46 protein-coding genes (1 of these 46 running past the window's edge) are annotated in these 57,671 nt (G+C 71.3%); 22 read left to right on the top strand and 24 right to left on the bottom strand.

The genetic code is table 11. The annotated features are described in order from the left end of the window. The 3 genes from DPM19_RS22630 to DPM19_RS22620 form a co-directional block, all read right to left on the bottom strand. On the bottom strand, positions 1 to 679 hold the 5' portion of the coding sequence (locus DPM19_RS22630; RefSeq protein WP_111870004.1) for a cutinase family protein. Its footprint begins 38 nt before the window's first position; only the first 679 of its 717 coding nucleotides appear in the window; it begins with the start codon at positions 677 to 679; the stop codon falls past the left edge of the window. A 154-nt stretch (positions 680 to 833) separates the two neighbouring features. Then, the gene (locus tag DPM19_RS22625) at positions 834 to 1,763 is read right to left on the bottom strand and encodes a serine/threonine-protein kinase (RefSeq protein WP_111870003.1); all 930 of its coding nucleotides are present in this window, start codon (positions 1,761 to 1,763) and stop codon (positions 834 to 836) included. A 23-nt stretch (positions 1,764 to 1,786) separates the two neighbouring features. Next, a complete protein-coding gene (locus tag DPM19_RS22620) occupies positions 1,787 to 4,240 on the bottom strand; it encodes an ATP-binding protein (protein WP_146778952.1) in 2,454 nt (817 codons plus the stop codon). A 152-nt stretch (positions 4,241 to 4,392) separates the two neighbouring features. Between DPM19_RS22620 and DPM19_RS22615 the strand changes: the two genes are divergently transcribed. From DPM19_RS22615 to DPM19_RS22605, 3 genes are all read left to right on the top strand, one after another. Next, positions 4,393 to 4,965 (top strand): GNAT family N-acetyltransferase, encoded by a 573-nt coding sequence (locus DPM19_RS22615; RefSeq protein ID WP_111870001.1) that lies wholly within the window; start codon positions 4,393 to 4,395, stop codon positions 4,963 to 4,965. Between the two features lie 84 nt (positions 4,966 to 5,049). Further along, complete coding sequence (locus DPM19_RS22610) at positions 5,050 to 6,294, top strand: FxsB family cyclophane-forming radical SAM/SPASM peptide maturase (protein ID WP_407642570.1); 1,245 nt, start codon at positions 5,050 to 5,052, stop codon at positions 6,292 to 6,294. Further along, positions 6,291 to 7,589 carry an HEXXH motif domain-containing protein gene (locus DPM19_RS22605; RefSeq protein ID WP_111870000.1) on the top strand — a complete coding sequence of 433 codons (1,299 nt, stop codon included), beginning with the start codon at positions 6,291 to 6,293 and terminating at the stop codon, positions 7,587 to 7,589. The genes DPM19_RS22610 and DPM19_RS22605 overlap by 4 nt, the downstream gene beginning before the upstream one ends. On the opposite strand, the gene fxsT (DPM19_RS22600) is transcribed toward DPM19_RS22605, so the two are convergent. Then, complete coding sequence (gene fxsT / locus DPM19_RS22600; protein ID WP_233510650.1) at positions 7,586 to 10,123, bottom strand: FxSxx-COOH system tetratricopeptide repeat protein; 2,538 nt, start codon at positions 10,121 to 10,123, stop codon at positions 7,586 to 7,588. The genes DPM19_RS22605 and fxsT (DPM19_RS22600) overlap by 4 nt on opposite strands. 379 nt (positions 10,124 to 10,502) lie before the next feature. Between fxsT (DPM19_RS22600) and DPM19_RS35395 the strand changes: the two genes are divergently transcribed. From DPM19_RS35395 to fxsT (DPM19_RS22575), 5 genes are all read left to right on the top strand, one after another. After that, positions 10,503 to 10,679 carry a hypothetical protein gene (locus DPM19_RS35395; RefSeq protein ID WP_158566854.1) on the top strand — a complete coding sequence of 59 codons (177 nt, stop codon included), beginning with the start codon at positions 10,503 to 10,505 and terminating at the stop codon, positions 10,677 to 10,679. Between the two features lie 302 nt (positions 10,680 to 10,981). Beyond that, positions 10,982 to 12,967: an nSTAND1 domain-containing NTPase gene (locus tag DPM19_RS22590; RefSeq protein WP_325050274.1), complete on the top strand. Its 1,986-nt coding sequence runs from the start codon at positions 10,982 to 10,984 to the stop codon at positions 12,965 to 12,967. A 340-nt stretch (positions 12,968 to 13,307) separates the two neighbouring features. Then, complete coding sequence (locus DPM19_RS22585; RefSeq protein WP_158566853.1) at positions 13,308 to 16,271, top strand: MFS transporter; 2,964 nt, start codon at positions 13,308 to 13,310, stop codon at positions 16,269 to 16,271. A 19-nt stretch (positions 16,272 to 16,290) separates the two neighbouring features. Beyond that, the gene (locus DPM19_RS22580; protein WP_111869995.1) at positions 16,291 to 17,316 is read left to right on the top strand and encodes an AAA family ATPase; all 1,026 of its coding nucleotides are present in this window, start codon (positions 16,291 to 16,293) and stop codon (positions 17,314 to 17,316) included. Then, complete coding sequence (gene fxsT, locus DPM19_RS22575; protein ID WP_111869994.1) at positions 17,313 to 21,485, top strand: FxSxx-COOH system tetratricopeptide repeat protein; 4,173 nt, start codon at positions 17,313 to 17,315, stop codon at positions 21,483 to 21,485. The genes DPM19_RS22580 and fxsT (DPM19_RS22575) overlap by 4 nt, the downstream gene beginning before the upstream one ends. 7 nt (positions 21,486 to 21,492) lie before the next feature. On the opposite strand, the gene DPM19_RS22570 is transcribed toward fxsT (DPM19_RS22575), so the two are convergent. From DPM19_RS22570 to fxsA, 3 genes are read right to left on the bottom strand one after another with little or no spacing between them, the layout of a single operon-like run. After that, positions 21,493 to 23,271, bottom strand: a complete 1,779-nt coding sequence (locus DPM19_RS22570; protein ID WP_111869993.1) for an HEXXH motif domain-containing protein — start codon at positions 23,269 to 23,271, stop codon at positions 21,493 to 21,495. After that, positions 23,268 to 24,494 carry an FxsB family cyclophane-forming radical SAM/SPASM peptide maturase gene (locus DPM19_RS22565; protein ID WP_111869992.1) on the bottom strand — a complete coding sequence of 409 codons (1,227 nt, stop codon included), beginning with the start codon at positions 24,492 to 24,494 and terminating at the stop codon, positions 23,268 to 23,270. Before DPM19_RS22565 ends, DPM19_RS22570 begins: the two co-directional genes overlap by 4 nt. Positions 24,495 to 24,535: 41 nt before the next feature. Next, a complete protein-coding gene (gene fxsA / locus DPM19_RS22560; protein ID WP_111869991.1) occupies positions 24,536 to 24,697 on the bottom strand; it encodes an FxSxx-COOH cyclophane-containing RiPP peptide in 162 nt (53 codons plus the stop codon). 261 nt (positions 24,698 to 24,958) lie between these two features. Here fxsA and DPM19_RS22555 point away from each other — a divergent pair, with 261 nt between their 5' ends. Next, positions 24,959 to 25,939: an effector-associated domain 2-containing protein gene (locus tag DPM19_RS22555; RefSeq protein WP_146778951.1), complete on the top strand. Its 981-nt coding sequence runs from the start codon at positions 24,959 to 24,961 to the stop codon at positions 25,937 to 25,939. A gap of 15 nt (positions 25,940 to 25,954) precedes the next feature. Here the strand turns inward: DPM19_RS22555 and DPM19_RS22550 are convergent, their stop codons facing one another. The 7 genes from DPM19_RS22550 to DPM19_RS22520 form a co-directional block, all read right to left on the bottom strand. Beyond that, positions 25,955 to 26,350 carry a nuclear transport factor 2 family protein gene (locus DPM19_RS22550; RefSeq protein ID WP_111869989.1) on the bottom strand — a complete coding sequence of 132 codons (396 nt, stop codon included), beginning with the start codon at positions 26,348 to 26,350 and terminating at the stop codon, positions 25,955 to 25,957. A 2-nt stretch (positions 26,351 to 26,352) separates the two neighbouring features. Then, positions 26,353 to 28,035 carry a class I adenylate-forming enzyme family protein gene (locus DPM19_RS22545; protein WP_111869988.1) on the bottom strand — a complete coding sequence of 561 codons (1,683 nt, stop codon included), beginning with the start codon at positions 28,033 to 28,035 and terminating at the stop codon, positions 26,353 to 26,355. Positions 28,036 to 28,142: 107 nt separating this feature from the next. Beyond that, positions 28,143 to 29,417, bottom strand: a complete 1,275-nt coding sequence (locus tag DPM19_RS22540) for an ABC transporter substrate-binding protein (RefSeq protein ID WP_111869987.1) — start codon at positions 29,415 to 29,417, stop codon at positions 28,143 to 28,145. After that, positions 29,414 to 30,535 (bottom strand): branched-chain amino acid ABC transporter permease, encoded by a 1,122-nt coding sequence (locus DPM19_RS22535; RefSeq protein WP_111869986.1) that lies wholly within the window; start codon positions 30,533 to 30,535, stop codon positions 29,414 to 29,416. The genes DPM19_RS22540 and DPM19_RS22535 overlap by 4 nt, the downstream gene beginning before the upstream one ends. Beyond that, the gene (locus DPM19_RS22530) at positions 30,532 to 31,428 is read right to left on the bottom strand and encodes a branched-chain amino acid ABC transporter permease (RefSeq protein ID WP_111869985.1); all 897 of its coding nucleotides are present in this window, start codon (positions 31,426 to 31,428) and stop codon (positions 30,532 to 30,534) included. Before DPM19_RS22530 ends, DPM19_RS22535 begins: the two co-directional genes overlap by 4 nt. 9 nt (positions 31,429 to 31,437) lie before the next feature. Then, complete coding sequence (locus DPM19_RS22525) at positions 31,438 to 32,148, bottom strand: ABC transporter ATP-binding protein (protein ID WP_111869984.1); 711 nt, start codon at positions 32,146 to 32,148, stop codon at positions 31,438 to 31,440. Continuing rightward, positions 32,145 to 32,930: an ABC transporter ATP-binding protein gene (locus DPM19_RS22520; protein ID WP_111869983.1), complete on the bottom strand. Its 786-nt coding sequence runs from the start codon at positions 32,928 to 32,930 to the stop codon at positions 32,145 to 32,147. The genes DPM19_RS22525 and DPM19_RS22520 overlap by 4 nt, the downstream gene beginning before the upstream one ends. Before the next feature lie 192 nt (positions 32,931 to 33,122). Between DPM19_RS22520 and DPM19_RS22515 the strand changes: the two genes are divergently transcribed. From DPM19_RS22515 to DPM19_RS22495, 5 genes are read left to right on the top strand one after another with little or no spacing between them, the layout of a single operon-like run. Further along, positions 33,123 to 33,653, top strand: coding sequence for a nuclear transport factor 2 family protein (locus DPM19_RS22515; protein WP_111869982.1), 531 nt, complete (start codon positions 33,123 to 33,125; stop codon positions 33,651 to 33,653). Next, a complete protein-coding gene (locus tag DPM19_RS22510; RefSeq protein WP_111869981.1) occupies positions 33,650 to 34,405 on the top strand; it encodes an SDR family oxidoreductase in 756 nt (251 codons plus the stop codon). The genes DPM19_RS22515 and DPM19_RS22510 overlap by 4 nt, the downstream gene beginning before the upstream one ends. After that, entirely contained in the window at positions 34,402 to 35,097 is a 696-nt protein-coding gene (locus DPM19_RS22505; RefSeq protein ID WP_111869980.1) for a VOC family protein, read from the top strand. Before DPM19_RS22510 ends, DPM19_RS22505 begins: the two co-directional genes overlap by 4 nt. Beyond that, on the top strand, positions 35,094 to 36,146 hold the full coding sequence (locus tag DPM19_RS22500) for an NAD(P)H-dependent amine dehydrogenase family protein (protein WP_111869979.1): 1,053 nt from the start codon (positions 35,094 to 35,096) through the stop codon (positions 36,144 to 36,146). Before DPM19_RS22505 ends, DPM19_RS22500 begins: the two co-directional genes overlap by 4 nt. After that, the gene (locus tag DPM19_RS22495) at positions 36,143 to 37,717 is read left to right on the top strand and encodes an AMP-binding protein (RefSeq protein ID WP_111869978.1); all 1,575 of its coding nucleotides are present in this window, start codon (positions 36,143 to 36,145) and stop codon (positions 37,715 to 37,717) included. The genes DPM19_RS22500 and DPM19_RS22495 overlap by 4 nt, the downstream gene beginning before the upstream one ends. Positions 37,718 to 37,765: 48 nt before the next feature. Here the strand turns inward: DPM19_RS22495 and DPM19_RS22490 are convergent, their stop codons facing one another. Continuing rightward, a complete protein-coding gene (locus DPM19_RS22490; protein WP_111869977.1) occupies positions 37,766 to 38,980 on the bottom strand; it encodes a glycosyltransferase in 1,215 nt (404 codons plus the stop codon). A 462-nt stretch (positions 38,981 to 39,442) separates the two neighbouring features. On the opposite strand from DPM19_RS22490, the gene DPM19_RS22485 reads away from it, so the two are divergent. Further along, complete coding sequence (locus tag DPM19_RS22485; protein ID WP_111869976.1) at positions 39,443 to 40,417, top strand: helix-turn-helix domain-containing protein; 975 nt, start codon at positions 39,443 to 39,445, stop codon at positions 40,415 to 40,417. 128 nt (positions 40,418 to 40,545) lie between these two features. Continuing rightward, positions 40,546 to 41,901 carry a hypothetical protein gene (locus DPM19_RS34915; protein WP_146778950.1) on the top strand — a complete coding sequence of 452 codons (1,356 nt, stop codon included), beginning with the start codon at positions 40,546 to 40,548 and terminating at the stop codon, positions 41,899 to 41,901. 178 nt (positions 41,902 to 42,079) lie between these two features. Here DPM19_RS34915 and DPM19_RS22475 read toward each other — a convergent pair whose 3' ends face one another. Genes DPM19_RS22475 through DPM19_RS22465 form a run of 3 tightly spaced genes read right to left on the bottom strand, consistent with a single transcriptional unit; the run spans position 42,080 to position 43,275 of the window. Next, positions 42,080 to 42,268, bottom strand: coding sequence for a DUF397 domain-containing protein (locus tag DPM19_RS22475; RefSeq protein ID WP_111869974.1), 189 nt, complete (start codon positions 42,266 to 42,268; stop codon positions 42,080 to 42,082). Positions 42,269 to 42,277: 9 nt separating this feature from the next. Then, a complete protein-coding gene (locus DPM19_RS22470; protein ID WP_111869973.1) occupies positions 42,278 to 42,469 on the bottom strand; it encodes a DUF397 domain-containing protein in 192 nt (63 codons plus the stop codon). After that, positions 42,466 to 43,275 (bottom strand): helix-turn-helix domain-containing protein, encoded by an 810-nt coding sequence (locus DPM19_RS22465; RefSeq protein ID WP_146778949.1) that lies wholly within the window; start codon positions 43,273 to 43,275, stop codon positions 42,466 to 42,468. The genes DPM19_RS22470 and DPM19_RS22465 overlap by 4 nt, the downstream gene beginning before the upstream one ends. 246 nt (positions 43,276 to 43,521) lie before the next feature. On the opposite strand from DPM19_RS22465, the gene DPM19_RS22460 reads away from it, so the two are divergent. Further along, positions 43,522 to 43,899, top strand: a complete 378-nt coding sequence (locus DPM19_RS22460) for an ATP-binding protein (protein ID WP_111869971.1) — start codon at positions 43,522 to 43,524, stop codon at positions 43,897 to 43,899. A 329-nt stretch (positions 43,900 to 44,228) separates the two neighbouring features. Then, a complete protein-coding gene (locus tag DPM19_RS22455; RefSeq protein ID WP_233510648.1) occupies positions 44,229 to 45,053 on the top strand; it encodes a methyltransferase domain-containing protein in 825 nt (274 codons plus the stop codon). Between the two features lie 167 nt (positions 45,054 to 45,220). Here DPM19_RS22455 and DPM19_RS22450 read toward each other — a convergent pair whose 3' ends face one another. The 5 genes from DPM19_RS22450 to DPM19_RS22430 form a co-directional block, all read right to left on the bottom strand. After that, positions 45,221 to 45,601, bottom strand: a complete 381-nt coding sequence (locus DPM19_RS22450) for a VOC family protein (protein WP_111869970.1) — start codon at positions 45,599 to 45,601, stop codon at positions 45,221 to 45,223. Positions 45,602 to 45,919: 318 nt separating this feature from the next. Then, on the bottom strand, positions 45,920 to 47,428 hold the full coding sequence (locus DPM19_RS22445) for an AMP-binding protein (RefSeq protein WP_111869969.1): 1,509 nt from the start codon (positions 47,426 to 47,428) through the stop codon (positions 45,920 to 45,922). Positions 47,429 to 47,473: 45 nt separating this feature from the next. Further along, positions 47,474 to 48,457 (bottom strand): winged helix-turn-helix transcriptional regulator, encoded by a 984-nt coding sequence (locus DPM19_RS22440; RefSeq protein WP_199485227.1) that lies wholly within the window; start codon positions 48,455 to 48,457, stop codon positions 47,474 to 47,476. 15 nt (positions 48,458 to 48,472) lie between these two features. Continuing rightward, positions 48,473 to 49,987 carry a carotenoid oxygenase family protein gene (locus tag DPM19_RS22435; protein WP_111869968.1) on the bottom strand — a complete coding sequence of 505 codons (1,515 nt, stop codon included), beginning with the start codon at positions 49,985 to 49,987 and terminating at the stop codon, positions 48,473 to 48,475. Positions 49,988 to 49,998: 11 nt separating this feature from the next. Further along, positions 49,999 to 51,210 carry an acetyl-CoA acetyltransferase gene (locus tag DPM19_RS22430; RefSeq protein ID WP_111869967.1) on the bottom strand — a complete coding sequence of 404 codons (1,212 nt, stop codon included), beginning with the start codon at positions 51,208 to 51,210 and terminating at the stop codon, positions 49,999 to 50,001. A 192-nt stretch (positions 51,211 to 51,402) separates the two neighbouring features. On the opposite strand from DPM19_RS22430, the gene DPM19_RS22425 reads away from it, so the two are divergent. From DPM19_RS22425 to DPM19_RS22415, 3 genes are read left to right on the top strand one after another with little or no spacing between them, the layout of a single operon-like run. After that, positions 51,403 to 52,608: an acetyl-CoA C-acyltransferase gene (locus DPM19_RS22425; protein WP_111869966.1), complete on the top strand. Its 1,206-nt coding sequence runs from the start codon at positions 51,403 to 51,405 to the stop codon at positions 52,606 to 52,608. Beyond that, positions 52,605 to 53,501 (top strand): SDR family NAD(P)-dependent oxidoreductase, encoded by an 897-nt coding sequence (locus DPM19_RS22420; protein ID WP_111869965.1) that lies wholly within the window; start codon positions 52,605 to 52,607, stop codon positions 53,499 to 53,501. The genes DPM19_RS22425 and DPM19_RS22420 overlap by 4 nt, the downstream gene beginning before the upstream one ends. Beyond that, positions 53,498 to 54,307: a DUF1295 domain-containing protein gene (locus tag DPM19_RS22415; RefSeq protein ID WP_233510647.1), complete on the top strand. Its 810-nt coding sequence runs from the start codon at positions 53,498 to 53,500 to the stop codon at positions 54,305 to 54,307. The genes DPM19_RS22420 and DPM19_RS22415 overlap by 4 nt, the downstream gene beginning before the upstream one ends. Before the next feature lie 76 nt (positions 54,308 to 54,383). On the opposite strand, the gene DPM19_RS22410 is transcribed toward DPM19_RS22415, so the two are convergent. Beyond that, a complete protein-coding gene (locus tag DPM19_RS22410; protein WP_199485226.1) occupies positions 54,384 to 55,685 on the bottom strand; it encodes an NAD(P)/FAD-dependent oxidoreductase in 1,302 nt (433 codons plus the stop codon). 205 nt (positions 55,686 to 55,890) lie between these two features. Between DPM19_RS22410 and ptsP the strand changes: the two genes are divergently transcribed. Continuing rightward, a complete protein-coding gene (gene ptsP / locus DPM19_RS22405) occupies positions 55,891 to 57,543 on the top strand; it encodes a phosphoenolpyruvate--protein phosphotransferase (protein WP_267900906.1) in 1,653 nt (550 codons plus the stop codon). Positions 57,544 to 57,671 lie beyond the last annotated feature (128 nt).

Raw genomic sequence — 57,671 nt, 5'->3', positions numbered from 1 at the left:
CGGCGACCGTGCCGTTGAAGAAGTAGAGCAGGTGGGCCAGCACCCCGCCGCCCTGCTGGCAGACGAAGTCGCCCGCGGCGCAGAAGTCCCTGATCCGGCTGGCGTAGGCGTCGAGGTCGCCCTTGCCGCGCGGCTTGTCGCCGCTCTTGCCCGGTTCCGGATTCCCGGCGTTGAACGGCTCACCGGCGACGAACCGCGGGTTCCCGTAGAAGACGACGGCGGCGATCCTGGCCGACGCGGCGGCCGACACCTCGCCCGCGCCCTGCCCGGCCAGGCGCTTGGCCGGCGGGACGAGGGAGTCCCCGGTCACCTGCGCGCCCTGGGAGTAGCCGATCAGGATGTACCGCTGGTCGGGGCAGGCCACCGCCTCGCTGTTGAGCAGCGAGACCAGGGCGGTCACCCCCGCGGCGGGGCTGGTGTCGAAGTTCGGCGCGGCCGGGTACGGCAACTCGGTGTACTTGGTCTGGCCCGGCAGCGCCGCGGCGATCTGGTCGCCGACCGGTTTCTGCAGCCAGCTTCCGCTCTGCGGCTCGAACGTCCCGCGCGCCGAGATGATGCTGACCGGCTTGCATTCGGCGGCCTGCGCCGGGGCGGCGAACGCGACACCCGCGAGCGTTCCGGCGACCAGGGCGGACGCGGCGACCAGGGCCGACGACCGGGCGGACGGGGAGTGGGGCATGGCACGACTCCTTAGCACTGGCACGGCACGGCGCCGTCACACCCTCCTGCGCCCGGCGGGCCGGGACTACCGTCGCGGGAACGGATTGCCCGGACCGGCTTGTCAGGGGCACGACAACCCGGGCGCGAGGCCCGTGGCCGAGCGCGTTTCCCCGCTACGCGAAGGCGGCCAGCAGGTCCCGCGGGCCGGGCCGGTCGGCGGGCCGGGGGGCCAGACATGCCTCGACGGTGCGGCGCAGCCCGGCGGGCAGCCCGTCGAGGCCGGCGATCCGATCCGGCGCCGTCTCGGGGCCGTCCGGGCCGAACGGATCGTCGCCCAGGGCCGCGAAGGCCAGCACGGCGCCGAGGGAGAACACGTCGCTCGGCGCCTCGACGGGCTCCCGCCGTGCCTGCTCCGGCGACATGTAGGCGGGGGTGCCCAGAACCATGCCCGGCCGGGTGAGCCCCGCCCGGTCGTCCAGCCGCGCGATCCCGAAGTCGATGATCCGGGGCCCGTCGTCGGCCAGGAGGATGTTCCCGGGCTTGAGGTCGCGGTGGACGAGACCGCACGCGTGGATGGCGGCCAGCCCCTCCGCCAGGCCCGCCCCCAGCGCGCGCACCTCGGCCACCGGCAGCGGCCCGCGCTCGGTGACCGCCCGGTCCAGCGACGGCCCGGGAATGTAGGCCGTGGCGATCCACGGCAGGTCGGCGTCGGGGTCGGCCGCCACGACCTGCGCGGTGTGGAAACCGCCGACCCTGCGGGCCGCCGACACCTCCTGGGCGAACCGCTGCCGGTACCCCGGCGAGCGCGCCACCCGCGGCCAGACGACCTTCACCGCGACCATCCGCCCGCCCGGGGTGCGGCCCAGGTACACCCGTCCCATGCCGCCCTCGCCCAGCCGCCCCACCAGCCGGTGACCGCCCACCTCAGCGGGGTCGCCCGCCCGCAGCGGGTCGGCCGGCGGGCCGGGCGCGGCGGGCCGCTCGGGCGCCACCTGTACGGGCTCCCCGCCGCTGACGGTGACGTTGTGGTTGCCGATGACGACCGACCCCCGGACGTCACCGCCGATGTAGATGCGGTCCCGGTCGGGTGTGTCCTGCGGCATCGCTGTACCTCCTGTGCCGTCCGTCAGCCGGGCGGCGGTGAACTGTACGGGCCGGGGGTGAACCCGGGTGGCGGGGTGGCCGGCAGTTTGGGCCACTGGCCGGCGGCGACGGCGGAACAGATGTTGCGCATCCCGGTCTCCTCCAGGCAGAGCACCCTGCCGGTGCGCACGGTGACGGTGCAGGTCGCGACGGCCGGCGTTTCCAGGGGGTTGGAGATGTCGTCGCAGCCGATGAGGGCGAGCCGTACGGAACCGGTGTCCTGGAGGTGGTCGGCGAGGGTCGGGTGGCGGTCTCTTCGCCGGGCCGTGAGGCGGGCCGTCGTACCGGCCGGCACGACGAACCGGCAGGAGAACACCACCGCCCCGCGCGCCGGGGTGTTCGGGCAGTACGGCTGGCCGGGGACGTCGATGGACACCCCGGCGGCCCAGCCGGCGGCCACGATGACCTCCAGCGGGACGCCCGTGGGCGGGGCGGGCCGCGCGTTCGGCCCGGGCGGGGTCCGCCGGGCGCACTCCTGCCGGGCGGAGGCGTCCCGGGGGCTGGTGGTGGTGATGCAGACGGTCTTCTCGCGGTCGGCCCGGACGGTGCAGGACGCGGCGGCCGGGCCCTGGTCGCAGCCGTAGTAGACGAAGCGGACACCGGTGGGCAGCGGCCCGTCGGGCTGCACGGCGACCGGGCCGCGCTTCCCCTTCGCCGGCTTGATCACGGTGGTGCAGTTCGTCCGGCTGGGGGCGCGGACGCAGCGGCCCTCGGGCTCGCCCGGCATCTGCACGCTGATGACGCCGGTGTCCACCCGCAGGTGCACGGGCACCGTGTCCGCGCCCGCCGTCCGCAGGCCGAAGGCCGTGCCTCCCGCGGCGACGGCGACCAGGCCGCCGCCGAGGACGAGCTTGCCCGTCAGCCCGAGCCCCGCCTTCCCCGCTCCGGCGATGCCGGCGTGCTCGACGCCGCCCGTGCCCGGCGGCGACATCATGCTCGCGGTGTCGGGGGCCGCGGCGCCCGGGTCGGCGGTGACCGGGTCGGGTGCGGTGAGGCCGGGGTCGAGCGCCTGCTGGGTCTGCTCGGTGAGGTCGGCCTGATCGTGGTCGCCGAGCTCGCGCCAGAGCGCGACGGCCGCGGCCATCCCGGCCGCGGCGGCGACCCGGCGGCCGGTGACCAGGTCGCGGACGGCCAGTTCGTGGGTGAAGTAGGCCAGCCCGCGCCGGTCGCCGGCGCGTTCGGCGGCGGCCTTGCCGCGGTCGAGGATGCGCCCCCAGGCCGCCATGCGCAGCGCGAGCGCGGCGCGGGGGGCCGCGGCCCGGGTCAGGGCGACGGCGTCCCGGGCGCGGTCGGCCGCCACCAGCGCGTCGGCCAGCCCGGCAACCAGCCCGGCGTGCTCGGTGATGTCGGCGGGTTCCCGGTCGGGTTCGGCGAACCAGGCGCGGAGCCGGTCGGCGAGGGCCGCCAGTTCGGCCGGGGCGGGCCGTAAGGCGTCGGCGAGCTCGGGCCCGGTGTCGGGGGCGAGCCGGTGCCCGCGCTCGGTCGGCACCGACACGCCGAACGCGGCGAGTCGCCGGCAGGCCGCGGCGAGACCGTCGGGGACCAGAGCGACCAGTGCCCGGCCGTCCACGCCGTTCGCCCCGGCGAGGGCGAGCACCGCGGCCACGTCCCGCTCGGCGGGGTCGAGGGTTTCGACGATCGCCGGGAGCAGGGAGTCCAGTTCGGCCGGCTTGGGCAGCTCGCCCGTCCCGCCTGGCCGGCCGGCCAGGGCGGCGGCGCGGACCAGCCGCAGCGGCACCCCCCGGGTCGCCTCCCACAGTGCCTGCGCGGCGGGCAGTTCCCGCGCGTAGAGCGGGCGGTTCAGGCCCCGTTCGAGCAGGGCGAACGCGTCGTCCCGGGCAAACCCGGCGAGCTGGAACGCCTGCCCCTCGCTCCAGGGCGAGGGCTCCCGGGCGGTGAACACCACCGTGGCGGCGGCCACGGTGTTCATGACGAGCTCCAGTTCCCCGGCCGGGAACTCCAGGTCGTCGACCAGCAGGCAGACCTCGACCGCGGCCAGCAGGCGCCGCAGCTCGGTGCGGCCGGGCCGGTAGCCCCCGGTGTCGTAGCAGGCCTCGAACACCTCCTGGAGCACGTCCTCGGCGTCGCGGCCCGTCGTGGGCACGTAGACCACGGTCCGCCCCTGGCCGGAGAGCGTGTGCGCGGCCTCCCGCAGCAGGGTGCTCTTGCCCACCCCGGCCTCGCCGTGCACCTGCACGGACCCGCCCCGCGACACCACCTCGGCCAGCACCCCGAGCTGCTGGGTGCGTCCGAACATCCCCTCCGGCCGCCTGGGCAGCAGCGTCGCGTCGCCGCGAAGCCGCGGCTCCGGCCGCCGGCCCGCCTCGACGACGGTGACCACCGACCGGTCCCCGGTGACGGTGATGTTCCGGTCGCCCACGACCACCGGGCCGTGCACGTCCCCGCCGACCCACACCCGTGTTCCGGATTCGCCCATCCGTACCCCTCAGGCAGGAAGCCGCCCCTCGGGGCAAGGCTAGATCGGGTTGATCCCGTCCATGCCGGTTTTCGCCGACCCGATCCCGTAGTGCGGAAAAGTACGCACAATCCAGGCCGGGGCGCCCCACCCCTGCCGTAGGTTCTGGTCGGGTGAGGGCACATCCCGTAGCGCAGGGCCGTCGGGTCGTCCTGCGGCGCGTCGTCTCGGAGGACTGCACCGAGTTCACCGCCCTGGCCCGCGCCAGCGCGGACCTGCACCGGCCGTGGATCCACACGCCGGCCACCCCCGAGGAGTTCGCGGACTACCTGGCCCGGTTCGACGGGGTCCAGGCGGTCGGCCTGGTCGCCTGCCTGCGTGACACCGGCGCGATCGCCGGCCTGATCAACATCAGCCAGATCGTGCGCGGGCCGTACCAGCGGGGCACCCTCGGCTACGGCGCGTTCGCCGCCACGGCGGGCCGGGGGTACATGGCCGAAGGGCTGGGGCTCGTCCTGGGCTACGCCTTCGGCGAGCTCGGCCTGCACCGGCTGGAGGCCGACATCCAGCCGGGCAACGAGGCGTCGCGCGGGCTGGTGGCCCGGCTGGGGTTCCGATTGGAAGGCTATTCACCCGGCCTCATCCGAATCGACGGAATCTGGCGCGACCACGAACGGTGGGCCGTCACCGCGGAGATGGCCGATACCGCCACGGGGCAGTACCGAGATCACCGTATGCACGTTTAAGGATCTTCCATATATGTGCATAATCGAGCGAAACGGATAATGCGCAGCGCCGCGCTCCCGTCCCGCCCCTGGGGGTAGATCTGCGTGGCATTCGGTGTCGAGCCGGGCGGCCATGCGTCCGAGTGGCCCGAGTCCCTCGACGTCCGCGCTTTGCTGGAGGCCGGTTGGCGGCCGACGCCGTTTCGCGAATTCGTCCTCAAGATCCATAGTCGCTGCAATCTGGCCTGCGACTACTGCTATATGTACGAAATGGCCGACCAGAGCTGGCGCAGCCAGCCCCGGCGCATGTCCCGCCCGATCGTCGACTCGGTCGCCGTCCAGATCGCCGAGCACGCCCGCACGAACGGGCTCTCCCGGATCGGGGTGACCCTGCACGGGGGCGAGCCGCTGCTCGCCGGGGTCGACCACATCCGCTACATCGTCTCCACCCTGCGGGCGGCCGCGGAGCCGGACGTGGAGATCTCCTTCCACGTGCAGACCAACGGGGTGCTGCTCAACCCGGTCTTCCTCGACCTGTTCGACGAGCTCGGAGTGCGCGTCGGGGTCAGCCTGGACGGTGACGAGAAAGGCCACGACCTGCACCGGCGCCGCGCCGACGGGCGGGGCAGCCATGCGGAGGTGCTGGCCGGCCTGGCGGTGCTGACCGCGCCGCCCTACCGGCACCTCTTCGGCGGCCTCCTCAGCACGGTCGACCTGCGCAACGACCCCGTCACCACCTACGAGGCGCTGCGCGCCTTCGACCCGCCCGGGATGAACTTCCTGCTGCCGCACGGCAACTGGGACACCCCGCCGCCCGGCCGGCCGGCCGGCGACACGACCCCGTACGGGGACTGGCTGATCGCCGTCTTCGACCGGTGGTACGGCTCGAAGGTCCCCGAGCCCCGGATCCGGCTGTTCATGGAGATCATGCGCCTGCTGGTGGGCAAGCCCTCGCGAAGCGAGTCGATCGGGCTGTCGCCCGTGGCCGTGGTCGTGGTCGAGACGAACGGGCAGATCGAGCAGGTCGACACGCTGAAGTCGGCTTTCGCCGGCGCCACGAGAACCGCCTTTCACATAGCCCGTGACTCGTTCGACAGCGCGCTGATGCTTCCCGCGATCGCGGCCCGGCAGATCGGAGTCCGGGCATTGTCCGAGAAGTGTCTCTCCTGCGGATTGCATCGCGTCTGCGGGGGCGGCCTGTATCCTCACCGCTACCGCTCCGGACACGGTTTCGCCAATCCCTCGGTGTACTGCAAAGACCTTTTCCGCCTGATCACACATATCCACCAGGTGATGGCGAGGGACGTGGCGACGCTGAAAGAGAAGGCCGCCGAGGCGGACCTCCCGTGAGCGCGGTGCCCGAAGAACTCTTCCTGGCACTGGCGGCGGGCGGCGGCGGGCCGGCGGCGGCCGGGCAGCTCGTCGCCGCGCAGGCCGGCAAGCGGCTGCTGCTGTTGCGCGGCGTGCCGGAGACGGCCGGCTCCGCCGGGCACCCGCGAGCCGCCTGGGCGGAACGGGCCTTCACCACGCTCGCGGAACTCCAGGAAAAGGCGCCCGACACGGTCGAGAAGGTCGTGCGCTACCCGACCGTCGGAGCCTGGGCCCGGCGCACCCTGCTCGTCCTGATGGGCCGCGCGCGGGGTGCGGCCGATCCCGGCGAACTCGCCGCGCTCCCCGCGGCCGCCATGATCGCGGCCGGACTGCCCGGTGAGATCGAGGTCCCGGTCCGGGACGGGGCCGTGGTGCTCCCCGCCCTCGGCCGGGCGCTCGTGCCGGGCGGGAAGACCGCGCTCGTCCGGTCGGACGGGACGGCGGCCGAAGTGGTCGCGGCCGGGACGCGGGTCCGCGTTCCGGCCGATCCCAGCCACGATGCCCCGGGCTGGGAGGCACTGCGCCCGCTGCGTGCCGTCCACGAGGGCTTCGAGATCGGGTTCCTGATCGACGACCACGACCCCGACCGTATGCCCGGCGCGGCCGTGACCGGGTGCAGGCTGGCCGGGCCGGAGGTCGAGCGCTGGCGCGCGTCGCTGACCGAAGCCTGGGAGATCCTGGTCGCCCACCACCGAACCACCGTCGCCGAGGTGGCGGCGCTGATCACGGTACTCACCCCGCTCGTGGCGGCACCGGGACGGCAGGCCAGCGGCACCCCCCGGCACGCCTTCGGCAACATCGGGCTGTCGGCGCCCCACGACCCCCTCTGGTTCGCGGAGACGCTGGCACACGAGGTGCAGCACACCAAGCTGACGGCGCTGCTCGACCTGGTCCCACTCACCCTGCCGGAGGACGGCAGCCGCTACTACGCGCCCTGGCGGGAGGACCCCCGACCCGCCGCCGGGCTGCTGCAGGGCGTCTACGCCCACCTGGGGGTGACCGGCTTCTGGCGCACGCAGCGCGAGCACGAGGCCGGGGAGCGGGCGCTGGCCGCGCACGGCCACTTCGCCCGCTGGCAGGAAGCCACCCACCAGGCGGCCCGGACCCTGGCCGGCAGCGGGCGGCTCACCCCCGCCGGCCGGTCCTTCGTCGCGGAGACGGAACGCACGCTGTGCGCGTGGAGCCGCGAACCGGTGCCCGCCGCGGCTCTGCGCCGGGCCCAGGACGCCGCCGACCGGCACCGGGCCGAGTGGCGGCTGCGCAACGAGGACTAGTTCGGCGGCGGGTCGAAGTCGGAGTCCAGGTATCGCCGCTCCAGCGCCACCCGAGCATCGGGGTGCTCCAGCCCCAGGGTGCGGGCATAGCCGTCCTGGACCCGCTGGAACAGGGTCTCCGCCTCCTCCTCTTCGCCGCTGTCCCGCAGGTTGGCCGAGAGGTTCGCGGCACAGACGAGCACCATCGGATGCGTCTCGCCCAGGAGCTGTTCCAGCCGCCGTAGCGTTCCCCGCCCGAGCCGGCACGCGTTCTCCAACTCGCCCAGGGCGGCCAGGTCGCTCGCCAGGTTGGTGGCCACGGTCAGGGTGTAGTGGTGGTCCCGGCCGAGCTTGGCCTCCAGGCCGACGAGGGCCCTCTCGTTGAGCTCCCGCCCCTCCCGCGCGTCGCCGAAGACCCGGCGCAGCAGGGCGAGGTTTCCGGCGCAGCCGTGGTTGTAGGGGTGCTCCGGACCGTAGATCCGCGGGTAGCGCTGGACGGTGTCCGCCGCGAGCTCGAGCGCGTCGTCGAGCCGTCCCGTGGTCCGCTGGATGTTCGCCAGGCACATCGCGGCGGCCAGCGTGTCGGGATGGTCCAGGCCGAACAGGCGCACGTAGCGGGCGTGGACGTCCTGCGCCAGGTCGAGCGACTGGTCGAACTCACCTGTCCGCCGCCAGGCGATCGAGAGGTCCTTCGCGGTGCGCAGCGTCCACGGGTGGTCGGCCCCCAGATCGCTCACCCCGTAGGCGTAGGCGTCCTCGCCCAGGTCGCACGCCTCGGCGTAGTCGCCGCACAGGCGCACCGCGCGGGCGAGACCGCTCCAGGCGACCAGCAGGCTCACCTTGTCGAAGTTCGGCTCGCCCTGCGCCAGGGCGAGGTGCGCGATGTACGCCGATTCGTGCAGTTTCTTGGCCCCCTGGTAGTCGCTGCTGAGAGCCAGGTCGAGGGCCAGGCTGTTCACCATGCCCAGCGTGATCAGATCGCTCTTCCCGAAGATCTCCTCGTAGCGGCCGAGCGAGTTCTCGTCATGGTCTCGGGCGGCCAGGAACTCCCCGTGCGTGCGCAGATCGGCGCCGATGCCGTTGAGCGTCAGCAACGTGCTCTTGTGGTCCGAGCCGTAGGTGGACTCCAGCTTCGCCAGGGTCTGCCGGTCGAGCTCGGCCGCGGCCCCGTACTCGCCGAGCTCGCGCAGGATGTTGCCGAGTTGCCGCTGGAGGTCGAGCACGTTGAGGTCGTGCTCGCCGGTGTCCTTGGTCCACTGCTCGATGAACTGCTCGGCGAAGGACCGCGCCGACGGGAAGTCCCCCGACCGGTGCAGGTATCGCACGAAGTTGTCAGCGAGCTCGCGCACATCGGGGTCGCGGCTGCCCGCGACCCCGGAAGGCTCGATATGCCCGAGCAGGCTCTGGTACCGGGGCCACTGGTTGGGGTCGGCCGGGCTGGACGGCGCGAACCCGGCGAGCAGCAGATGCACTTCTGACCCGATCTGCCGTTGCTTCGCCTCGGGCAGTTCCTCGCGCACCAGTGCCTGAATCAGCCGGTGTACCTGAATGGTGCGCTCGGCCGAGTCGATGCGCGCCAGCGCGTAGCGCCCGAGCTCGGCGACCGCGCGAGTCAGCCGGATCGGATCGGCGAGCAGGTCGGCGAACCGCTGGTCGAGACCAGGGCGCAACTGGCTGAACGCGTCCCGCGGAATGGGCTCCGGTCCGAAGAACGCGCAGTACCGGAGCAGTTCGACCGCCTCGGGTAGCTTCTCGGCGAGGCTGGTGACGGAGATCCCCCAGGCCGCCGTCATCGACACCGGGTACTCGGTCGGCTTGCCTTCGGAGAGCAGCTGGCCGGTGCGTTCCTCCAGCAGCCTGAGGTACTCGGAGACCGCTATCCCGGTCTCCGACTGCAGCGCTCCCGCCTGTTCCAGGGCCAGCGGCAGGTCGCCCAGTTCCTTGGCGAGCCGGTCGGCGTCGCCACCGCTGATCCTCGGTACCCGCTTACCCAGGAACTGCACGCTCTCCTCGCGCGAGAAGACGTCCACCGCGACGGTGTCCACGACCCCGTCCCAGCGGTGGTTGCGCGAGGTGATCAGGACGTGCCCGGACCCCTGCGGAATGATCTCATTGAGTTCCTCCGGCTGGTCCGCGTTGTCGAAGATCAATAACCACTTGGAATACGGATCGCCGCGCCGCAGGGCGTTGAGGACCGCGTACATGGCGTCTTCGATCCCGCTGGCCGTGGGCGACGGCAGGCCGAGATGCGGCGCGAGTCCGGCGAGCGTGGAGCGGACCAGGACGGGCTGGTCCGCGGGGATCCACCAGACCAGGTCGTAGTCGTCGCGGTAGCGGTAGGCGTACTCCACCGCCATCTGTGTCTTCCCGACACCGCCGAGGCCGTGCAGCGCGTGCGGAACCACCGCCGTCACCTGGTCGGCGATGCCCTTCCGCAGCTTGGCCAGCAGGTCCTCCCTGCCGGTGAAGTTCTTGTTACGGGGCGGGATCTTTCCCCACACCTCGGGGCCACGTCCTCGTGGCTGTCCGGTACCGATCGTCTGGGGAACAGCCACGCAAACCGCCTCCACGACCTGCTCGATCAAGGAACAGCCGGGATCCGACGAATTCCGGCCGGTGCGGTCATCCTAATCCGGGGACCGCTTGTTTCTCCATCGCCTGCCAGTACAAACCAAACCATGAACCAGCTCTGCGTCAGATTCCACAAACTACAGCTTTCCCGCGATACGGCCCCCGAACAGCCAGGTTCGGGCCGTCCACAACTCGCAGTAAAAATGTTGCAACACTGTGTCAACAGCAGCGACAAACCACCCTATGGCGCACATGAAAACGATCTGCCAAAATCTTCATGACATCCATAGCGCGCCTCCAATGACGCTGGCGCCCGGGAACGAAGCTCAGACGATCTTCCACCGGCTCAACATTGGAGAACACATGTCACAGCAGCCCGTCACCACCCTGGACGACTCCATCGACCTCATCGACCTCTCCGGCGTTCAGTTTCACGAGGTCGAAAAGCTCGACTCCCTGATCGGCGGGGGTGTACTGCTCGAAGTACTGGCCCCGGACATGTCGACAGAGGAGGAGTTCGCCAGGTTCGACAGCAGGTAGATTTCGCGATCAATCTCGACCAAGAGATGATCGACGAAACCAAGATCGAATATAGGGCGGGTTGCCGAATTCGGCCGCCCCCACGAGTTTCCTTACCTTCTCCGCCGCCTCCCTGACCATCACTCCACTAGAATGGCGCGGTCAGGCACTGGGAGTTCTGCGGAGTTCAACGTGGTACCGGATCTCGGCTTGAGTTCAAGGCCGGGCGAAAACTCGCACGGCCGGAGGAACGTCTCAAGCACTGAACCACGTCACCGTTCACGGCACCCGGTGGCCAGCGCATCGGCATCCGGAGACCGCCCATGACCGTTACTCCGCCAACCCACTATCGGTATCCGGCGCCCTATGTGGGCCTCCGTCCCTTCACCTCCGATGACAGGCACCTGTTCCACGGCAGAGATCGTGAAACAGAGGAGATCGTCGACCGCTGGCGTGGACACCGGATCACGCTCCTGCACGGCCCGGCCGGTGTCGGCAAGACCTCACTGCTCCAAGCCGAAGCGATTCCGCGGTTGGCGGCGGAGGGGAGCCGGGTGTTACCCGTGGCCCACCCGGGGCACAGGTCCTCGTTCCCCATGGCCGCGCTGTCCGAGCAGGACCCCCTGACCTTCGCCCTGCTCTCCTCGTGGTTCCCGGACGAGACACCGACCCGCGTCTCGGACCTCTCGGTCACCGATGTCTTCCGCCGGCGCACGCGGCGGGACCGGTTCGGCTCACCGGCCCGCATCTTCGCCGCCATCGACCAAGCCGAACTGATGTTCCGCGAATCCCCCCGGGGAGGACGGTGCAACGAACGGTTCCTGGAAGGGCTCCACCACGCCCTCGTCCGACAGCCGAACCTTCATCTCCTCATCTCCGTGCGCGACGACCTCCTCCCCGAGGCGCTGGCGTTCACCGAACGGTTGGACGCCGCCCATACCACCCGGTACGCGCTCGCCCCCCTCGAGCGGGAGCACGCGCTGGAGGCGGTGCTGAGGCCACCGAACGAGACAGGTCGTCCGCTCGATGGCAGGACCGCGGAGCTGCTCGTCGACGAACTCCGCACCCTGCGGGATTCCTCGGGCGGCAGGATCGCGGCGGGCCCGCTCGTCGACCCCACGCTGCTCCAGCTCGTCTGCGCCGAGTTGTGGCCTGAGCTGTCCTACGGAAGTGACATGCCCGCCGAGCGGCTCGTGCTGGAAATCGATCACATACTCGGCGGATTCTGCGCGCACGAACTCGCGACGGTCGCGGCCGACCACCGGTTGCCACCACGCAAGCTCGGCTCCTGGTTCCGGACTGCGTTCGTCGGCCTGGACGGCCGACACGATGTCGAAGAGGCCGCCGGAGAGGCGCACAATGTTTCCGACACCGTGCTGCGGGCGCTGGAGAATCGTCACGTGATCAAAGCCCACCGGCATTCGGAAAAGCGCTGGTACGAACTCCAGCACCCCCGGCTGACCAACCCGGTCCGCAAGCTCGGGGACCGGCCCGGCCCGGTTCGCCGGCCCGGCCCCGCCGCCCGGCTGCGAGCCGCCGGCCTGGCCCTCTCGGAAGGAAATCCGGAGCTCGCCAGGCACCATGCCGAAGGAGCGATCCGTGCCTGCGGCAAGGGTGATTTACGGATCCGAGCCGAAGCCGAATCCTTCCTCGGCAACATCGCGCACGAGGAGGGCGACGGGGAAACGGCGGCCGAGTGCTATCACCGGGCCGCCGAAATGTTCGAGACACTGCACGACACCACCGCGGTCGGCCGCCTGCTGGCCGCGGTCGGCAGGCTCAAACTGGCACAGGAGAGCGGCGCCACCGCAGCCGTGACGGAACTGCGGGCCGCGGCCGGCCGGGTGCCGCACGATCTCACCGTGCAGACCGGCCTGGGAGTAGCGCTCTGGCATGCGGGGCATCCGCAGGCCGCGCTGGCGGTACTGAACGGCGTCCTCAGCCATGATGGGAACGCGCCCGAGGCGCTGCGCGTCCGGGGAGAGATCCTGGCCGACCTCGGGGACGCCGAGTCCGCGCTGCGGGACCTCGAACGGGTCGACCGGCAGGCTCGCCCGTCGACCCGGGCCGCGTGGGCGCTCGCCCTCGCCATGTCGCACCAGATCGACACGGCCCAGGCCGAACTCAGCAGCGTGGTGATGGACGATGCGGACAACGGGCCCATGCTGCTACGGGCCGCGCGCGTACGGGAACTCGGCGGCGACCCCGAAGCCGCCGCCAGGCTGGCCACTCAGGCGGTGAGCGCCAAACACCCGCCGCTGCCGCCCCAACAGCGCGACACCGCAAACCGGATACTTCTCGCACAATGACCACGCCCCTATCACGAATCGGGGCAGCGACACCCCGCAGACGAGGACATTGTGATATTGCCGTGCATATAAATTAATATTAACGTTGGAGTACCAGGCTGCGGCTATGCTAGTCGAATCGGTAATATGCCGCGTGCGATATCGCCTGCAGGCCCCCGATGGCCCGCAGGGGCGCAGCTTGATCGGCCAGCATAAAGCTTAGCAAGACATAATATTCGTCCGTTTTTGGCTGTTGGTAGCTGAATGCATGGATCCGTCTGCATTGGATCAGTAAATCCCCTATTCGCATTGAGCCACCAACGTCGCGATCGGTCATCGCCGGCTAGGGGGAGCTCCGACGTTGGCCTCCCTCGACAGCGAGGAGCGCCCTGAGGCATCTCTCTGGCTGAGCGATTTCAGGCTCCTTTGGCGCGGGACCGCCGCTGCACAACTGGGCACGATGTCCACGACGATCGCGGGCCCGTTACTGGCTCTGTACCTGACTGAATCGCCAGTCTTCGCCGGGTGGGTCACCGCCGCCGGCACCCTGCCCGGCCTCCTCTTCTACATTCCTGCCGGGATCGTCGTCGATCACTTTGACCGACGCAGGATCATGCTCATCAGCCAGGGAGCGCGACTCCTCGTCGCCGCTGCGATGGTCCTCACCCTTCTCCTGATCGAGGACCCACCCCCAGAATTACTGATCCTCGCCGCTTTCGCAGACGGTGCATTGACCACTTTCTATAATACCGCAGAACTCACGATCATCCGACGCATCGTCCCCAAACCACACCTAGAGTGGGCGATGGCACGAAACGAATCAAGAGGACACTGCGCATTTATTTTAGGCCGACCGGCCGGTGGCGCGCTCTACGGATTAGACCGGTCCTTCCCGTTCGCCCTGGACATACTCTGCAGCCTTATTTCGATTTTCACACTGCTACGCCTGAAGACGAAGTCTTTCCTGCCGGAAAGAAATCGATCCACTGACCACACTTTCCCTCCGGGAAAAGGACTACTCAAGGGCATGACCTGGCTCTGGGGGCATGGTTACCTCCGAAGAGTGGTCTTCGTCTGCACCATCAGCAACTTCTGCTTTCAGACGATCTTTCTGCTGCTCATGGTCCAGGTGGAGGCTCAGCAGATCCCAAGCTGGCTGATCGGCACCCTTCTGGCGGCGACAGGCCTGGGCGGCGCGTTGGGATCGTTCTTCGCACCGCAGGTACTCAAGCACGTTTCCCCTTCGTCCGTCGTGGTGCTGTGCACCATTTTCTGGATCACCTTGCCATTGACGGTTCTGGTCAACGATCAGCCGTACGCGGGGATAGCGGCCTGGGCCGGAGCAAGCTTCATGGGCGCCAACATGAACGTGGCTCTGGGCATCTTCATGAGTACCTCGATTCCCGATCACCTGATGGGACGGGTTTCCAGCGTCAACGGGCTCCTCACTCGGGGCGCAACTCCACTCGGTGCGCTGTGCGGCGGCTATGTGATCTCCCACCTGAATACGAGGATCGCCGTCGGCGTCATCACGACCGTGATCGCAGCCCTCGCCCTCGGCCTGATCATCGCCCACTTAAGACCGTTCCGACAGAGCGGCCGGCTCTTCGGCGACAGAGTGCGCATGGCGATCGCGGTTCTCGCCACCGGCATGACGATCACCATTTCGCGTCCGCCCCTGCGGAACGACCGGCCTCCGGTCAGCCGAGCTCACATCAACCTTGCTCCCACAAAGAGATGCCCGATAATCAGGGTTTCGGTCCTTGTATTTGTACAACCACTTACCACTGCCGTTCCTGACGCAGGAGCGCCGCCCTATCCTGCCCTGACCGGCGCCTGTGGGGAAGGAGAGCACGCAACGGTGACAGGCTCGCTGAACATGAAAGATCGGAATCGCCTCGTGGACGCATTAATGCAGCTCAACAGCATGAGCAACCGCAGAACACGCGATCTCCTGATCCAAACGGTGCAGAACGAGCTGGAGATTCATCTGCCGGTCGAACGGCAAAACCAAGACCGACACGACGTGTGGGCACTGGTTAATGCGTGCCTGGCATACCCCGGCGCCGTCCACACACTGGTCACGGCGATCGCAGGCTTCCACAGGGGCAGCATGCCCATGGCGGAACTGCACGACCTCGTCGATGAACTGCTGCCCGAGCCCCTCCTCGAAAGCCACGAACGCCGGGAGCTCCGGCAACTCACCCGGGTGCTGGAGGCCAGCCACACGAACACAGCCCATCCCGCCCTGATCCCGGCCCTGTACCACGCGGCCGTGGGGCCGTTCGGTCCCCCTCTGCGCAGCACGGCCTGCGGGCTGGACTCCGTCATCTCCCGGCTGGAGGAAGTGGCCGTGGGGCCGGACGGCGTGCCCCCTCTGCTCACCTTCGTCCGGGATCTGGCCGGCCACTCCAGGGAACCCATCGCCGCCGCGCTCCGGAACTGGAGCAGTCGGATCCGCACCCGGCTCGGGCTGGAGCAATCGTGGCCGCTCGCGATCGCACCGCAAGTGGCGGACGCTCCGGAGAGCAGCGCCTACCTCGTCATCGAGTTCCGCCCCGATCTGGCCGATGACGACATGTTCCTGACCACCGCCTGGTTGCAGTTCGGCCGCGAGCCCGCCACGCCCCTGCACCGCGACGACGTCCCCGTGCCGAGGGAAGACCTACCCGCCCTCGTGCGGACCTTCCTTTTCGAGCATCCACAGGTCGTCACCCGGCACACGATGGAACTGGTCATCGAGTTCGTCCTCCCGCGCAGCCTGCTGAACGAGGACTTCGACCAGATGAAGCTCACGGTGGGCGGGGTACCACGCCGACTGGGCGTCGAGTACCCGGTGGTGTTGCGCAGTCTCGACCGGCTGCGCCAGCCGGCCCTCCATCACCGCTGGCGCCGCAAGTGGAACTGGCTCAGGGACAATCCCCAGTCCGCCAGGGTCTACCGAGTCGACGAGCCCAGCGAAGCCGACCATGAACGGCTTTACACCCGGCTGTCCGAGCCGTACTTCGTGTGCCTGGCCCTGGCGTTCCCCCCTTACGGCAAGGATCCCGCCCCCGCCGACGAGCACTGGGTGGGAGTACAGGCGGGTGTACCAATCATCGCCTGGTGCCGCCGGCCCTGGGACCCCGAACTCTTCGCCGCGGAGTTCCGCAAACTGCTCGACGCCGGTCTCATGGCGCTGCCGGACAGCGTCACCACCCTGCGCAAGCAGGCGGTGCTGATGGCGGACGCGGAGGCCGACCATCTCGGCTTGCACCTGTCACTGATCTTCGACGATGCCGACCGCATGCCTGAGCCATACCTCCGGCTCAGCGCGCCGGCATAAGACCATCCCAGGAGAGCCCATGACCCCCGCGAACACGGCATCCACCGGTCAAGACGGCGACTGGCGCATCTACCGGGGTGACAGCGAGCCCCACAGCGGCCTCGATCGCCTGCCGCCGCCACCGCCCTGGCGCCGGTTCGGGCAGAGCGGTTCCATCGCGGGCCGCAGGCTTGGCGGCTCGGAGCGCGCGATCTCCTACCGGGCGAACGAGGATGTCGTCGATAAGGTCAACACCGCGTTGCAGTTGCGCCGCCCGCTGCTGGTCACCGGGAAACCCGGCACCGGGAAATCGACCCTGGCGTACAACATCGCTTACGAGCTGCGGCTCGAACCGGTGCTCTACTGGCCGATCACCAGCCGGACGGTCTTGGGCGAAGGGCTGTACCACTACGATGCGATCGGCCGGGTGCACGAGAACAGCCTGCGCGAGTCCATCCCCCTGACCGAGGCGGTCGGCACCACGGACATCGGACGGTACATCCGGCTCGGACCGCTGGGGACGGCGCTGCTGGCCCGGGACCGGCCGCGCGTCCTGCTCATCGACGAACTCGACAAGAGCGACATCGACCTGCCCAACGACCTGCTCAACGTGTTCGAGGAGGGGTACTTCTCGATCCCCGAACTCGAACGCCTGCCCGACGAGCAGTCCGCGGTCTCCGTCATGACGGTGGACGGCACCGGCCGGGTACCGGTGGAGCGCGGGCAGGTCCACTGCACCGCCTTCCCGATCGTCATCATCACCAGCAACGGCGAGCGGGAGTTCCCACCGGCCTTCCTGCGACGCTGCGTCCGGCTGGTGATCGAGCCGCCGAGCGAGGAGCAGCTCGCGGACATCGTCAAGGCCCACCTCGGCGAGGCCGCGGCGGTGGCGAGCGCGGACCTGATCCGCGCCTTCCTGGAACGCAGTTCGCAGCGGGACCTGGCCACGGACCAGTTGCTCAACGCCATCTACCTGGCCACCTCCGGCACTCGCCCACCGGAGGCCAAGCTGAGAGATCTCGTCGACGCGATCATGCGCCCGCTGGACGGCGCCGGAGCAGAATGATCACCCAGCTGATCGAGACCCTTCGCCGGCTCGATCCCCCGCTCACCGCCGAGGAGATCGCGGACGCCCTCTGGCTGGCCCAACGGCTCCGCTCGAGCCCCGGCACCGACCTCGGCAGAGCGGCCGGTACCGAACGGGCCGGTCTGGAGAAGCCCGAGCCGCCCACGTCCCTCGCCCCCGACGTTCCTCCCGCTCCCCGCCCCGAACCGGCCCGGCCGGCGGCATCCCCGGGCCGGGCATCCGACGCCGGCCTCTACCTCGCCGGGAAGCACTCGACCACCCCTCATCTCATTCGCAGCCCCGCCCCACCGGCCATCCCCCACGCGCTGCTGATCGCCCGTGCGCTGCGACCGCTCCGGGTGACGGGAGCCTCGCCGACCCGGCGCTGGCTGGACGAGCGGGAAACGGCCAGGAAAGTGGCGGAGACGGGTGTCTGGGAACCGGTCATGCGACCGTCTCCCGAACGCTGGCTGGACCTGGCGCTCGTCGTCGACACCGGCCCGTCCATGATCATATGGCGGCAGACGATCGAGGAACTGCAGGCGATCCTGGAACAGCTCGGCGCATTTCGCGACGTGCGCGTCTGGCGGATGAACACCGCCGATCCCGCCCTGCCGCTCCACACCGGAGCAGGCGGATCCGCCAGGAACCCCAACGAGCTGATCGGCCCCACCCGCAGGCGAATGATCCTCGTGGTGAGCGACTGCATCGGCGCCGCCTGGCAGAACGGCCAGGCCGCGGCGCTGCTCGACCGGTGGGGCCGGGCTGGACCGGTCGCGATCGTGCAACCGCTGCCCCAGCGGCTGTGGTGGCGTTGTGCGGCAGCTCTGCATCCCGTGCATCTGGGGGCCAAACAACGAGGTGCGGCCAACCACCTGCTGGCGACGCGGGCACTCGACAGCGGCGCGAAAAGACCACCCGGTATCCCGGTGCCCGTGATGGAACTCGATCCGCGCTGGCTGCGCCCCTGGGCCCGCATGATCGGCATCGGAAACCGCGACATGCGCGGTGCCGCCCTGTTCACCGGTGACCCGGTGGCGGAACTCCCCGTGGACACCGGTGTCGAGGAGCCGGATCCGGTGGCACGGGTCATGCGGTTCCGTGCCGCCTCGTCGCCGCTGGCCTTCCGGTTGGCGAGCCATCTCGCCGCCGCCCCATTACGGCTTCCGGTGATGCGCCTGGTCCAGCACGCCATGTCGCCGGAACCGGAGCCGGCGCACCTGGCCGAGGTGTTCCTGGGCGGCCTGCTGCGCGGAGCGCACATCGCCGACGGAGCCGGGCAGGACGCCGTCGAGTACGAGTTCCATGACGGTGTCCGGGACGTCCTGCTCAGCGGGCTGGATCGCGGCGAGGCCCTGGGCGTTCTCCGCGCGGTCTGGGATGTCGTCAGGGCCAACATGGGGTCGTCGCTGGACTTCCCCGCCCTGCTCAAGGCGATCCAGCGGGACGAGAGCGGCCTGCGTCCCGACCAGCCCTTCGCCCAGGTCACCGCCCGGGTGCTGGCCCGGCTGGGCGGGCGGTACGGCGAGGTCGCCCGCCAGCTCGCCGCGGCGGCACCGGAACCCGGCACCAGGCGGGCGGCCTCGGCCGGCGCGCGTACCGGCGAGAGCGGCCCCGGTCCGGCAAATTCCGCCTCCGCACCGCGAGAGCTCGCCGAGACGGTGCTCTGGGGTGGCGTACCGGCCCGGAACTTCCGCTTCACGGGTCGTGAAGGCTTACTGCGCACCGTTCGCACGAAGCTGGACGAGGCGGTCACGGTGCTGCTGCCACAACTCGAACTCGGCAGCGGCGGTGAGGGCAAGTCCCAGCTCGCCGTCGAGTACGCGCACCGGTACTCGCACGAGTACGACCTGATCTGGTGGATCCCCGCGGAGCAGATGACCTCGGCGCAGGCGTCATTGGCGGCTCTGGCGCGCCGGCTGGGCACCCCGCTGAGCGACGACATCAAGTACGACATGGAGAACGTCCTCCACGCGCTGCGCACCGGTACACCGCGCTCCCGCTGGCTGCTGATCTACGACAACGCCATGGACCCCGCCGAACTCGTCCCCCTCATGCCCGTCGCTCTCCAAGCGGAGCGACGGCCGATGGGCACCCCGATCCGCACCGGCCACGTGCTGGTCACCTCGCGCGACCACCGGTGGAAGGAATCCGTGGCCGCGGTCCAGGTGGGCGCCTTCGAACGGCACGAGAGCGTCTCCGTGATCCTGCGGCACGCTCCGCACATGCCGACCGAGCAGGCGGACCTGCTGGCGGCGCGGGTCGAGGACCTGCCCCTGGCGGTGGAACAGCTGGCCGCGTGGACGGCCGCGACCCGCGCGACCGCCGAGGACTGCCTCCGTCGCTTCGACCGTAAGCTCGCGGACCTGCCCGTGGACGAACTGCCTGAGGGCTTTCCCGCGCACCTCGCGGCCGCGTTGGAGCTGACGTTCGAGCGGCTGCGCGAGGACGCGCCCGGCGCCGGGTCGCTGCTCGAGCTGTGGGCATTCTTCGGGCCGGAGCCGGTGACCGGGAGCCTGCTGGCCGCGGGCGCGGAACTGCCGGCCCCGCTCGGCCGGTTGCTGGCCGACGAGGCGATGCTGGAGACGGAGATGCGGAACATCGACCGTTTCGCCTTGGCCCGGTTCGATGCCGGGGAGGTCAGCCTCCAAGTGCACCGGCTGATCCGCACCATGCTCCGGGTCAGGCTCGCCCCGACGGACCGTGCCCGGGTCCGGGACCAGGTGCACCGGGTCCTGGCCGACGCGACCCCCGACGCGCCCGCGGACGACGAGACCACCTGGGGACGGCGCGCGGCGATCACGCCTCACGTCGTTCCGGCCGAGGTCTTCGACAGCGACGACGCCGGCATCCGGTGGGGTGTGGTGATCGACCAGATCCGTTACCTGTGGCGGACCGGTGACTTCGAGAGCAGCCGGGTGTTCGCCGAGATCGCCCTGGCTCGCTGGACCGCCCGGCACGGCCCGGACGACGAGCAGACTCTCATCGCGGGCCGCGAACTGGCCAACGCGCAACGCAGCCTCGGGGACATCGGAGAGGCGTCCCGGCTCAACGAGGAGACCTTTTCCCGGATGACGGAGCGGCTCGGGCCCGGTCACCCCAGCACACTCCTCACCGCCAACAGCTTCGGAGCCGACCTGCGGCTCCGGGGCGACTTCCGCCACGCGTACTCGCTCGACATGGACACCTGGCGCCGCCTGCGGCAGCGGTACGAGGACGACCATGAGTACACTCTGCGAGCCGCCAACAGCGTTGGCATAGACCTGCGGCTACTCGGCGACTTCCACCAGGCCTATGAGGTGGACAGCGACACCCTGCGCCGCCTGCAGGCCCAACCGGGCAGCCGGAAGCCGGCGATCCTGCTCACGACCGACCATCTCTCCCGTGACCTGCACGGGCTCGGCAGGTACGCGGAGGCGCTGTGGCTCCAGCAGAGCAGCATCGAGGAGCGCCGCCAGGTGCTCGGCCCCACCCACGCCCCAGTGCTCCGGGCGGCGGTCAGCCACGCGGGCACGCTACGCAAGCTGGGCAGGTACGCGGATGCCCGGCGACTGGCGGCGGAGACCCTCGACCTGCATGTGCGGCGATTCGGTGAACTCCATCCCGACACGCTCGCCGCCAGGCGCAGCCTGGCGATCGCGTGTCTGGTCACCGGGGACGCCCGGGACAGCCGCCGGCTCGGCGAGGAGGCGCTGGCCGGGTATCGTACGGTCCTCGGCGCCGACCACCCCTTCACCCACGCCTGCGCCGCCGGGCTCGGGCTGGCCCTGCGCGCACTCGGCGAGTACCAGGCCGCGCTGGCCATGGACCAGGCGGCCCTGGACGCGCTGAGCGACAGCCCGCTCGGGCCGGACCACCACTACGCGCTCTGCTGCTTGGTGGGCCTGGCCAACGACCTCTACCTGCTGGGCGAATTGGACGCGGCGTACGAGCACTCCAAGCACGCCCTGGAGCGCTTCCGCTCGAGCTTCGGGCCAGATCACCCCTACACCCTGGCCTGCGCCCACGATCACGCGGTGATCTGCCGGGCCGCGGGACAAGTGACCGATACCGGGCTGGAACGCCCCATAGCCGCGCTGCGACGAGTACTCGGAGCCGACCATCCCGAAGTGGGTGCCGCCGCCGACGGAGAACTCCTCGAATGCGATATCGAGCCCACGTCACTGTGAGCGGAGGTCAGGCCAACCCGACCGAAGAGGTCCAGTCACCGGCTGGGGCCGCCAGCACGGGCCCCAGCCAGCGCGCCAGTTCCAGCGGTTCCGGCGGGTCTCCGCCGCACCGGACGATTTCCCGGTGGACCGCGGCGACCGTCTCCGGCAGCGTCACCAGCACCTCGGCGGCCGGCCCGGCATCGACCCGCCGGGCGCAGACCGCGAGCGCGGCCCACTCCTCCGCCGAGGCGGGACCGACCGCGTAGTGCCCGAGGGCCTCCTCGTAGTCGCCGGCCACCTGGGCCCGGTCTCCCGGATGCCCGGTCGCCCGCGCGAACTCCGCCGGCCGGCGCAGCCACAACCGCCGGAGTTCCGCCCTGGCCCCGCTCGGTCCGGATCCGGCGGCAGGGGCCAGTACCGGTGGCCCCGCCGGTGCGGGGACCGTTCCGCCAGGCCAGGCCGCGGCCGCGGGCTCGAGCCAGCCCGGGTCCGGGCGCAGGTGCCGCAGCCGCCAGGTGAGCGTGTGCTCGGCGGCGGTGTCCTGGGCCAGCCGGCGCGGCATGGCCGGTACCGGCACGTGCGCCCACTCTTCCAGGGCGGCGTACATTCCGGCCACAAAACGGGTTCCGGCCTCGGTGATACCGCCGGAACGCCGAATCGAGTCGATCGCTCGCCGTGTCTGGTCGCGCCAGAGCGCGAACGTGTACTGGGCGTAGGACGCGTCAGGCCCGGTGGACTCCGCCTGCAGGCGACCCCAGAAATCGGTCACCCCGAGGTACGCGTACGCCCCCTGGAACAGGCCGCCCAGTGGCCTGGGGTCGTCCCTCCATGGGGCGTACAGCCGTTCCTCCGGGTCGGCCCGGTGCAGGGGGACGAGGTCCAGCAGGGCCGACAGGGTGTCGTGCTGGAACTCGTGCACCAGCGTCTCGGCCAGCAGGAGGGGGTCGCCCGGCAGGGTCGCGGCCAGGGCACCCGGCGCGTCCGCACTGCTGGCGCTGCGTTCTCGCCCCCCGCCCCGGTGCTCCAGCGGGGTCACGACTCTCAGCCCGGCCGCGAGCGCGGCGGCTCGTTCGGGATGGTGGCGGGTGAGGATCTCCCACGCGCCGTCCAGCGCCCGTCGCCAGTTCTCGACGGCCGCGGTGGGCAGCCGGACCGCCGCGCCGAGCCGGTGCGTGTCCCGGAAGGGGTCCAGGTCGTCCAGCAGGACGACGATGGTCCGTCCTCCGTGGGTACTGCTGAGCCGGCGCAGGCCGTGCCAGCCCGGCGCGACGGCCTCGGGGTCCGCGGGCAGGACGACGGTCCGGTGGCCGGTAGAGATCTCCGCGCCGCCGCCCGCCAGCGGGCGGACCCGGGCCGTGCCGTCCACCGACTCGGTTCCGATCTCGGCGCAGCCCAGACCGGGCAGTGCGACGAGCCCGCGGCGCACTGGGACGGTCGCGGGCAGATCCAGGCCACCCGAGAGCACGGCGGCGGCCGCGATGCCGCCGAGGTGCGTGAAATCGGCGGCGACCGCCATACGGTCCGCCGATGAGCCATACGACCGGCTGAGGCAGGCGGCGGCCCATGCGACCACATTCGGGTAGAGCAGCACCTCGGCTACGGCCTCCGGGGCCTTTCGCTGCACTTCTGCGAGCAGGTCGAACGCGGAGCGATCGAATGACTCCGACGATTCCAGCAGCACGTGGAGCCGAAGCATCTGCTTGCTGAGGGCCGCGTTCCGCAGGGTCCGCACGGTCTCCGGATCAGGGCGTCCTACGGCGAGTGCGTCGAAGGCACGGATCGGCAGGCGGTGTTTGTCGATCATCGGCTCCGGCCTTGTAGCGTGGCGAGGTCGCGGCGGATCCGGTCACCGATGTGCTCGATCAGCTTTCGGAGGTCGGCGCAGTAGACCGAGGGGTTCTGGAAACCCCGTCCCGCCTGGTGGCGATGCGTGTAGGCCCCACCGCCGCAGACGTCCCGGACGGGGCAGCCCATACAGGTGTCGCAGAGTGCGGCCAGACCGATCTGCCGGGCGACGACCCCGGGATGGCGGAGTGCCGCGTCGAAGTCGTGGTCGTGGACGGAGAGCCCTGTCTCCGGGGCCCCGGCGAAAGATGTCTTGAGCGTGTCGACCTGCTGCATGGTGCCGTCGGTGTCCACGACGACCAGGGCGACCGGGGAGAGGCCGATGTTCTCGCTGCGACTGTGCCCGCCGAGGAGCAGGTTGATGATCTCTTCGAAGTACCGGATCCCCGCTCGCCGGGGCCGGTTCCCGTACCAGTGGTCGAACACGGTGATCAGCCAGTCCGCATAGGGTGTGCCGGTGCCGTGCGGTTCCCGGCCGGGCGGGGGCTCCGACCAGGTGCCGTGGGGGAGGAGGAAGTCGATTCGTGGCGGTTCGGACTCCAGCAGCGCGTCGAGCGTACGCAACGGGTCGTTGGCCAGGTCGATCGTGCAGAGCAGGCCGCGGTACAGCGGACGGTAGGGCCCGGCGAGCAGGTCGAGCGCCCGCATGACGGCGGCATGGCTGCCCCGGCCGTTAGCGTACCGGCGGTGCCGGTCGTGCCCGGTGCGATCGCCGTCCAGGCTCACGGCGATGCCGACGTCGTGCCCGCCGAGCAGGTCGAGAGCCCGCCGGGTCAGCAACACCCCGTTGGTCTGCATGGTCACGCCCACCCGGCAGCCCGCGGGCGCCGCCGCACGCATCTCACGTACCGCGGAATCGATCAGGTCGAGACCGGCCAGCATGGGTTCGCCGCCGTGCAGTACGACCTCGACCTCGTCCAGCCCGTGCGCCGTGGCGTGCCGGGCGATCCGGTCGGCGACCCGTCGGATCGTCTCGGCGGGCATCGCCGCGGGCCGTGCCCGCCAACTCTGGTCGGCGGACTCAAACACATAGCAGTAGTCGCAGGCGAGATTACAGCGGCCATGGATCTTGAGGACGAATTGGCGGAACGGCACAGGCCGCCAGCCCGAAGCCCGAAGGCCATCGACGTCCAGTCCCTGATCTGGCCATTCGCGCGCCGAGAGTTGGTGGCCTAAGAGCATTGTGCGAGGCTACGTGGTCGGCCGGGCCCCTGCCAGGGCACTCAGATGATGCTGTCGAAACCCGATACCGCCTTGCCGGGCTTTTCCGCTTCCGCCTGCACTCGTTCCAACGCCGCGCCCAGCACGGTGTCATCGAGCTCGCGCAGCCGGTCCAGAGGAAGAGCGCTGAGGTCGAACAGTTCCGATTCGATCTCGTCACGCATAGTACGCACGGAACGGTCCCTCTCTGAGCAACATCGGACAACGCCCCGGGCAGAGGAGACGCATCCAGGTTGTTCGGTGGTGCCGTGGATCGCACCAATAACTCGCTGATCATAACCACCAGCATCCTCCCAGCGCTGGATTTGCTCCGGTGTCACAGCAGGCCGCGCCCACGCTGCCCCGTATGTGTCATACGCCCTTTTTCGCAGGTGTCCGGAGTCTCACAGTTGGGACTGTCGTCCCCGACGAGAAGGCGGTCCGTCATGCCCGAACCGGTGAGCAACGCCGCCGCACGGTGGCGACCGTCCGGAACGTGCACCATGTTCGTCTGTGACATCGCCGCGTTCGGCGACCGGCGCCGGACCGACGAGGCCCGAACCCACATGCGGCACGTGCTTTACGCGAGTCTGGAGCACGGCTTCGACAAAGGAGGCGTCCCGTTCGAGGAGTGTTACCGGGAGGACCGGGGCGATGGCGCGATGCTCGCAGTTCCACCGCAGGCGGATACGGGCCTGCTGCTGTCGTCGGTGGTCGATCTGCTCCGGGCCGAAGTGCGGCGGCACAACGACTTCTCCAACGAGGCCGCGCAGTTGCGGCTGCGCGTCGCCGTGCACACCGGTGCGGCGCACTCGGACGGCAACGGCCTGGTGGGCACGGCCGTCAACCACACCTTCCGCATCCTGGACGCCACCCCGTTCAAGGACGTGCTGCGCGACTCCGGCGCGCACCTGGCGCTGGCGGTGTCGCAGCGGGTGTACGAGGACGTGGTCCGGCACGGCCGGGGGCTGGTGGACCCGGCCGACTACCGGCGGATCGAGGTCCAGGTGAAGGAGACCTCGGATACCGCCTGGGTCCGGGTGCCGGGGATGCGGCTGCCCGGCACCGCCCCGGGCGGGGCGGTCGTCGCGCCGAACGGGTCGCCCGCTGTGCCGCCGCGGCGGGCTCCGCGACCCCGAACCGCCAACCAGATCCTGTTCGAGCTGGTCGACCTGATGCTCGACATCCCGGTGATGGCGATGGAGCGCAACCGGGAGCAGGTGGTGCGCATGCTCGCCCCGGAGATCGCGGGGGTGATCCCGCGGCATGGCGAGGCGCGCGCCGACACCCTCGCCATCCTGCGCACCTGCCTGGACTACTCCGACGGGCTGCCGGAACTGCTCATGGCCATCCGGGGATTCACCGGCGACTCGGTGCCGATGCGCCGGCTGGAGCAGGCCGTCGACGATCTGACGGCCGGCCCCTGAAGCCGGCGCGTCGGATCAGTGCGCGAAGTCCGCGGTCAGCCCCATCCCGCTGAGCAGGGTGGCCCGGTCGTAGTACTCCAGCCACTCGGTGACCAGGCCGTCCTCGATGGTCAGGATGCCGACCACCGGCACCTCGCCGTGGTTGCCCCGCACGTCGAAGACGTCGAGCCGCTCGACGAAGACCCGGCCGCCGATGACGCCCACCGCCTTCGTCCGGATGTCGAGGGACTCCAGCCCGTCGGAGAGCACGGCCAGCCGCTCCCGGATCGCCGCGTGGCCGACGACCGGGGCGGACATCACGCTGTGCAGCACCCCGTCGGGGGCGAACAGGGCGACCACCCGCTCCCAATCGGTGGCGTTCCAGGCGTCGATCATGTCGGTGACGACCTTGATCTTGGCGGCGTCGTCCATGGTCAGGCTCCCTTGCCGAGTTCGGCGCGCAACTCGCGCTTGAGGACTTTGCCGAGCGGGCTGCGCGGCAGGACGGTGCGCACCTCCAGCCGCTCGGGCAGCTTGAAGGAGGCGATCTTCCGTTCGCGCAGGTGCGCGACGAGCGAGTCGAGGGTCACGGTCGCGCCCTCGACCGGCACCACCACCGCGCACACCCGCTCGCCGAACGTCTCGTCGGGCACGCCGATCACGGAGACCTCGGCGACGTCCGGGTGCGCGGCGAGCAGGCCCTCCAGCTCGGCCGGGGCGATGTTCATGCCGCCCCGGATGACGAGGTCCTTGGCCCGGTCGACGTACTCCAGGAACTGGTCCCGATCCCCGGCGATCATGAACACGTCGCCGGTCTTCAGGAAGCCGTCCTCGTCGAACGGGCTGGCCAGCCGCTCCCCGCCGACATAGCCGGGGAACACCATCGGGCCCTTGATCCGCAGCTCGCCGGGCACGCCCGGTTCGGTGATCTCCGCGCCGGTCACGGTGTCGACCAGCTTGACCTGGATGGACTCGGCGGTCCGGGAGCTCCAGGTGATGCCCGGCACCCCGTACCGGGGGAAGTAGCGGGCCCGCTGCTCGGGGTCGGGGACGTCGCGCGGCGCGGTGAGCAGCCCGATGCCCTCGTTGGAACCGAAGAAGTTGATCACGCCGATGCCGTGGGTCTCCTGCCAGCCCCGCACCATGGCGGGGGCCAGCGGGGCCGACCCGGAGCCGATCAGCCGCAGCGAGGAGATGTCGGCGGCGGCCAGCAGCTCCTTCCTAGCCAGCAGCAGGTTCAGCAGCGGCGGCGGGGCCACCGTGTAGGTCGCCCGCTCGGCGGCGATCTGCCGCAGGAACGTCGGCAGGTCGAACGGGTGGTGCTGGACGAGCACCCCGCCGACCCGCAGCCAGGGCAGGAACATCCCGTTGATGCCGGCCATGTTCACCATCGGGAACGGGTTGAGCAGCACGTCGTCGCCGGTCAGGCCCGGGGCGTCGATGGTGTTCCAGCTCATCGCGATCCAGTCGTGGTGGGTCCGCGGCACGCCCTTGGGGGTGCTCTCGGTGCCCGACGTCCAGCAGATCGTGACGCAGTCGTTGGGGTCGGCGGGGTGCGCGGCGGCGTACGCCTCGACGGTCTCGCGGTCGGCGGGCGTGCCGTCCACCGGCACCGCGCCGGCGGGCAGGTCCGTGCCGTAGGACAGCACCGGGACGCCGGCGGCCAGCGCCTCGGCCGCGAGTTCCCGCTCGCCCATCCGGGCGAGGGTCAGGAAGGCGGTGAAGCCGGCCACCGCGCCCAGCGCCTTCACCTCGTGCTCGCGGTACTGCACCGGCAGCGGCGAGATGACGACGCCCAGCCGCCAGCAGGCCAGGTAGGCGCAGACCAGCTCGATCGTGTTGGGCAGCTGGACGGCGAGCACGTCGCCCTGCCCCAGGCCGTGCCGCAGCAGCGTGCCGGCCAGCGCGACGACCTCGTCATCGAGTTCCCGCCAGGTCAGCCGGCGGGGGTCGGTGCCGACCAGGTCCCGGCGGTTGGCGGGGTCGACCACGGCGAGCCGGTCGGGTGCGGCCGCCACCCGGGCGCGGAACAACTCGTCCAGCGTCTCGCCGGTCCACCAGCCGCGGGCGGTGTACTCCTCGACCCGCTCGGGAGGGTGCAGGCCCCGGTGGTTCATGCCTTGGCTCCTTCCTGCCGGGCCGGCCGGCGCGTTTTCGGGCGTCCGGGGGTCGTCCCCCAGGTGGGTGCGGGGCCGGGCGTCCCCGGCCCCGCGTGTGAGCGTTCTTACTTGTAACGGCTGGACATGTCGATGACGTCACCGGTCGGTTCGAAGACCTTCTTGCCGGCGTTCCAGGCGAACGGGCGGAACGACACGATTCCCAGCGACTGGGCGGGGGTCATCGTCCACTTGACGCCGTCGATGAACATCGGCGGCTGGTAGCTCTGGGTGCGCGCCACCTTCATGATCCCGAGCTTGCTGAGGCCGTCGGGGGACTGCGCGGCCTTGGTGAACGCGTCGATCATCAGGTCGCCGATGGCCCAGCCGTTGACGGTGTAGTTGTTCAGCGCGTGCTTGTTGCCGTGCTTGGCGGTGTCGGCGAGGTACTGCTTGACGGCCGCGTCGCCGGCGTAGAGCGGGTTGCCCGGGTCCTTCAGCCAGACCATGATCTGCTGCCCGTCGGCGGCGGCGCCGGCCGGCTCGTAGAGCATCTTGCCGTCCACGCAGTTGGCGGGCTGGAAGACGGCCTCGGGCTTCCAGCCGGAGCGGCCCAGCGCCTGGGTCAGCGGCAGGCAGTCGCCGGTGATGACCGCGTTCACCAGGACCTTGGCGTTGCTGGTCTTGAGGGTGGTGATCGCCGCGTTCGGGTCGGTGCTCGGCGCCTCTTTGGCGATCTTGATGTTGGTGCCCTTGATGGCGTTCTTGAAGCCGGTGGCGTAGCCCTGGCCGGACTCGGTCTGGTTGACCGCCAGCGCCACCTCGGTGCCGTTCGGGTACTTCTTCTTGATCTGCTCGACGATGGCGGCCATCTCGATGTCGGACGAGGGCAGGTACTCGGTGGTCCACGGGAAGTTCTTGGCGTCCCGGTAGGCCGGCACGGACGCCTGCCCGAACAGCAGCGGCACGCACGCCTCGTTCTGGTCGTCGGCGACCGCGTTGAGCTGGCCCGAGCCGAACGTCTCCAGGACGTGGACCTTGTCCTTCTGGATCATCTCGTTGACGTTGGTCTTGGCCTTCTCGGGGTTGAAGGCGTCGTCCTTGACGACCATTTCGAGCTTGACCCCGTTGACCCCGCCGGCCGCGTTGGCCACCGCGAACCGGGTGCGCATGCCCTCGATGACGAGCCCCACGGCCTGGGCCAGCGGGCCGGAGGTGGCGCCGCTCCAGCCGACCTTGAGGGTGCCGGTGATCTTCTCCTTGGCGGCGGCCGGGTCGGCGCAGTCGTCGGCGGTGACGACTCCGCCGCCGGCCGCCTGCGGCTCCTCGTCACCGGAGGAGCCGCAGCCCGCCAGCAGCAGCACGGCGGACAGGCCCAGTGCGGTCAGGTATCTGGGTTTCATCGGGGTTCTCCCTCTTTCTCGGCCGAGTGCGCGGCGGACCGCCCGGCGTCGGAGCCGGTCTCGGCTGCTGTGGTGATGCGGACGATCCGCCGGCCGAGCCGGTTGAGCAGTCCGACGGCCCCCTCGGGCATCAGGAAGACGATCAGGATGAGCACCGCTCCGAAGACGATCCCGGACACGTGCCCGGACGCCAGGTCGGCGCTGTAGTAGGGGATGAAGACGACGGCGAAGGCCCCGACCACCGGGCCCAGCAGGGTCGCCGCGCCGCCGACGAACAGGCCGGTGATCAGCTCGATCGACTTGAGCAGCGTGAACGACCCGTCGGGCGACAGCGCCCCGATGTACATCGCGAACAGCCCGCCGGCCAGCCCGGTGATCGCGCCGGAGAGCCCGAACACGGCGGTCTTGACGACGGCCAGGTCCACCCCGGAGGCCGCGGCGGCGATCTCGTTGTCCCGGGTGGCGACCATCGCTATGCCGACCCGGCTGCGGGTCAGGTTGCGCACGGCCAGCAGCACCAGGATCAGGATCACCGCGCTGAGCCAGTACAGCCACAGGTGCCGCTGCCCCAGCCGCAGGCCCGTCCAGTCGGGCGGGGCGAGCTGCCGGGCCCGGATCACCAGCCCGGCCGCGCCGCCGGTGAAGTCGGCGAACCGCTTGACCAGTTCGGGGAAGGCCACCCCGACCGCCAGCGTGACCAGGGCCAGGTACAGGCCGCGGATCCGCAGCGCGGGCAGCCCGACGACCACGCCGATCAGGAAGGACAGCACGACCCCCACCGGCAGGGTGGCCAGCGGCTCCCAGCCGTAGGACACCACCAGGATCCCGGTGGTGTAGGCGCCCAGCCCGAAGAAGGCCGAGTGCCCGATGGACAGCAGCCCGGTGTAGCCGGTGGCCAGGTTCAGCCCGCTGATCGCGATCGCGAAGATCAGCACGCTGGTGAACTGGCCGACCCGGAACGGCTCCGCGCTCGCCCCGGCCAGCAGCAGCAGCGCCACCAACGCGACCAGGCCGAGCTGCCCGGCCCGGTACCGCCCGGACCCCCGGACGATCGTGATCGGGAACCGTCCCGCCGGTGCGGGCTTCTCGACCGGAACGTCCACTGTCTTCGTGCTCACAGGCGCTCCATCTGACGGGAACCGAACAGGCCGGTCGGCCGGAACAGGAGGATGAGGACGATCACGACCAGCGCCGCGGTCTGCGGCAGGGTGCCGCCGATGAACTCGACGTAGCCGGTGATCATCATTTCGAGGACCCCGATGACGAGCCCGCCGACGACCGCGCCGATCGGGCTGTCGAGCCCGCCGAACAGCGCCGCCGCCGAGGCGTAGATCAGGATCGGGAACATCGTGGTCAGGCTGAGCTGGTGCGGGGACAGCGGCGTGACCAGGACCCCGGCGAGCGAGCCGATGATCCCGGCCAGCCCCCAGCCGAGCATCAGGATCCGCCCGGTGGGCACGCCGCTGAGCGCCGCCGACTCGGGGTTGTCGGCCACGGCCCGCATGTGCAGGCCGAGCCGGGTCCGGTTGAACAGCCAGAACACCGCGCCGATCACCAGGATCACGAACAGCCAGACGCCGAGGGCGTCCCAGTACAGCCGGGCCCCGCCGACCGCGACGTAGTCGCTCTCCCCGCCGGGGAACAGGCTGGGCATGGTCTTGGTCTCGGAGTTGAACAGCAGCCCGGCCAGCGCGTTGAACCCGGTGAACAACCCCAGCGCCACGACCAGCGTGGCCATGTCGTTGCGCCGGCGGACCGGCCGGATCAGGGTGCGTTCGGTCACCGCGCCGAGCACGAACCCGATCGCGGCGGCGACCAGCGCCGCGATCCAGACGGGCACGTCCTGGGTGGTCAGCGCCCAGGCGACGTAGGTGGTGAACAGCGCCATCTCGCCCTGGGCGAAGTTGATCGTCCCGGTGCCGCGGAAGACGACGACCAGGGCCAGCGCCATGATCGCGTACACGGCGCCGTTGGTGACGCCGTCGAAGAGGCGCTCCAGAAAGATGTCCATCGGCTTCTCCTAGTCACCGAGGTAGGCGCGCCGGACCGACTCGTTGTCGCGGAACTCCGCCACCGGCCCGGCGGCGACGACCCGGCCGACCTCCAGCAGGTGGACCCGGTCGGCGATGCCCAGGGCCAGTTCGGCGTTCTGCTCGACGAGGAGCAGCGCGGTGCCCTGCTCGCGGTTGATCTCGGCGAGGGTGCGGAACAGCTCGGCCACGATGACGGGGGCCAGGCCGAGGCTGGGCTCGTCGCACAGCAGCAGCCGGGGCCGGCTCATCAGGGCCCGCGCCACGGCGAGCATCTGCTGCTCGCCGCCCGACAGGGTGCCCGCCTCCTGGCCGGAGCGTTCCCGCAGCCGGGGGAAGACCTCGCACCAGCGGTCGATGTCCGCGGCGATCTCCGCCTTGTCGCGGCGTCGGGCGGCGCCGACCCGGAGGTTCTCCAGCACGCTGAGGTGGGAGAACGTGCCGCGGCCCTGCGGCACCAGGCTGATGCCGCGGCCGACGATCGTGTCGGGCCGCAGCCCGGTCAGCGGGGCGCCGTCGAAGACGATCGAGCCCTGGTGCGGGATGGCCCCGGCCAGCGCCCGCATGGTGGTGGTCTTGCCGGCGCCGTTGGCGCCGAGCACCACGACGACCTCGCCGTCGTCCACCGTCAGGTCGATGCCGTGCAGCACCCGCGCCGGGCCGTAGCCGGCGGTCAGGCCGGTCACCTCCAGCAGGCTCATGACGCCTTCCCCAGGTAGGCGGCGACGACGCGCTCGGAGTTGCGGACCTCGGCCGGCTCGCCGTCGGCGATCTTGCGGCCGAACTCCAAGGCGACCACGTGGTCGGAAATGCTCATGACCATCCCCATGTGGTGCTCGACGAGCAGGACGCCGAAGCCGCGCTCGGTGGACAGCCGCCTGATCAGCCCGCCCAGGTCGGCGACCTCGGCGTGGGTGAGCCCGCCGGCGGGTTCGTCCAGCAGCAGCAGCCGGGGCCGGGCGGCCAGCGCGCGGGCCAGCTCGACCCGCTTGAGCGTGCCGAACGGCAGGCCGGCGGCGGGCCGGTGGGCGTCGTCGCGCAGGCCCAGGTCGGTGAGGATGTCCAGCGCCTCGGCCGCCAGCCGGCGGTGCCGGGCGGTGGTGCCGGGCCAGCCGAGCGTCGCGGCGGTGAAGCCCGCCGGGGTGCGGGAGTGCGCCCCGACCAGGGTGTTCTCCAGCACCGTCAGGGACGGGAAGAGCGCGAGGTTCTGGAACGTCCGGGCGATGCCGAGCCGGACGATCCGGTGCGGCCGGGCCCGGGTGAGGTCGGCGTCGCCGAAGGTGATCGTCCCGGCGTCCGGCCGGTAGATCCGGGTGACGCAGTTGAACAGGGTGGTCTTGCCCGCGCCGTTGGGGCCGATGAGCCCGCAGATCTCGCCGGGCGCCACCGTGAGGGACACCCGGTCCAGGGCGGTGACGCCACCGAACCGCAGGGTGACCTCAGAAATCCTGAGCTCGGGTGGCTGGTCGGGAGACGGTGACATCCGCAGCGATCCTCCGGTGAGTGACACTACAGTTACCAGTGTGTTGCCGGTCACATACTTGCTACAGCAAAAAGAGTGACCACGTCAACGGCTTGAAAGCGGCTCGTTATCTTCACTGGCACGAACCCCTTGGCCAAGTCACTCTCTTAGTTGTAGCTTGCCTGTGCGGAGGATCACCCGAAGGAGGCCAAGGTGAGCGACCGATACCAGGCGCTGCTGGACAAACAAGAGATCTACGAGGTGCTGGCGCGGTACCTGCGCGCCGTGGACCGCGGCGACGTCGAAGGCGTTCTCGCGTGCTACCTGCCGGACGCCACCGAGGACCACGGCGGCGTCTTCACCGGCTCCGCCCGCGACTACGTGGCCGGCATCGCCGACGTGCTGACGCACCCCCGCGCCCGCACCATGCACTGCATGACCAACGTGCTGATCGACCTCGACGGTGATCAGGCCCGGGCCGAGTCGTACGTCACCACGTTCAGCCGGGTCCGCACCCCCGACGGCATCGGGCACGCCTTCGTCGGCGCCCGGATCATCGACCGGCTGGAGCGCCGCGACGACCGCTGGGGCATCGCCCACCGCGCGCTGGTCTGGGAGTGGAGCCACGACGCCCCCGCGGCCGAGACCTGGCTGTTCGGCATGCTCGTCCCCGACCCGTCCGTCCTCGCCCGCGGCGGCAAGTACCCCGACGACCTGCTCTACCAGGACGGAGACACGCGATGATCGAGCTCAACGGGATCACCGCGCTGGTGACCGGCGGCAACCGCGGCATCGGCCAGGCCTTCGTCGCCGAACTGCTGGAGCGCGGCGCCGCCCGCGTCTACGCCGCCGCCCGCGAACCCGCCGGCATCGACGCCGGCCTGCTGGCGGCGGGCGCCGTCCCGATCCGGCTGGACGTCACCGACCCCGAGCAGGTCGCCGCGGCCGCCCAGTCCTGCCCGGACGTGTCCCTGCTCATCAACAACGCCGGGCTGTTCACCAACCAGCGCCTGGTGCTGACCGGCGACCCCGACGCCGCCCGCGCGGAGATGGAGGTCAACTACTTCGGCACCCTCGCCATGACCCGCGCCTTCGCCCCGGTGCTGGCGGCCAACGGCGGCGGCGCCATCGCCAACGTGCTGTCCGTCGCCGCCATGGTGCCCGCCCCGTTCATGGGCGGCTACTCCCCCGCCAAGGCCGCCGCGCTCTGGCTGAGCACGATCACCCGGGCCGAGCTGGAACCGCAGGGCACCCAGGTCACCGCGCTGATCGTCGGCTCCGTCGACACCCGGATGGCCGACCACGTGGACGGCACCAAGGAGGACCCCCGCGACATCGCCCGGGCCGGGCTCACCGCCGTCGCCAAGGGCGAACCGGTGGCCGACACCGACTGGATGGCCGTGGACGCCCGCGCCCGGATGGCCCGCGACCCGGCCCGCTACGAGCGCTCCCTCGCCAAGCTGCTGCACGCCCGCGAGCTGCGGACCGGCCGATGAGCGGGCCCGAGCTGATCCAGGCGACGGCCGCCGCCCGGGACCTGGCCGAGGCCGCCGGGCACGCCCGGACGGTGCTCGGCCTGCCACCCGGCGTCCCCGACCCCGAACTCGCCGCCTTCGGCATGGTCAACGAGATCCTGAACCTGGGCCGCAGCTACCTGGAGATCGTCGCGCCGTCCGGCGCCGGATCGCCGCTGCACCGGTTCCTCGCCCGCGGCGAGGGCGGGTACGTCGTCGCCGTCCGGGTGCCCGACACCGACGCGCTGGTCGCGCGGGCGCAGGGCCGCGGGGTGCGGATCGCGCACCGGCAGGACTTCCACGGCGCCGACATCGTCCAGCTGCACCCCGGGGACCTCGGCGTCCTGCTCGAAGCCGACCGGATCCCCGCCGGCAAGCACTGGCACTACGACGACTGGGCGATGCCGGACCCGCCCGCCCCCGCGCTCGACCTGCTCGCCGTGGACGTCGCGGTGGACACCCCCGCCGAGACCACCGCCCTGTGGGCGCACCTGCTGGACACCGAACCCGCCTCCCCCACGTCCCTGCGGGCGGGCGCCGGGACGATCCGGTTCGTCCCGGCGGCGGGCCGCCGCGGGCTCGTCGCCGCCGACCTGCGCGGCACGCACCCGGCCGAACACCGCATCGCGGGGCTGCTCGTCCGGATCGTCCCGGACGGAACGGAGGAGTCATGACCATCCGGGTGATCCAGTGGGCGACCGGCGCGATCGGGCGGACCTGCCTGCGCGCCGTCCTCGACTCGCCCGACCTCGAACTGGCCGGCCTGTTCGTCTACGGCGACCGCAAGGCCGGGCGGGACGCCGGCGACATCGCGCGCCGCCCCACCACCGGAGTGATCGCCACCCGGGATCGCGCGGAGATCCTCGCCACCCCCGCCGACGTGGTCATCCACACCCCCCGGCTCCAGGTGCCCTACGAGACGCACGACGCCGACATCTGCGCCCTGCTCCGCTCGGGCAAGAACGTCGTCACCACCGCCGGGCACCACTTCCCCCGCGCGCACGGCCGCGAACGCGAGGAGATGTTCCTCGACGCCTGCCGCGCGGGCGGGACCACGCTGTACGGCGTGGGCATCAGCCCCGGCGTGGTCGGCGAGCGCATCGTGCTGGCGCTCACCGGGGTGTGCCTGGACCTGGAGCACGTCGGCATCGACGAGGTCCTGGACGCCAGCCGGGTACCCGACCCGAACTTCGCCTTCGACGTGATGGGCATGGGCTCGGACCCGGCCGCGCTCGACCTGACCGCGGGCGAGCTGCCCGTCCTCTACGGGAAGCTCTACTCCGAGACGCTCGCCTTCATGGCCGAGCGGCTGGGCCTGCCCGTGGACCGGATCGAACCCGACCACCACGTCGAGACCACCCCCCGGGACCTGACGGTCGCGGCCGGGCTCATCCGGGCCGGCACGGTCGCCGCCACCGAGTGGCGCTGGCACGTGATCAGCGGCGGCCGGCGGGCGCTCACCCTGGCGATCGTCTGGACGATGGACCCCGAGCTGCCCCGGTACGCCGGCCGCGACCACTGGACGGTCACCGTCACCGGCCGGCCCGGCCTCACCATGACCCTCAACCTGATCGAGCCCGACGACCCGAACAGCCGCACCACCGCCGGGCAGTTCGTGACGTCCGGCCCGGTGATCCGGGCCCTGCCCGAGGTCGTCGCCGCCCCGCCCGGCATCTTCGAGCCGCCCGTCTTCGCCCCCTACACCGCGGGGGCCGCCCGATGACGGAGCGCCCCGACCCGCTGTACGCGCGGCACGCCGACGGCTCCCGGGTGGACCGGCTCGCCGACATCCTGCGCCGCCGGGCCGCGGCCACGCCCGACCTGCCCGCCGTCGTCGAGCGGGACCGCACCACCACGTTCGCCGAGCTCGACGCCCGCTCGTCCCAGGTGGCGCAAGCGCTGCTGGCCGACGGGGTGGGGCCGGGGGACCGGGTCGCCTACATCGGGGCGAACGCCCCCTCCTTCCTGGAGGTGCTGTTCGGCGCGGCCAAGCTCGGGGCGATCGCCACCGCGGTGAACAACCGGCTCACCCCCGGCGAGGTCGCCGGGATCCTCGCCGACGCCGAACCCGCCGCGCTGGTACTCGGTGCGGGCGACGGCCGGCTCGCCCCCGCCCCCGGGACCGTCCCGCGGGTGGTGACGCTCGACGGCGACCCCGGCACCACGCCGTACCGCGACTGGCTGGCCGGGCACCCCGGCACCGACCCCGGGGCCCGCCCCGACCCCGAGGACACCGCGGTGATCTTCTACACCTCGGGCACCACCGGGCTGCCCAAGGGGATCATGCTCGGCGGGCGCAACCTCGGCCGGGCGCTGGCCACCATGCACTACGAGATCGAGCTGGACGAGACGTCCGTCGCGATGGCGCCCATCCCCTACTTCCACATCTCCGGCTTCGGCCTCGCCCTGATCGCGGTGGTGAACGGGGCGGCGCTGCTGCTGGAGCAGGCCACCGAGGCCGGGGAGCTGCGGGACCTGCTGGTGCGGCGGCGGGTGTCGCACGCGGCGCTGGTGCCCACCCTGCTCCAGCGCCTGGTGGCGCTCCCCGACGTGGCGGACGCCGACTGGAGCGCGCTGAAGTACGTGGTCTACGGCGCCTCCCCGATCCCCCTCCCGGTGATCCACGCGGCGACGCGGACCATCGGCTGCAAGTTCCTCCAGTCCTACGGGCTGACCGAGTCCACCGGCGGGGTCACCATGCTCGCCCCCGAGGACCACCTCCCCGGCCCCGGCGAGGAGCACCGGCTGACCTCGGCGGGCCGGCCCATGCCCGGCGTCTACCTCCAGGTGGTCGATCCGGAGACGCTCACCGAACTGCCGCCCGGCACCCGCGGCGAGGTGGTGATCGGCGGCGGCCACGTGATGCGGGGCTACTGGCGGCGCCCCGCCGAGACCGCGGCGGCGCTGCTGCCCGACGGCCGGCTGCGCACCGGCGACGGCGGCTCCCTGGACGCCGACGGCTACCTCTACCTGCACGACCGCCTCAAGGACATGATCGTCAGCGGCGGCGAGAACGTGTACCCCGCCGAGGTGGAGAGCGTCCTCACCGGCCATCCGGCCGTCGCCGAGGTCGCCGTGGTGGGCGTCCCGTCGCAGCAATGGGGCGAGGCCCCGCACGCCGTGGTGGTGCTCCGCCCCGACGCCGCCCCCGTCACCGCGGCGGACCTGATCGCCTGGACCCGGGAACGGCTGGCGCACTTCAAGTGCCCCGCCGCGGTGACGTTCACCGACGCGCTGCCCCGCAACGCCTCGGGCAAGCTGCTGAAGAACCGGCTGCGCGAGCAGCACCGCTGACCCGGTTCCCGCTCGCGCGGCCCGACGCGCGCCGGTCGCGGCGTCCGTTCAGGCGGGGTTCCCCAGGTCGCCGCCCGCCAGCCGCCGGGCGGCGGCCCCGGCCCCGCCGGTGCGCACCGCACCGGCGACGGACCGGGCGCGGGCCGCCACGTCGGGCCGGAGGGCGTCCTTGAGGGCGGTCGTCAGCGAGTCGGCGGTCGGCGCACCGGGCGGGTGCGCGGCTCCGATGCCCAGCTCGTGGACGCGCCGCGCCCAGTAGGGCTGGTCGTACAGCTGGGGGACGACGACCTGGGGCGCCCCGGCCCGCGCGGCCGCGGTCGTGGTGCCCGCGCCGCCGTGGTGGACGACGGCGGCGACCCGCTCGAACAGCGCCTGCTGGTTGACCTCGCCGACGGACAGGCAGTCGGGCCCGTCGTCGATCGGCGCCAGGCCGGCCCACCCGCGGAGCACGATCGCGCGGCGGCCGAGCGCGCGGGCCGATCCGACCATCGCCTCGGCGAGGTCCGGCGTGGCGCGGATGCTGCCGAAGCCGAAACAGACGGGCGGCTCGCCCCCGTCGAGGAACGCCTCCAGCTCGGGCTCCAGCGGGCGCCGGTCCGGCCAGATCCAGGCGCCCGGCTGCACGACGTCGAGGTCCCCGGGCCAGGGGCCCAACGTCGGGTCGGCGGCCAGCCAGGGCCGATCGGTGAACAGGTGGCTCCGCACGTCGGCGACCGGGGCCAGGCCGGCCTCCGCCCGGTGGGAGTTGAGGGCGGCGCCGACGGTGTCGTTCCAGTGCCGCGCGTCCTCGGCCCAGAGCGCGCGGTTGTCCGCCGCTTCCCGCGGCGGCCCCCAGATGGGAATCGGCGCGTGGTGCGGGGACGGCAGGGTCTGCGGGCAGTAGCTCGCGTACACGTAGGGGACGCCCATCCGCTCGGCGATCGAGCGGGTGGCGAGCTGCAGGGATCCCCCCGCCAGCAGGACGTCGCAGCCCTCGGCCGCCGCCGCGATCGTGGTGAACTGGGTGGCGATCGTGGCTTCGAGCAGCTGACGCCGCTGCTCCGGCGTGGGCGGCGCCGGCGCGACCCGCGGGGCCGCCGACGCGGTCCGCCGCAGCTCGGGCCCGATGGGCACGACGGGGAACCCGAGGCCCTCGATCCAGTCCCGGAAGTCCGGGGGCACGCACAGCCGGACCTCCTGCCCGAGCTCCCGCAGCTCCGCGGCCAGCGCCACCAGCGGCTGGACCTCACCACGCGACCCGATGGTGGACAGCAACACACGCATTCGAACTCCCCCTATAACAGTTTCGGCCGCGGTCGAATGACCGCTTGGTGAACGTGAGCCCGCGTAGGCGTCCGGCCCCGTTTTCCGAGGCCGGCCCGGCACATGGGCCCCGATTCTGGACCGGCACCGGGGCCTTGCCGCAAGCCCCCCTGCCTGCTATAAGTTCAAAGTGGGATGAGGAATGCGCACCTTTCGGCGCCGCGCCCGAGCAGGCGGGACCCCTCCCATCGCGACATCCCGGTTCGCGCAGAACCAGCGGCTCGCATCAGGCACCGCCCCGCGCACGAAACCGGACGCCACGGTTCCCGGCCACCCATGGGCATGCCCTGAGATAAGGGCCAGGGCCACCGCCGCCTCATGAACACGGCGCACGGATATGCAGAATTCCCCCGCCACCCCTCCCTGTATCGTTGATTTGCAACGGATACCCGCCGGCCGCCATGAGGGGACGTGGAGAGGCCAATGATCGAGATCGTGTACCAGACCAAGGACTTTCCCCCGGCTGACCGATTCGACCGCTGGCGGGAATGGACGGGACATACGCACGCCCCGGTGGATGTAAGCAGCGAGCACGCCGCTGATTTCCATGCGCACAAACGCGCCCTGCTGCTCGGCCCGGTGACCGTGTGGCCGGCGACCGTCCAACCACTGGTGTCCCGGCGAACGGCGAAACTCGTCCGGCGCTCCGACCCCGAGGCGTACAACCTCACGCTCACCCTCCGGGGAACGGCGAGAGCCACCTGGGACGGCCAGGAGGCCGAATACCGCCCCTACGAGCTGTACAGCCAGAGCACCTCGCAGCCGTGCACGGTCTGGGTGGGGCGGGAAGAGGAGCGGACGGTCCAGTTCGTGGGGGTCGAGATCCCCAGGGACCTCGTGGCGTTGCCGCGGCGGAGCGTCGACCGGGCGGTCGGCCGGCCGCTGTCGGGGCGGGAGGGGGTCGGGGCGTTACTGGCCGGCTTCCTCACCCGCCTCAGCGCCGACACCAGCGCCTACGGGCCAGCCGACGGCCCCCGGCTCGGTACCGTCCTGGCCGACCTCGTCTCGGCCCTGTTCGCCCACGCCCTCGACGCCGACCGTGACCTGTCCCCCGAAGCACGGCGGCAGGCCCTGACCCTGAGCATCCGCGCCTTCATCGGCCGGAACCTGCACGACCCGGACCTGGCCCCGGACGGCATCGCGGCCGCGCACCACATCTCCACCAGCCACCTGCACCGCCTCTTCCAGGACGAAGACACCACCGTCGCCGCCCTGATCCGCCACCAGCGCCTGGAACGCGCCCGCCGGGACCTGGCCGACCCCGCCCAGCGCACGACCCCCGTCCACCAGATCGCCGCCCGCTGGGGCTTCACCCACCACTCGGCCTTCACCCGGGCCTTCCGCACCGCCTACGACGCCTCACCCAGCGACTACCGCCGGGCGACGCACCACCCGTAGTGGACCCGATGTCAAGAAACCGTGGAGTCGCCGTAAAGCCGGCCGAACGCCGCCCTGGCAATCTGACGAGATCACCCGACAGGAGCCGACGGTTCGGCTGAGCGGGCGCTTGATCTCGCGGGGGCACGATGAACAAGAGCGATCGGGGCGAGGGTTCCCTCAGCTACATAGGCGTCGTCCTGCTCATGGGGGCCATCGTCGCCGGCGTCCTGAGCAGCGATGTCTCCGGAGCGATCGCCAGAGGCTGTGAGGACGCCATCTGCCGGCTGACCGGGGGCGACTGCTCGAAGAACCAGCCCCAGGCCCGTAACCGTGGCTCCGGCGGCGGAATGGAGATAGATCCGCTCCTGAAGACCAGGCCAGGCGGCTCCTTGGACAACTTCCTCCCACGCCCGCCGATCCCCAAGCCGACCTGCAACCCCGATCCCGGGGCACGGTGGGCCGAGGGGCTGCACGCGCACAACGACTACGACAACGAGAATCCGCTCGATGACGCACTCGACAACGGCGCAACAAGCGTCGAAGCCGACGTGGTCATCGACCTGGACGGCCAACTCTCCATCAAGCACGACACCAACGGCAAATCCCAGGGAAGCCTCAAGAAACTGTATATCGACCCGCTCATGGAGCTCGCCAAGAAAAATGGTGGGCAGATCTATCCGGGTCGCGATCCCAGCAAACCTTTTCAGCTCGTGATCGAACTGAAAGAACCCCAACTGGAGACCGGAAAACATCACAAATGGCCCACGGATGAGGAGGCCAGGAAAAAAATTCTGGACCAGCGGCGCCTCGACGCATACTGGGCGGCCGTAAGACAGACGGAAATACTCCGGACCCGATACCCGAATGTGCAGGTGGTCTTCAGCGGAGGCACCCCCAAGGACATCGTCGTAGGCCAGCCCGACCCGCTGACCGGAAAGGTTCCGAAGAACGTCTTCTACGACATCTCTCCCGGAAAGAACTGCACGCTTCCTCCCCAGGTCGACCCACATGCTCCGCGCCTGCCCACGGACCCTCCCTACAATCCCAGTTACGCGAAGAACTTCGTCACCCTCAACGGCAAATGGTCAGAATGCGGCGACCGCAATGGCGACGGCAAGGTCAGCGACGAAGAGCAGCGGAAGCTGAACGAGATTGTTCAGCAGGCGCACGCCGCCGGACTCAAGGTTCGCATCTGGGGTGGGCCCGACGATAAAGACCGATTCCACTTCAAACCGTACCCCGAAAAGTTCATCCCCTGCTTTTACGGCAGAAGATGCCACTCCAGAAGCAGAGAGACGGCCTGGCAAGCGCAGCGGGATGCGGGCGTGGACTATCTCAACACCAACCACCTCACGATCGGGAGCGACTGGATACGACACTGCCGCACCAAAGCACCGGAGCCAACACCGAAGCCGACATCAAGCGCAAAGCCCCCACAGCACCCCGAACACAAGCCGACACACCAACCCGAGCCGAAACCGGGCCCCTCACCCCGTCCCTGAACCGATGCGATCAAGCGGTGATCCCGCAGAGGTAATCACCGCCAACGTGCACTGCGGCTCTGCATCTCGATGAGCTGCCAGAAGGCGTTCTCGTCCATGCAGCCGAGCATGACGCACGGATCTGACGAACTTGCGCGAAGCCCGACCGCAGCAGCCAGGGCTCTCGAATTCCTACGGGTCAGAGGGGCGGCTCATCCCGCTTCACGCGGGCGATCAGAGCGGCGAAATCGTCGGCCGAGAGGGTCAGGTGACCGCCCTCGGGAGCCTTGCTGTCTCGAACGCCGACCGCCAGCGGAAGACGCGCGATCTCGACGCAATCCGTCTGACCGGTGTCGGCGCTATGGCTGGACTTTCTCCATCGGGTCACCGAGGCCGCTCAGGGGGTGGGCTCGTCGTGCTTGAGGCGGTGCAGGAGGGCGGCGAAACCGTCGGCCGGCAGGATGAGGTGACCGCCGCCGGGGTTCTTGGAGTCCCTGAGTGCCACGTTTCCATCGAGCCGTGCGACCTCAACGCAGTCAGACTGGATCGTGGTGCTACCGCTCCGGCTGGACTTCCGCCACGTGATCATGAAAACCGCTCCATCGCTTCTTTGAGCAGGCGCAAGGATGCGTCTTTGGGTAGCGCGACATCTCCAATGAGGTCAAACCATACGCGGTACGAGGGTATCTCAGTCGCATCCTGGACAAGCCTCCCTCCTCCGGGCGCCTGGGTGTAGACCACATCAGAACCGTCAACAGTCATGATCTTGAAGGAGCCGTCCCGACCGACGTGGGCACCGACGGATCTCGGCACTATTCGTATGGTGATGTTGGGCTGCTGGGCCAACTCCACCAAACGCGCGAGCTGCTCACGCATGATCTCGGGGCCACCGACCGGTTGCTCCAGAACGCCCTCGTCCAAGATCACCCATATTCTCGGGCGGGGCTTGCGGTTCAGGCATTCTTGACGGCTCAGACGTGCCCGGACACCTTCTTCGACATCTTCCACTCCGGCCGCCTCGAACATCGCGCGGGCATAGCCCTCGGTCTGGAAGAGGCCGGGCACCCAGCCCAACTCCCAGATCCTCAGGTGCGAGGCCTTGCCCTCGTGCTCCAGGTGGGTCTTGAACCACTCGACGTCGTGCCCGGCCTTGGCGAACTTGACCAGGCGCTGGAAGAGCCCCCCGGTGTTCCAAGCCCTGTCGAGCTTGACCGCGTGCGCCGCCTGGAGCTTGGTGTGCCCGGATTCAACATGGGCGACCAACGACCGATCCCGGTTGATGATCTCACCGACAGCAGCCAGTGACAGTTCCCTTTCTTGCCGTCGTACACGCAGTTCGCAGGCGATAAGATCCCACAGGTTCCCGTCCGGATCGAGCCCGCTCCGCTGGTCCACCGCCGCCACCCTCTCGTTGAATTTGCTGAACTCGCGTAGTCAACGTATGGCAGGCAAGCCACCCTTGTCCCAGCGATTCAAAGACCGGGACGCCCCAGCCGGCGGATCCCCAGATCCGGGAGCGCCAATGCGCAGACGAGACCCCCTGCACCCCCTGCACGCCTTCCACCCGCCGACGACCTGCCGCCCGCCTGTCCGAACCGGCACCGCGAGCACGGCCACCAGGGTTCACACGGCGGCACGGGCATGAGTTCCCGGCCGCTGCGCGTCCGCCTCGCTCCGGTTCCGGCGTCGGTGGGCATGGCCAGGGACCGCACGCGCAACCATCTGGTGTCCCTGGGCTGCCCGCACCTGGTGGAGAACGCCGTCCTGGTCGTTTCGGAGCTGGTCAGCAACGCGGTGCGCAAGTCCCCGCCGGACCGGGCGGTGGAGGTCCGGGTGTACCTCGACGGCGGCAAGCCGCTGATCCAGGTGGAGGACTGCTCACCCGAGGCGCCCCGACGGCAGGACCCCACCGAGAACGACCTGTCCGGCCGTGGCCTGCGCATCGTCGAAGCGCTGTCGAGCGAGTGCGGCTACCACCCCACACCCACCGGAAAAGTGGTCTGGGCACGCTGCCTGTAACGAATACCTGGCCATGGCCACCACCGCCCTGGGGCACTCCCCATGATCCTGGAGTATTCGAGGTGCCATGGCCCCTCGAATACTCCAGGATCATCCACCGAGCCGCGCCCAGGAACAGAAACCTAACCCGATAGGTATAACGAAATTCCGTACCTTCCTTTCCTTTGTTGGAGAGCGAAAGCTAGCGTAATCTGCAGAAAATCCACAGAGAGGAGTTGCCGCATGGGGAAGCATGACACTCCAAGCAAAGAGGGCAAATGGGATAGGCCGATCCCGCCGCCCGAGAAGGAGAATCCTCCCGGTGGCGGTAAGCACGAGAAGGACGGTAAGTGAACCGGCTCGACGCCATGGTGGCGGGGCTGGAGCGGCTCGGGGACATCAGCAGGTGGCGGGCGCCGCTCCGAAACGCGCCTCGCCACCTTTTCGTCCCTGACAGGGCGTGGGCGACGCCGGACGGCGGGGCCGGATATCTCATCGACCGGAACCAGGACCCGGATGCGTGGCTGGATGCCGCCTACGCGGACATGGCGATCGTCACCCAGCTCGACGACGGGGCGACCGACGTGGCCACGGGGGCCGGTGAGTACACGTCTTCGCTGTCCGCGCCGAGCGTCATCCTCGCCGGTCTGTCGCTGCTGAACCCCGGTGCCGGATCCCGCGTGCTGGAGATCGGAACAGGGACCGGCTGGACGGCCGGGTTGCTGTCCAGCCAGGTCGGGGACGAGAACGTCACGAGCATGGAAGTCGATCCGGCCGTGCTCGCCGAGGCGGCCGTGAACCTCAAGAAAGCCGGGTGCGGCCCCCGGCTCGTCCTCGGGGACGGAGCGGAGGGATTGCCCGAGAAGGCACCGTACGACCGCGTCCACGTCACGTGTGGTGTGGCCACCGTCCCCTACGAGTGGGTACGGCAGACACGGCCGGGCGGAATCATCGTGCTCCCCTGGATGCCCTCCCCGGACACGGGCCAGCTCACCAGCCTGACGGTCAGGGACGACGGAACGGCCGTGGGCAGGTTCTACGGCGAGGTGAACTACATGATGCTTCGGGCGCAACGCGAGAAAGCCCGGCGGCACGGGAACAGCGCCGGAACCGGCCTCCTCGTGACCCCCGAGGGTCAGCGGATCTGGCTGGACGACCCGGACGATCTCAGCTGAGTCCGCCGGGACGGCGCCCGCCCCGCCCCGGAGACGGACACGTCGAAGCCGGCCCGCCCACCGGACTCACCGCGGCGACCAGAGCTCCTGACCGTGACCACCACTGCCCCGGACGACCCCATGACCCTTCGGCATCTGAGGTACCGCCGAGGCGTGACCGATGAGCGTCAGAGGGGGTTGAGGCGGGCCTTGAGCAGGCAGAACTCGTTGCCTTCGGGGTCGGCCAGGACATGCCACTGCTCCTCGCCCGTCTGGCCGATGTCGGCCCGGCGCGCACCGAGCGCCAGCAGGCGTTCGAGTTCGGCGTCCTGATCGCGGTCGGTGGCGTTGACGTCGATGTGCAGCCGGGACTTCCCGGGCTCCGGCTCGTCCCTGCGGCTGAGGATGATCGTCGGCTGCGGGCCGCCGAACCCCTCGCGCGGCCCGATCTCCAGCGTGCCGTCGTCCTCGCGGTCGAGCACGACGAAGTCCAGGACCTCGCACCAGAACCGCGCCAGCACCTCGGGGTCGCGGCAACCGAGCACGAGCTCACTGATCCGACACGCCATCGACGAAACCCACTCTCCGCCCGGAAACCACCGGGGAGGCCGCACACGGACCCCACCAGCGAAAACAACCCCGCGAGCGTACCTGACGAGGTGAGCACGGGCGAGATGATTTCAGGGGCCGCCACCCCGCCCCGGGCAGCCGAGGGCGAAACCTGGCTGATCCTTCAGGATTCGGTGCGTCAGAGCACCCCGAAAGCTGAAGGATCAGCAAGCCAAGGCTTTGGCCTGGCTGATCCTTCAGCATCCGGGGTGCTGGAGCGCCCTGGATCCTGAAGGATCAGCGTTGGCTGGGCCGGCTGGGTGCTGCCGGGCGTCCGGTCAGGGGTTCTCGTGCCAGGGGCGGCGGAGTTCGCGCTTGAGGACCTTGCCGGAGGCGTTGCGGGGGAGGGCGTCCACGAACGTCACGGCGGCCGGGCACTTGTAGTGGGCCAGGCGGTCGCGCAGCCAGGAGATCAGCTCGGCCTCCGCAACCTCGGGAGCGCCGGGGCGGCGGACCACCACGGCGTGCGGGACCTCGCCCCAGCGGTCGGACGGCACGCCGATCACCGCGGACTCCAGCACGCCGGGGTGGCCGGCGAGGACGCTCTCCACCTCCGCCGGATACACGTTCTCGCCGCCGCTGATGATCATGTCTTTGAGGCGGTCGTGCAGGTACAGGTAGCCGTCGGCGTCCAGGGAACCCGCGTCGCCGGTGCGCAGCCAGCCGCCGGGCAGGAACGCCTCGGCGGTGGCCTCGGGGTTGCGCCAGTAGCCGGTCGTCACGCACGGGCCGCGGACCACGACCTCGCCGACCACGTCGGGGGCGGCGGGCTCGCCGGTCTCCAGGTCCACGACGGCGACCTCCATGCCGGGCACCGCCTTCCCGGCGGAGCGCAGCCGGCCGGGCACGGGGTTGTCGGGGCGGTGCTGGTCGGGGCCGAGCAGGGTGGTCACCCCGATGGTCTCGGTCAGCCCGTAGGACTGGAAGAACTCCGCGCCGAACAGCGCCACCGCCCGGGCCAGCAGCGGCTCGGAGATGGGCGACGCGCCGTACACGATCTGCCGCAGCGCCGAGAAGTCGGCGTCCCGGGCGGCGGGCAGCTCGCACATCACCTGGATGACGGCGGGGACCATGGCGGTGTGCGTGACCCGGTGGTCCACGAGCTGGGCCAGCATCGACCCGGGGGTCGGCTCGCGCGACTGCACCAGGGTGCCGCCGCGGGCCAGGGTGATCAGCGCCCAGCCCGCCCCGGCGATGTGGAAGTAGGGGATCGGTACCATGCTGACCGAGTCGGGGCCGACGTCGAAGCACGCGCCGAACAGCTCGACGCCGGCGGCCAGCCCGGCCGCGGTGATGTGCACGCCCTTGGGCCGGCCGGTCGTCCCGGACGAGTACATGAGCACCAGCAGCCCGTCGCCGGGCGCCTCCCGGCGGGGGTCGCGCGGCTCGCCACTGGCCAGCCAGCGCTCGTACGGCTCGCCCACGGCGATCACGGGGACGTCCAGGTCGGTGAGCGAAGAGGCGTGCTCCGGCCCGGCGACGACCAGGGACACGTCCGCGTCGGCGATGATCCAGCGCATTTCCTTGGCGGCGAGCCGGAAGTTCAGCGGCACCAGCACCACTCCGGCCTTGGCCGCCCCGAACAGCAACTCGAAGTACTCGGTGGCGTTGCGGTCCACGTAGCCGACCCGGGCGCCGGGCGGCAGCGCGGCGAGCAGGTCGGCGACCCGGTCGGACCGCTCGTCCAGCTCCCCGTAGCGGATCGCCCGGCCGTCGCCGGTGACGGCGAGGACGTCGGGGGCCTTGGCGGCGGAGTCGCGGAGGAGGTCAGGGACGGACGGGGGCATGGCGTGAGTCTCCCCTCCCCGCCACCAGGGGCGGAGCGTGGCTGATCAGGCGCCGGGTTCCACGGACACCTCGGTGCCCCGCAGGAGCGCGGAGCACTGGTTGCAGGACAGCCGGACCTGGAAGTCCTGGCCGCACTCGCGATGCGTGTAGACCAGCGCGGGGCCTTCCGCGGCCCGGAACCAGCGCTGGCCCCAGTCGATGGCGGTCATGATGACCGGGTAGAAGGCGCGTCCCTTCTCGGTGAGGTGGTAGCTGAGCCAGTCGGCCCGCTCGGCACCGGGCGACTGGGCGAAGACGCCCAGCTCGCAGAAGACCCGCAGCCGGTCGGAGATGATCGTCGGCGGGGCGCCGAGCCGCTGCTCGAAGTCCCGGAAGCGGTGCGCGCCCTGGAACGCGGCGCCCAGCAGGGTCGCCGACCAGCGGTTGCCGATCAGCGCCATCGTCTCGGGGAACAGGCCCGCCCCCTCGGTCGACGACGACCTGCGCCGGGTGGTCACTTCGGGGACGGAGCGGTTCCAGCTCCCGCTCGGCCCGAAGCCGCCGTCGACGTCGCGGGGGTCCACCGCCCGGCCGCAGGCGGCGCAGCCGAACACCGGCCGGAACTCCTGGCCGCAGCCCCGGTGCACCATCCTGGGCAGCTGCTCCACGTGGGCGGTCACCCATCGCGACTCCCATGCCCAGATCGTCAGCAGCACCGGCCACAGGTCACGTCCCCGGCGGGTGAGGACGTACTCGAAGCGCCGGGCGCTCGCCTGGTACTCCACCCGCTCGAAGACGCCCATCTCGGTCAGCGCGGAGAGCCGGCGGGTGAGCACCGCGTGCGAGATCGGCAGCGCCTTGCGCCACTCCCCGTACCGGCGGACGCCCAGCAGCGCGTACCGCAGGATCAGCAGGTTCCACTCGTCGCCGATCAGCCCGAGGGTGAGCCCGACCGCGTTGGTCCCCCCGGCCGGCAACCGGGTCGGCCGGTCCGGAGGGTGGACGAGTGGCCGGGGGGAGCCGTCCGTGGAGACGTCGCGCTGGGTCAACGAAAAGGTCGCCTTTCACAGGTCGACCGCGGTGGCCGGGGACTCCGCGTCGGACCAGCCGGGCAGGGATGCTCCGGACGCCCACGTGGCGTGCGTACCGCTGGAGATCCGTTCCGGCAGCCGGACGCGGGCGATGGGTCCGTCCGCGAGCCGCGCCGCGTCGAAGATCAGACACTCGGAAAGATCTTCGTTCATGTCGGTGGTCAAAGTAACAATGTAGCCGTCGTCTTCACTGGTCGCGCCCACTCTGGGCGCCATCGCGGGCTCGCTGCCGTAGACGCCCTCCGGCAGAGTGAACCGCTCCTCCGCACCGGTCAGCACGTCGTGCCGGACCAGCCCGTTGAACAGGAACCAGCCCTCCACGCCGGACGTGGCGTAGGCGTACCGGTGCCGGCGGCCGCCGAAGCTGTTGTTCAGCACGCCGAACTCGGTGATCGAGTCGGTCAGCTGCTCCTCGGTGCACCGCCCGGTCACCAGGTTCAGCCGCCAGCGGTGCAGCCGCGTCTGCATGCGGTCGATCGCCAGGAAGCGGAACATCCGCCGGTACTTGTCGCCGAACCCGTCGTCCTTGGGTTCGGGGTCGCCCTGGAAGAAGCCGTCAAGGACGATCTCGTCGCCGTCCTCGTAGGCGTTCACCCAGTGCAGCACGTACGTGGGGGCGGCCTCGAACCAGCGGATCTCGGCCGCGCCGCCGCGCCGCGGCAGGACGCCCAGCCGGGTGGGCAGCTCCGGGTGGAACCGGGACGCGTAGGCGCCCTTGGCGAGCAGTTCCGGTTCCCAGAACAGCGGGCAGTCGTTGAGGATCGCGTAGTTCTCGGTGAACGCCATGTCGTGCGGCAGCCGGGGCCCGGGCAGCGGCACCTCGGTGTAGTGGACGAGCCGGTTGTCGGCGTCCACCACCCCGTAGTGCATGTAGGGGGCGGCCGTGCCGTAGTTGAAGAACAGCAGCTCGCCGGTGTGCTCGTCCACCTTGGTGTGCGCCGAGACGCCCTCGGCGGGGAAGGCGCCGCCCCAGCCGGACTTGCCGAGGTCGTCCAGGGTGAGCGGGTCGAGCCGGTAGAGGTCGCCGCACTGGTAGAAGCTGGTGAGCGCCGTCCCGGCGTGCACGACGACGTCGGTGCTGGAGGCGTCCTTCATCCGGCCGCGGGCGCCCCAGCCGTCCTGGCGGGGCGACTTGCTCGGCCGCTCGGCGATGCCGGCCCACAGCGGGCCGCCGGCCTCCCGCTCGGCCAGCAGGCCGTCGGTGCGGACGAACCGGTTGCGGTAGAACGCCTTCCCGTCCCGGAAGCCCACCACGTGGATCATGCCGTCGCCGTCGAAGGGGTGGTAGCGCTCCACCGCCGGGTGCACCGGGTTCTCGGTGTTGCGCAGGTAGACGCCGTCGAGGTCGGCCGGGATCTCGCCGGCCACCACCGTCAGGTCGTCGGCGCGCCACTCGGTGGTCTGCGGGCGCCAGGGGCCCGTCCGGTAGGGGTGGTCGTCGTCGCCCGGCAGGGTGGACAGCACCCGGCCCAGGATCTCCACGTCCATCGTGTCGCCCTTCAGTCCGTGCCGACGACGAAGCTGACGGCGGTGGTGGTGCTGCCGCCGATGTTGAGGGTGGCGAAGCGCCGGGCCCCGGCCACCTGGGTGTCCCCGGCGGTGCCGGTGACCTGGCGGGCGGCGTCCACGAGCATGCGGACGCCGGTGGCGCCCACCGGGTGGCCGATGCCGATCAGGCCGCCGCCGGGGTTGACCGGGATCCGCCCGTCGCGTTCGAGGTCGCCGTTCTCGACGGCCTTCCAGCCCTCGCCCGGTTCGGTGATGCCGAGGTGGTCGATCGCCATGTACTCGGACATGGTGAAGCAGTCGTGGGTCTCGACGCCGTCGAGCGCGCCGACGTCGGGGACCCCGGCGCGCCGGAAGGCGTCGAGGACGGTGTCGCGGACGTGCGGCAGGGCGTACCGCTCGGCGCGGGAGCGTTCGAGTTTCTGCTCCAGCGGCAGGCCCACGGTGCGGTGGCCCCAGCCCAGGATCTGGGCCCGCCCGCGCAGTTCGGGCCGGCTCTCCAGGTACCGGTCGCTGACCAGGACGACCCCGGCGCCGCCGTCGGTGATCTGGCTGCAGTCGTGCCGCCGCAGCCGCCCCTCCACCGGCGGGTTGGCCTGGTCGTCGGCGCTGAAGCTGGCGTCGCTGAGCTGCCAGCCGCGGGTCTGCGCGAGGGGGTTGCCCCGGGCGTTGCGGAAGTTGAGCTCGCCGATCGCGCGCAGGTGCGCATCGTCGAGGCCGTAGCGGCGGTCGTACTCCTCGGCCAGCTCGTTGAACATGTACGGCCACATGAACGTGGCCTCCTGCCCCTCGTGGCCGATCCAGGCGGCGGCGCCGAGGTGCCGGGCGGCGAGGTCGCCGGAGACGGTGCGTTCCAGTTCCAGGCCGAGCACCAGCGCGACGTCGTAGCGGCCGGACTCCAGGTCGGCCATGGCGGCGAGGGCGGCGATGCCGCCGGAGGCGCAGGCGGCCTCGTGCCGGCTCGCGGGCACTCCCCACAGTTCGGGCAGGACGGTGGCGGGCATTCCGCCGAGCTGGCCCTGGCCGGTGAACAGCTGGCCGAAGGCGTTGCCGACGTGGATGACCTGGACGTCGGCGGGCTCCAGCCCGGCGTCTTGCAGGGTCCCGGTCACCACGTCCTCGGTGAGGTCGGAGAACTCCAGGCCCGCGCGGACCCAGTTGCGGGCGAAGTCCGTCTGGTGGCCGCCCAGGATCGACACGGTCATCTCTTGCTCCCTCCCGGAGCGCGGCCCGTGGTGAGCCGTCCAGATCTCTTACTACAACAATGAGAGTAAGTCGTCAATGCGGAGATCACACAAGCCCAGCACAGCGCGGGAAGCAACGAAAGCGACCCTTGCCCCCACCGGCACAACCAAACTACATTTAAGAGAGTTATCGAGGAGGAGGGGAGGCGCCGCATGGCCGACGCCTACGTGCTGGACTATGTGCGCACGGCCCGGGGCAAGGGCTCGTCCCGCGGCTCCCTGCACGGCGTGAGCCCGGTCGACCTGGTCGTCCGGCTGCAACGGGCGCTCACCGAGCGCGGGCTCGACCCGGACCGGGTGGACGACGTGGTCGTCGGCTCGGCCTCGCAGGTGGACGAGCAGGGCGCCGACCTCGCCCGCACCGCCACCCTGCTGGCGGGCTGGGGACACGGCGTGCCCGGCGGCACCGTCAACCGGTTCTGCGCCTCGGGCATCGACGCCGTCGCCCAGACCTCCGCCCGCATCCGCGCCGGCGACCTCGGGCTGGCCGTGGCCGGCGGCGTCGAAAGCGTCTCCCGGGTGCCCATGTTCAGCGACCGCGGCCCGCTGTGGAACGACCCCGAGACCATCCAGCGGATCGGCTCGGTGCACATGGGCATCGCCGCCGACCTCAACGCCACCCTGGACGGCCGCACCCGCGCGGAACTCGACGCCTACGGGGTGGAGACCCAGACCAAGGCCGCCGCCGCCTGGGACCGCGGCGTGCACGACCGGTCGGTCGTCCCGGTCGAACTGCCCGACGGCACGGTCTTCGCCCGGGACGAACTCATCCGCCCCGGCACCACCCTGGACAAGCTGGCCCGGATGCCCGCCGCCTTCGCCGGGCTCGGCGCCGACGGGCAGGACGCCATCGCACTGGCCGCCCACCCCGAAGCCGGGAAGATCGAGCACCTGCACACCGTGGGCACCTCACCCGCCCTCGCCGACGGCGCCGCGCTGCTGGTCCTCGGCGACGCCGAGCAGGCCGCGGCCGCCGGGCTGCGCCCGCGCGCCCGGGTGCTCGGCTCCGCCACCGTCTCCACCGACCCGGTGATCATGCTGACCGCCGGCCAGCAGGCCATCGAGAAGGTGATCGCCCGGGCCGGCCTGACCCCGGCCGACATCGACGTCTTCGAGTTCGCCGAGGCCTTCGCCGCGCTCTGCCTGCGGCTGCGCGCCGACCTGGACGCCGGCCCGGAACGGATGAACCCCAACGGGGGCACCATCGCCATGGGCCATGCCTTCGGCGCCACCGGAGCGATCATGGTCGGCGGCTGCCTGGAAGAACTGGAACGCCGGGACGGCCGGTACGGGGTGGCCGCGGTCAGCGGCGCCGCCGGGCTGGGCGTCGCGGTCCTGATCGAGCGGATGGACGCATGAACTCCCTGGACGGACAGGTCATCGTGATCACCGGCGGGGGGCGCGGCCTCGGCCGGGCCTTCGCCCTGGACCTCGCGGCCCGCGGCGCCCGCCTGGTCGTCAACAACCGCAACCGGGTGGTGGACGACCAGGGCCTCGGCCCCGCCGACCACGTCGTCGCCGAGATCCGCGCCGCGGGCGGCGAGGCCGTGGCCGAACACGGCGACGTCGCCGACCCGGCCACCGCCGACCGGCTCGTCCAGCTGGCCCTGGACACCTGGGGACGGCTCGACGGCTGCGTCACCAGCGCCGCCGTCAGCGCCCCCGCCATGTTCCACAAGGCCACCGCCGACGGGTTCGCCGCGGTGATCCGCACCAACCTGCTGGGCAGCGCCCAGGTGGCCGCCGCCTGCTCGGCCGCCATGCGGGAGCGGCGGCACGGCCGCATCGTGCTGGTCGCCTCCACCGCCGGCCTGCACGGCGAACCGACCGTCTCGGCCTACGCCGCCAGCAAGGGCGCGATCATCGCGCTGGGCCGCACCATCGCGGTCGAGGGCGCCTCGCGGGGCGTGTTCACCAACGTGCTGCTGCCCTACGCCCTCACCCAGATGACCGACCAGGGCATGGACCCCCGGCACCGGGAACTGATGGAACCGGCCGCGGTCGCCCCGGTCGCCGCCGCGCTGTGCGACCCCCGCAGCACCCTCAACGGCGAGGTCATCGTCGCCGCGGGCGGCGGGCTGCGGATCGCGACCTCCGTCGAGTGGGGCACCGTCCCGCTGCCCGCCGGCGGCCCCCTCGACCCGGCCGAACTCGCCGCGCTGGTGGAGCGCAGCCGCAAGGGGCCCGCCCACGAGTACGTCCACGCCCAGGACGGTTTCCAGGACTTCGCCGAGGAGCTGAGCGCCCAGTGAACACCGTCCCGCTGCTGGTCAACCTGGCGGCCACGGCCGCCGCGGTGGCCCTCACCATGCTCGCCACCATGGCGTACGCGCTGCGCACCCGCACCCAGAGCGTCGTCGACACGGTGTGGGGGCTCGGCTTCGTCGTGATCGCCGTGGTCAGCTTCGTCGTGTCCGGCCTGCAGGGCGAGGGCCTGACCGCGCGCCGGGGCCTCGCGCTGGCCCTCACCGCGATCTGGGGGCTGCGGCTCGGCCTCTACATCCACTTCCGCAACCGCGGCCACGGCGAGGACCCCCGCTACGCGGCCCTGATGCGCAAGAACACCGGCCCCGTCGTCCCCTACGTGGTGCGCACCATCTACTGGCCGCAGGGCTCGATCATGTGGGTGGTGTCGCTGCCCGTCCAGGTCGCCATGTACCAGGAGGCCGCGCTCGGCGTGATCGCCTGGATCGCGGTGGCGGTGTGGGCCGTCGGCCTGCTGTTCGAGGCCGTCGGCGACCACCAGCTCGCCCGGTTCAAGGCGAACCCCGCCAACCAGGGCAAGGTCATGGACCGCGGGCTGTGGGCGTGGACCCGGCACCCCAACTACTTCGGCGACGCCACCGTCTGGTGGGGGCTGTTCCTGCTGGCCTGCGCGCACTGGTCCGGCCTGCTCACGGTCATCGCCCCGATCCTGATGACCCACATGCTCGTCAACCGCAGCGGCAAGGCCCTCCTGGAGCGCCGGATGGCCCGGCAGCGCGGCCCCGAGTACGCCGACTACCTGGCCCGGACCAGCGGCTTCCTGCCCCGCCCGCCGCGCCGCAGCCCGAGCTAGCCGCGGGACAGGCCGGATCGCCACAGCCCGAGCCGGCAGCGGGACGGGCCGCCACGGGAAGCCGCCGCGGCCCGGGTCAGTGCGGGACGGGCTCCTTCTCGGCCAGGGACGCGGCGGGGCCGTAGGCCAGCCCGAGCTGGACGATCTGCCGGGGCAGCAGGGCGTCCAGCGCCCAGTCGGCCGCGATGCGGGCCCGGTTACCCGGGATGACGGACAGGTGGTAGCCGCGGGTGAGCGCCTTGGCCGCCACCCCGGCCAGCGGGACGCCCAGCGGGTTGGCCGCCGCGTCGGCCCCGCCGAGGTCCACGACGAAGCCGAGGTCGCGGTGCTTGTACGGCCGGGCCTGGCCCCGGCCGTAGGAGGCGGCGACGTTGCGGGCCACCGCCTTGCCCTGCCGGTACGCGTGCTGGGCCGTCATCGGCGTCAGCTCGCCCGGCCGGGTGAGGTCGGGGACGGCGGCGGCGTCCCCGCAGGCGAAGACCTCCGGGTGGCCGGGCACCCGCAGGTACTCGTCCACCACCAGCCGGCCCTCGACGGTCGGCAGGCCGAGCCCCTGGACCACCGGATCGGGACGGACCCCCACGCACCAGATCAGCATGCGGGTGGGGACGAACTCGCCGTCGGAGAGCTCCACGCCCTCCTTGGTGGCGACCTTCACCGTCGTCCCGGTGCGCACGTCCATGCCGCGGCCGGTCAGGACGTCGTGGGCCGTCGCCGCGAGCCGCTCGTCGAGCCCCGGCAGCACCCGGGGGGCGAGGTCGACCAGCAGCCAGCGGAGCGGCTGCCCCCGCAGCCCCGGCAGGCGCGCGGCGGCCGCCCGGGTGAGCGACTGGCCCTGCGCGGCCACCTCGGTGCCCGTGTAACCCGCGCCCACCACCACGAACGTGCACCGCGCGGCGCGCTCGTCGGGATCGCGCGCGGCGGCGGCCAGTTCGAGCTGCATCAGCAGGTGGTCGCGCAGGTAGAGGGCCTCGCCGATGCTGCGGAAGCCGTGCGCGTGCTCCGCCACGCCCGGCACGGGCAGCAGCTTGTTGACGCTGCCCACCGCCAGCACCAGCCGGTCGTAGGACGTCCGCGAGCGGGTTCCCTCCGGGTCGGTGTGCACGACCTGGCGGGCCTCGACATCCACGCTCTCGACCTCGCCGAGCACGGGGGACACGCCGCGGCCGAGCGCGGCCAGCGGCACCGCCACCCGGCGCGGGTCAAGGATCCCCGCGGTCACCTCGGGCAGCAGCGGCAGGTAGAGGAAGTAGTCGGTCGGGTTGATGACGACGATCTCAGCGGCGCCCCGCGCCAGCCGGGCGAGGGTCCGCGCGGCCTGGAACCCCGCGAACCCCGCTCCGGCGACGACGATCCGCTGCCTGCGGGCCGTGGCCATGGGCATCTCCTCCCGGGAAGCTCAGCCCTGCCCTGCCCGGTGCAGCCACGCCGATACCTCGGTTCCCCGGCGAGGAGCCCGGGCCCGCCGCCCACTTTCCCGCCATGGATCCGCCACCTCGGTTCCCGGCACCGCCGCCGGGCGCGTAGCGTGCGGAAAGGACCCCCGGCCCACCGGGGCCCGGGCGAGGCCGAGGGGAGGCTCCGTGGCCGCCCCCGATCTGCTGCGCGGCCTGCCCGCCGCGCCCGGCTCCGCCGCGGGCCCCGTCCTGCCGATGGGGCGCCCGCCCGCGCTGCCCGCGCCCCGCGCCGTCACCGACCCCGAGCAGGAGATCGCCGCCGCCGTCGCGGCGCTGGACCGCGTCCACGCCGACCTGTCCGCCCGGTCCGCCGCGGCCCGGCCCGGTCCCGCCCGCGACATCCTCGCCGCGCAGGCCGCGATCGCCGCGGACCCCGACCTGCGGGCGGGCGTCCTCGCCCGCGTCATGGCCGGTGAGGACGCCGCGCACGCCCTGCGCCACGCCGTCGACGAGCACCGGCGGGCGTTCCTGGTGGCCGGCGGCAGGCTCGCCGAGCGCGCGGCGGACCTGGACGACATCGCCCACCGGGCGGTCGCCGGCCTGCTCGGCCTGCCGATGCCCGGCGTGCCCGACCCCGGGCACCCGTTCATCCTCGTCGCCGACGACCTCTCCCCCGCCGACACCGCGTCCCTGGACCCCGCCGTGGTGCTCGCGCTGGTCACCGAGCGCGGCGGGCCGACCTGCCACACCGCGATCCTGGCCCGCGCGCTCGGCCTGCCCGCGGTGGTGGGCTGCGCCGGGGCGCTGGCCGCCGCCACCCCGGCGCGCCTCGCCGTCGTGGACGGCGGCACCGGCCACGTCCGGTTCGGCGTCGCGAAGCACGAGATCGCGGCGGTCCGGGCCGCCGCGCCGCCGGCCCGCCCCGCTCCCGGCCGGGGGCCCGGCCGGACCGCGGACGGGCACCCCGTCGAGCTGATGCTCAACATCGGCTCGGCGGCGGACCTGGCCGGCCTCGACGTGACCGGTGTCCCGGGGGTGGGCCTGTTCCGCACCGAGTTCCTCTTCCTCGACCGGTGGACGGAACCCGCCGAGGACGAGCAGGCCGCCGCCTACGCGGAGGTCTTCGCCGCCTTCGGCCACGGCCGGGTCACCGTGCGCACCCTGGACGCCGGCGCCGACAAGCCGCTGCCGTTCCTCGACCTGCCCGAGGAGGCCAACCCGGCGCTCGGCCTGCGCGGCCTGCGCACCGCGCGCCGCCGCCCCGACGTCCTCGACACCCAGCTCAGGGCGATCGCCCGGGCCGCCGCGACGGCGCCGGCGGAGGTCACCGTGCTGGCGCCGATGGTCTCGACCCCGCGGGAGGCCGCCGACTTCGCCGCCCGGGCCCGCCGGCACGGGCTGGCCCGCGTCGGGGTGATGGTGGAGGTGCCGGCCGCCGCCCTGCTCGCCGACCGGCTGCTGGAGTCCGTGGACCTCCTCAACGTCGGCACCAACGACCTGGCCCAGTACGCCCTGGCCGCGGACCGGCACAGCGGCGACCTGCCCGACCTGCTCGACCCCTGGCAGCCCGCCCTGCTCCACCTCGTCGCCCGGTGCGCCGAGGCCGGGCGGCGCGCCGGCAAGCCGGTCTGCGTGTGCGGCGAGGCGGCGGCCGACCCGCTGCTCGCCCCGGTGCTGGTCGGGCTGGGCGTCACCCGGCTGTCCATGTCGGCGCGCGCCCTGCCCGCCGTCCGCGCGAACCTGGCCCGGTACGACCTCGCCGAGTGCCGCCGCATGGCCGGGCGGGCGCTCAGCGCCTCCGACGCCGCGCAGGCCCGGACCCGCGCCGGGTCCGGCTAGCTGTACTGCTCATGGACGTTGGTGACGGCGACACGGGCCGGATGTTGTTGAAATAGGGAGGACCTCCCAGGTGTGGTGTGGAGCTACCACACAGCCACTCCGCACCCGTAGGAGGTCCTCGTGCCCCA

The organism is Actinomadura craniellae, assembly GCF_003289645.1.
GTDB classification, from domain to species: domain Bacteria; phylum Actinomycetota; class Actinomycetes; order Streptosporangiales; family Streptosporangiaceae; genus Actinomadura_D; species Actinomadura_D craniellae.
Note: the sequence above shows the minus strand (reverse complement) of the source record. Positions and strands in the feature narration are given on the sequence as shown.

Bases quoted from the DNA above. Each gene is read 5' to 3' on its own strand.
- DPM19_RS22625 (WP_111870003.1), bottom strand. From the start codon at position 1,763: ATGCCGCAGGACACACCCGACCGGGACCGCATCTACATCGGCGGTGAC.
- DPM19_RS22620 (WP_146778952.1), bottom strand. From the start codon at position 4,240: ATGGGCGAATCCGGAACACGGGTGTGGGTCGGCGGGGACGTGCACGGC.
- DPM19_RS35395 (WP_158566854.1), top strand. From the start codon at position 10,503: ATGTCACAGCAGCCCGTCACCACCCTGGACGACTCCATCGACCTCATC.
- DPM19_RS22590 (WP_325050274.1), top strand. From the start codon at position 10,982: ATGACCGTTACTCCGCCAACCCACTATCGGTATCCGGCGCCCTATGTG.
- DPM19_RS22580 (WP_111869995.1), top strand. From the start codon at position 16,291: ATGACCCCCGCGAACACGGCATCCACCGGTCAAGACGGCGACTGGCGC.
- fxsT (WP_111869994.1), top strand. From the start codon at position 17,313: ATGATCACCCAGCTGATCGAGACCCTTCGCCGGCTCGATCCCCCGCTC.
- DPM19_RS22570 (WP_111869993.1), bottom strand. From the start codon at position 23,271: ATGATCGACAAACACCGCCTGCCGATCCGTGCCTTCGACGCACTCGCC.
- DPM19_RS22565 (WP_111869992.1), bottom strand. From the start codon at position 24,494: ATGCTCTTAGGCCACCAACTCTCGGCGCGCGAATGGCCAGATCAGGGA.
- fxsA (WP_111869991.1), bottom strand. From the start codon at position 24,697: ATGCGTGACGAGATCGAATCGGAACTGTTCGACCTCAGCGCTCTTCCT.
- DPM19_RS22555 (WP_146778951.1), top strand. From the start codon at position 24,959: ATGCCCGAACCGGTGAGCAACGCCGCCGCACGGTGGCGACCGTCCGGA.
- DPM19_RS22550 (WP_111869989.1), bottom strand. From the start codon at position 26,350: ATGGACGACGCCGCCAAGATCAAGGTCGTCACCGACATGATCGACGCC.
- DPM19_RS22545 (WP_111869988.1), bottom strand. From the start codon at position 28,035: ATGAACCACCGGGGCCTGCACCCTCCCGAGCGGGTCGAGGAGTACACC.
- DPM19_RS22540 (WP_111869987.1), bottom strand. From the start codon at position 29,417: ATGAAACCCAGATACCTGACCGCACTGGGCCTGTCCGCCGTGCTGCTG.
- DPM19_RS22530 (WP_111869985.1), bottom strand. From the start codon at position 31,428: ATGGACATCTTTCTGGAGCGCCTCTTCGACGGCGTCACCAACGGCGCC.
- DPM19_RS22525 (WP_111869984.1), bottom strand. From the start codon at position 32,148: ATGAGCCTGCTGGAGGTGACCGGCCTGACCGCCGGCTACGGCCCGGCG.
- DPM19_RS22520 (WP_111869983.1), bottom strand. From the start codon at position 32,930: ATGTCACCGTCTCCCGACCAGCCACCCGAGCTCAGGATTTCTGAGGTC.
- DPM19_RS22510 (WP_111869981.1), top strand. From the start codon at position 33,650: ATGATCGAGCTCAACGGGATCACCGCGCTGGTGACCGGCGGCAACCGC.
- DPM19_RS22505 (WP_111869980.1), top strand. From the start codon at position 34,402: ATGAGCGGGCCCGAGCTGATCCAGGCGACGGCCGCCGCCCGGGACCTG.
- DPM19_RS22500 (WP_111869979.1), top strand. From the start codon at position 35,094: ATGACCATCCGGGTGATCCAGTGGGCGACCGGCGCGATCGGGCGGACC.
- DPM19_RS22495 (WP_111869978.1), top strand. From the start codon at position 36,143: ATGACGGAGCGCCCCGACCCGCTGTACGCGCGGCACGCCGACGGCTCC.
- DPM19_RS22490 (WP_111869977.1), bottom strand. From the start codon at position 38,980: ATGCGTGTGTTGCTGTCCACCATCGGGTCGCGTGGTGAGGTCCAGCCG.
- DPM19_RS22485 (WP_111869976.1), top strand. From the start codon at position 39,443: ATGATCGAGATCGTGTACCAGACCAAGGACTTTCCCCCGGCTGACCGA.
- DPM19_RS34915 (WP_146778950.1), top strand. From the start codon at position 40,546: ATGAACAAGAGCGATCGGGGCGAGGGTTCCCTCAGCTACATAGGCGTC.
- DPM19_RS22470 (WP_111869973.1), bottom strand. From the start codon at position 42,469: ATGATCACGTGGCGGAAGTCCAGCCGGAGCGGTAGCACCACGATCCAG.
- DPM19_RS22460 (WP_111869971.1), top strand. From the start codon at position 43,522: ATGAGTTCCCGGCCGCTGCGCGTCCGCCTCGCTCCGGTTCCGGCGTCG.
- DPM19_RS22450 (WP_111869970.1), bottom strand. From the start codon at position 45,601: ATGGCGTGTCGGATCAGTGAGCTCGTGCTCGGTTGCCGCGACCCCGAG.
- DPM19_RS22445 (WP_111869969.1), bottom strand. From the start codon at position 47,428: ATGCCCCCGTCCGTCCCTGACCTCCTCCGCGACTCCGCCGCCAAGGCC.
- DPM19_RS22435 (WP_111869968.1), bottom strand. From the start codon at position 49,987: ATGGACGTGGAGATCCTGGGCCGGGTGCTGTCCACCCTGCCGGGCGAC.
- DPM19_RS22430 (WP_111869967.1), bottom strand. From the start codon at position 51,210: ATGACCGTGTCGATCCTGGGCGGCCACCAGACGGACTTCGCCCGCAAC.
- DPM19_RS22425 (WP_111869966.1), top strand. From the start codon at position 51,403: ATGGCCGACGCCTACGTGCTGGACTATGTGCGCACGGCCCGGGGCAAG.
- DPM19_RS22420 (WP_111869965.1), top strand. From the start codon at position 52,605: ATGAACTCCCTGGACGGACAGGTCATCGTGATCACCGGCGGGGGGCGC.
- DPM19_RS22410 (WP_199485226.1), bottom strand. From the start codon at position 55,685: ATGGCCACGGCCCGCAGGCAGCGGATCGTCGTCGCCGGAGCGGGGTTC.